We start from the raw sequence: 57,671 nt of genomic DNA, 5'->3' as shown, positions 1-57,671 counted from the left end.
GTCGGCGGTCAGCGCCACAATCGCGCTCCTCTCGTTCTGCCTCGTCCTCGCCCAGCGGGTCGGGATGACACTCGACCTTACTCGCGTCCGAGGTCGCGGTGCTTCACCGTCACATCGATGCCAGGCATGCCGCGAAGGTGCGCCGCGAACTCCTCTACCAGCGCGACGGACCGGTGCTTGCCCCCCGTGCAGCCGATCGCGATGGTCGCATGCGGCTTGTTCTCCCGAGCGTACCCGGCGAGCACGGGGCCCAGCGCGGCGACGAAGTGCTGCACGAACTCCCGAGCGCCCTCCTGCTCGAGCACGAACTCGCTCACGCGCGGGTCCTGGCCCGTGGCACGGCGCAGGTCGTCCTGCCAGAAGGGATTGGGCAGGAAGCGCGCATCGGCCACGATGTCCGCGTCGGTCGGGATGCCGTACTTGAAGCCGAAGCTCTCGAGGGTCACTCGGACCAGCGCCCTGCCCTCGTCGGCGAAGAGCTCCGTGACGGTCGTGGCGAGCTGGTGGATGTTGTACTCGCTCGTGTCGATGATGAGGTCGCTGAGCTCGCGCACGGAGGTCATGAGCGCGCGCTCGCGCGCGATGCCGTCGAGCAGGGTGCCGTCGGCCTGCAGCGGGTGCGGTCGTCGCACCTGCTCGAAGCGGCGGACGAGCGCCTGATCGGTCGCATCGAGGTAGACGACGCGCACGGGCGTGCGCTCGCGCAGCTCCCCGATGATGCTCGCAAGGTCTGCGAAGAGCTTCCCTCCGCGCACGTCGACGACGGCAGCGATGGAGGGCAGCGCGCTGCCCGGATGCATGGCCAGGTCGAGGAGCGGGCGCAGCATCTGCGGCGGCAAATTGTCGACGACGTACCAGTCGAGATCTTCGAGGGCGTTCGCGACGGTGGACCGCCCCGCGCCGGACATGCCCGTCACGATGAGGACGTCGTTCGGCGTGCTCTCGCTCACAGTGGCCTCTTGCTCAGGTCGGGGACGGGGCGGCACCAGCCTAGACGCCCGCGCCATCGCGAAGCTCGCGATGGATCGCTGCCGCCACGACGGCGCCGATGCCGTCGACCTTCTCGATCTCCTCGGTGGACGCTGCCCGCAGGCGCGACACGGAGCCGAAGTGCTGCAGGAGCCGCTTGATGCGTGTGGGGCCGAGGCCCGGCACTGTGGAGAGCTGACTGCGGATATCCCGCGAGCGCGTCGTGCGCTGGTAGCGGAGCGCGAAGCGGTGCGCCTCGTCGCGGAGGCGCTGCAGCAGGAAGAGGGCATCGGAGGTTCTGGGCAGGATCACGGGGTACGGGTTTCCCGGCAGCCAGATCTCCTCGAGCCGCTTGGCGATGCCGCAGACGGCGATGTCGTCGATGCCTTCGTCGCGCAGAGCGCGGGCTGCGGCCTCCACCTGAGGTTGCCCGCCGTCGACGACCAGCAGTCCCGGTCGATAGTGGAAGGACTGCCTCGGCGCCTCCTGGACGACCTCTCCTTCGCCGACCGCCGCATCGCCGGTGTCGGCGAGCACAGCTGCCGCCCCAGTGTCCTGGTTCGCGGCGCGGTCGAGATGGGCGAGACGCCGTCGCAGCACCTGGTAGAGCGCATCGGTGTCGTCACGCGCCTGCGGGATCGCGAAGGTGCGGTACTGGTTCTTCCTGGGGAGCCCGTCCTCGAAGACCACCATGGACGCCACCTGGTTGGTACCGCCGAGGTGGGAGACGTCGAAGCACTCGAGTCGCAATGGCGCGCTCGCGAGCCCCAGGGCCTCCTGGAGGTCGGCAAGCGCTTGGGAGCGGGCCGTGAAGTCGCCGCTCCGCCGGGTCTTGTAGAGGCTCAGGGCGCCCTGCGCGTTGGTGGCGACGGTCTGCGCGAGGGCTGCCTTCTCGCCGCGCTGGGCGACCCGCACCGTGACGCCGCCGCGCTCGTGCGCGGCGCGCCGCCGCTCCCCCAGCAGGGTCTGCAGGGCGGCCGCGTCGTCGGGCACCGCGGGCACGATCACCTCGCGCGCCGGTACCGTGCCATCGTCGTAGGCCTTCTGCAGCACCGTGTCGACGAGCTCGGCGAGTGTGACATCGAGCTCGGTGTCGACGACCCAGCCGCGCACGCCGCGAATGCGCCCGCCGCGCACGATGAAAAGCTGCACAGCCGCTGCGAGCTCGTCGTACGCGACACCGAAGATGTCGGCATCGACGTCCTCGGCGAGCACGATCGCGTTCTTCGCGAGGGCGGTCTCGAGCGCGCCGACCTGGTCGCGCAGCCGCGCGGCGCTCTCGTAGTCGAGCTCGGCCGCCGCGGCGGCCATCCGCTGCTTGAGATCGCGCACGAATCGCTCGTCGTTGCCCGCCATGAAGGACGCGAGATCGAGCGCGATGCCCCGGTGCTGCTCCGGCGTCACGCGGCCCACGCAGGGCGCCGCGCACTTGCCGATGTCGCCGAGCAGGCAGGGCCTACCAGCCCGCTGTGCGCGCTGGTAGATGGCATTCGAGCAGGAGCGCATGGGGAAGGCCTTGAGCAGGATGTCGATGGTCTCCCGCACGGCCCAGACCTTCGTGTACGGGCCGAAGTACCGGGCACCGTCGATGCCGCGCGTGCGCGTCACCATGACCCGCGGCACCCTCTCGCCGAGGGTGATGGCGACGTAAGGGTACGTCTTGTCGTCCCGGAACTGCACGTTGAAGGGAGGGTCGAACTCTTTGATCCAGGTGTACTCGAGCTGCAGGGCCTCGAGCTCGCTGCCGACGACGGTCCACTCGACACCGCGCGCCGAGGTGACCATGCGGCGGGTGCGCTCGTGCAGGCTCGTGAGCGGCTGGAAGTAGTTGCTGAGACGGGAGCGCAGGTTCTTGGCTTTGCCGACATAGAGAACTCGACCGCTCTCATCATGAAAGCGATAAACCCCCGGTTCGACGGGGATCTCTCCGCGTGCGGGGCGCCAGTGCTCGCGCGTGGACATGTCAGGCGCCGATGACCTCGGTCTGCGGCAACAGCTCGGCGAGGAACTGCCCGGTGTAGCTGTCGGCGTGCTCGGCCACCTGCTCTGGCGTGCCCGTGACGAGCACCTGACCGCCGCCGGCTCCGCCTTCGGGACCGAGATCGATGAGCCAGTCGGCCGCCCGGATGACGTCGAGGTTGTGCTCGATGACGATGACGGTGTTGCCCTTGTCGACGAGGCCGCCCAGCACGACGAGCAGCTTGCGCACGTCTTCGAAGTGCAGCCCCGTCGTCGGCTCGTCGAGCACGTACACGCTGCGGCCCATGGATCGCTTCTGCAGCTCGGTCGCGAGCTTGACGCGCTGCGCCTCGCCACCCGAGAGCGTCGTGGCGCTCTGGCCGAGCCTCACGTATCCGAGGCCCACGTCGACGAGGGTCTTCAGGTAGCGGTGGATGGCCGAGATGGGCTCGAAGAACTCCGCGGCCTGTTCGATGGGCATGTCGAGCACTTCTGAGATGTTCTTGCCCTTGTAGTGCACGGTGAGCGTGTCCCGGTTGTAGCGGGCTCCATGGCAGACCTCGCACGCGACGTAGACGTCCGGGAGGAAGTTCATCTCGATCTTGATGGTGCCGTCGCCCGCGCAGTTCTCGCAGCGGCCGCCCTTGACGTTGAAGCTGAAACGTCCGGGCAGGTAGCCGCGCGACTTCGCCTCCAGCGTCTCGGCGAACAGTGAGCGAATGCGGTCGAAGACGCCCGTGTACGTTGCGGGGTTCGAGCGGGGCGTGCGTCCGATGGGCGCCTGATCGACGTGCACGACCTTGTCGAGATGCTCGAGCCCGTGCACGCGCGCGTGCTTGCCGGGTACTTGCCGTGCGCCGTTGAGGCGGTTCGCGAGCACCTTGTAGAGGATGTCGTTCACGAGCGACGACTTGCCGGAGCCGCTCACCCCCGTCACCGCTACGAAGACGCCGAGAGGGAACTCGACGGTCACGTTCTGTAGGTTGTTGGCCCGTGCGCCCTCCACCGTGAGGATGCGCCCGCGGTCGATCGGCCGCCGTGTCACGCGCTCGATGACCTGCCGCCGACCTGCGAGGTAGTCCCCGGTGATCGACTCCTTGTTCTTCAGCAGGCCGGCATAGGAGCCGGAGTGCACGACGCGCCCGCCGTGCTCCCCCGCACCCGGCCCAATATCGACGATCCAGTCGGCGGTGCGGATGGTGTCTTCGTCGTGCTCGACGACGATGAGGGTGTTGCCGAGGTTCTTGAGCTTGACGAGGGTGTCGATGAGTCGCCTGTTGTCGCGCTGGTGCAGCCCGATGCTCGGTTCGTCGAGCACATAGAGCACCCCGGTGAGCCCGCTGCCGATCTGCGTCGCGAGCCGGATGCGCTGCGCCTCGCCGCCGGAGAGGCTGCCGGCCGCACGGGCCATCGTCAGATAGCCGAGGCCGACTTCGAGGAGGAACTCGAGGCGGGCGCGGATCTCGCGCAGCACGGCCGCGGCGATCGAGGCCTCCCGATCGGTCAGGCTGATCGCGGTGACGAACGCATAGGCATCCTGCAGGCTCAGCTCGGCGACCTCGGCAATGTTGCGGTCGTCGACGAGCACGGCGAGCACTTCGGGCTTGAGACGGGCGCCGTCGCACTCGGGGCAGGGGACCTCGCGCAGATACTCTGCGAACCGCTGCTGCGACCAGTCGCTCTCGGCCTCCCGGTACTTGCGCTCGATGTAGGGGATGACCCCTTCGAAGCCGGTCGTGTAGGTGACATCGCGCCCGTAGCGGTTGCGCCACTTGACCCGCACGTCGAAGTCGTTGCCGTGCAGCACGGCGTGCTGCGTGCTCTCCTCGAGCTCGCCCCACGGTGTGTCGAGGGAGAACCCGAGGTCGTTCGCCAGTCCACCCAAGAGCTTCTGGAAGTAGCTGTAGAGGCCCTTGCCCTGCTGGTTCCAGGGAAGGATCACGCCGTCGTTGAGGGTGAGGCTCGGGTCACCGATGAGCAGGTCGACGTCGACCGCTTGTCGTGTGCCGAGCCCGGAGCACACGGGACAGGCGCCGAAAGGTGCGTTGAACGAGAAGGTACGAGGTTCGATCTCGGTCAGGCGCAGAGGGTGACGGTTGGGGCAGCTGAGCTTCTCGCTGAAGGTGCGGGTCGCGCTCTCCCCCTCCTCGTCCACGAAATCGATCACGACGAGGCCGTCGGTGAGCCGCAGCGCGGTCTCGAGCGAGTCGGTGAGGCGCGTGAGGATGTCGTCCTTCGCGACGAGCCGATCGACGACGACGGCGATGTCGTGCTTGACCTGCTTCTTGAGAGTGGGCGGGTCGCTGAGCTGGATGACCTCGCCGTCGACGACCGCACGTGAGTAGCCGCCCGCCGCGAGCTCCTTGAAGAGGTCGACGAACTCGCCCTTCTTCTGGCTGACGACGGGAGCGAGCACCTGGTAGCGGCGTCCGCTCTCGAGCGTCATGAGCTCGTCGGCGATCTGCTGCACCGTCTGGCGCTGAATGCGCTCCCCGCACTCGGGACAGTGCGGAATCCCCACGCGGGCCCAGAGCAGGCGCATGTAGTCGTAGATCTCGGTGATCGTGCCCACCGTCGACCGCGGGTTGCGGTTGGTCGATTTCTGGTCGATCGAGACGGCCGGGCTCAGGCCCTCGATGAAGTCGACATCGGGTCGATCGACCTGGCCGAGGAACTGGCGCGCGTACGCGGAGAGCGATTCGACGTAGCGACGCTGCCCCTCCGCGAAAATGGTGTCGAAGGCGAGAGAGCTCTTCCCGGAGCCCGAGAGCCCTGTGAAGACCACGAGCGAGTCGCGCGGAATGACGAGGTCGACGTCGCGCAGGTTGTGCACGCGCGCACCGCGCACGCTCAGGTGGGGAACGGATTCGTCAGGAGTAGCCGGCACTCTCGTCATTGTAGGTGGGGGGCCCGACAACGAGCCGTGCGCACCCGACGCGGAGGACGGGCTCAGCGCACGTGCCCGACCTCGATCATCTGCCGCAGCTCCTTCTTGAGGTCTTGCACCTCGTCCCGCAGGCGAGCGGCGAGCTCGAACTTCAGCTCGTCCGCCGCGGTGAGCATCTGCGCGTTGAGGTCGGCGATGATCGACTCGAGCTCGGCCGCGCCCGAGGCGGCGCGACCCTCCCGGCGCGCGATCGGTGCTGGAGCGCGCTTGTCCTCGCCACGCCCCGAGAGCAGGGCTTCGGTGTCGGCACCTTCGCGCACGAGTTGATCGGTGATGTCGGCGATGCGCTTGCGCAGCGGTGTCGGATCGATGCCCATCTCGGTGTTGTAGGCGATCTGGCGGTCGCGGCGGCGCGTCGTCTCGTCGATCGCCTGCGCCATCGAGGGCGTCACGGTGTCGGCGTACATGTGCACCTGGCCGCTCACGTTGCGGGCCGCGCGACCGATGGTCTGGATGAGCGAGGTCGCCGACCGCAGGAAGCCCTCCTTGTCGGCGTCGAGGATCGCCACGAGCGAGACCTCCGGCAGATCGAGCCCCTCGCGCAGCAGATTGATGCCGACGAGCACGTCGTACACGCCCTGGCGCAACTCGCGCAACAGCTCCACGCGGCGCAGGGTGTCGACGTCGGAGTGCAGGTAGCGCACGCGCACGCCCGCCTCCGTGAGGAACTCCGTGAGCTCCTCCGCCATCTTCTTCGTGAGCGTCGTGACGAGCACGCGCTCGTCGCGCTCGGTGCGCTGGCGGATCTGCTCGAGCAGATCGTCGATCTGGCCCTTGCTCGGCTTGACGACGATCTCCGGGTCGATGAGACCCGTGGGGCGGATGATCTGCTCGACCACCGAGTCGGTGATGCCGAGCTCGTACTTGCCGGGGGTCGCCGAGAGGTACACCTTCTGCCCGGTGCGGGCGAGGAACTCCTCCCAACGCAGAGGCCGGTTGTCCATCGCGCTCGGCAGGCGGAAACCGTGCTCGACAAGTGTGCGCTTGCGTGAGGCGTCACCTTCGAACATCGCGCCGATCTGGGGCACGGTCACGTGGCTCTCGTCGATCACGACGAGGAAGTCTTCGGGGAAGTAGTCGAGGAGGCAGTTCGGCGGCTCCCCCGCCGCGCGGCCGTCGATGTGGCGGGAGTAGTTCTCGATGCCGCTGCAGAACCCGATCTGCTCCATCATCTCGAGGTCGAAGGTCGTGCGCATGCGCAGCCGCTGGGCCTCCAGCAGGTTGCCCTGGCGCTCGAGCTCGGCCAGCCGCTCCTCCAGCTCGAGCCGGATCGTGCCGACCGCGCGCTCCATGGTTGCCGGCGAGGCGGCGTAGTGCGTCGCCGGGAAGACCGATACCGCGTCGAGGGAGCGCACGACGTCGCCGGTGAGCGGGTGCAGGGCGTAGAGCGCCTCGATCTCGTCGCCGAACATCTCGATGCGGATGGCGAGCTCTTCGTACATGGGAATGATCTCGATGGTGTCTCCCCGTACGCGGAACTTGCCGCGCGAGAAGTCCACGTCGTTGCGCTGGTACTGCATGCCGACGAAGCGACGGATGAGGTCGTCGCGCGCGATGGTCTCCCCGACCTGTAGCGCCACCATGGCTTCGAGGTATTCCTCCGCCGCGCCGAGACCGTAGATGCACGACACCGTGGACACGACGACGACGTCGCGCCGGCTCAGGAGCGAGTTGGTCGTCGAGTGACGCAGCCGCTCGACCTCGGCGTTGATCGAACTGTCCTTCTCGATGAAGGTGTCCGTCTGAGGCACGTAGGCCTCCGGCTGGTAGTAGTCGTAGTACGAGACGAAGTACTCGACCGCGTTGTGGGGCAGCAGTTCGCGGAACTCCGTCGCCAGCTGCGCCGCGAGGGTCTTGTTGTGCGCCATCACGAGCGTCGGGCGCTGCACCTGCTCGATGAGCCAGGCGGTCGTCGCCGACTTGCCCGTGCCCGTCGCGCCCAGGAGCACGACGTCGGTCTCGCCCGCATTGATGCGCGCGGCGAGCTCGGCGATCGCCTGAGGCTGGTCACCGCTCGGCTGGTAGTCGCTGACGACCTCGAAGGGGCGCACGGATCGGGTCGGCTGCATGCCGTCAGCCTATTCGGCGCCCCCGACACCCAACCGAGAGCGCAGCGTGCTCCACACCTCGTCCGCCTGCTCGAGGGTGCGCTCGAGGGTGCCGGAGGCGTCGAGCACGATGTCAGCCAGAGCACGCCGCTCGTCGTCCGTGAGCTGGGCCGCGACACGCTCGCGCGCCTCCTGGTCGGTCATGCCGCGATGCTCGACCAGACGCCGCACGCGCGTCGGGGCCGGAGCATCCACCACCACGACGACGCCGAACTCGTCGCGCGCGCGTGCCTCAGCCAGCAACGGCACGTCGTAGACGATGAGTGCCTGCGGGTCGGCGTCGCGAGCCCGGGCTACGGCCTCACGGTAGAGGCGGTGAACCTCGGGATGCACGATCGCATTGAGGGCGGAGCGCTCAGCCTCATCGGCGAAGACCCGGCGGCCCAGCGCACTGCGGTCGAGGGCGCCGTGCTCGTCGAGCACATCGGCACCGAAGCGCTCGACGACGGCCTCGAGACCCGCCGACCCGGGGGCGACCGCCTCCCGAGCGAGCGCATCCGCATCGATGATCACCGCTCCGTGCTCGCGCCATCGGCGCGCGACGGTGCTCTTGCCCGCGGCGATTCCCCCCGTCAGCGCGATCACATCCACGCGATCCAGCCTAACGGCGCTCGCGCGGCCGATGCGGATATCATGGCGCTCAGCGACGGCGAGGGAGGGCGGAGTGCTCGAGATTCTCACAGGAACGGGCCTGGCGGTCGCCGCGGGTCTCAACGCCTACATCCCTCTCCTCATCCTCGGCCTCGCCGGACGCTTCATGGACGGTATCGAGTTGCCCGCGGCGTGGGTCTGGCTCTCCCACGACTGGGTGCTCATCATCATCGGCTCACTGCTCGTGATCGAGATCATCGCCGACAAGACTCCCGCGGTCGACTCCATCAACGACTGGCTCCAGACGCTCATCCGTCCGGCAGCGGGAGGTATCGTCTTCGGCACGGGAAGCGCGACGCAGACGGCCGCGGTCAGCGATCCGGCAGCCTTCTTCGAGAGCGATCAGTGGGTGCCCGTCGTCGTCGGCATCGTGATCGCTCTCGTCGTGCACGGCGGCAAGATGCTCGCTCGGCCCGCGGCCAACACTCTCACCGCGGGCGCTGCCGCGCCCGTGCTGTCGACCGGTGAGGACATCGGCGCGGTCGTGCTGAGCCTCCTCGCCCTTCTCATCCCCGTGCTCGTGATCGTCGCCCTCCTCGGGCTCGTGCTCGCGGTAGTGCTCGCCTTCCGGCGAGCCGGGCGTCGACGCCAGTCCGTCGAGCCCGTCCCCTCACCGCACTAGCGCCCGTCACCGCACGAGCGCCCCTCACCGCACGAGCGCCTCTCACCGCACTGGCGCCGCGACCCGCACGCACGAACGGGCCGCACTCGCGAGGAGTGCGGCCCATTCTGCCCGGATCACGCGCTGGGCGTGCCGTGCGGTGACTCAGTTCAGACGTTGCCGGAAAGCTTCTCGCGCAGCGCGGCGAGCGACGCGTCGTCGGCGAGGGTGCCCGCACCGGAGGCGTCGGAGCTGAACCCTGCGCCGCCCGTGGACGGAGCATCCAGGTTCTCGTCCTCGACGAGCGCGGTCGCGACCTGCTTCTTGTGCTGCTCCCAGCGGGCCTGCGCGGCAGCGTAGTCCTGCTCCCACTTGGCGCGCTGCTCGTCGAAGCCGTCCTTCCACTCGCCCGACTCGGGGTCGAAGCCGTCAGGGTACTTGTAGTTGCCGGCCTCGTCGTACTCGGTGGGCATGCCGTAGACCGCGGGGTCGAACTCGGTGCCCTCGGGGTCGACGCCCTCGTTCGCCTGCTTGAGGCTCAGCGAGATGCGACGGCGCTCGAGGTCGATGTCGATGACCTTGACGAACACCTCGTCACCGACCGACACGATCTGCTCGGCGAGCTCGACGTGCTTGGCGGAGAGCTCCGAGATGTGCACGAGGCCCTCGATGCCGTCTGCAACACGCACGAACGCGCCGAACGGAACGAGCTTCGTGACCTTGCCCGGTGCGACCTGACCGATCGCGTGCGTGCGCGCGAAGACCTGCCACGGGTCCTCCTGCGTCGCCTTGAGCGAGAGCGAGACGCGCTCGCGCTCGAGGTCGACCTCGAGAATCTCGACGGTGACCTCCTGGCCGACCTCGACGACCTCGCTCGCGTGTTCGATGTGCTTCCAGCTGAGCTCGGAGACGTGCACGAGTCCGTCCACTCCGCCGAGGTCGACGAACGCGCCGAAGTTGACGATCGACGAGACGACGCCCTTGCGCACCTGGCCCTTGGCGAGGTTGTTGAGGAACGTCGAGCGCGTCTCGGACTGCGTCTGCTCGAGCAGTGCGCGGCGCGAGAGCACGACGTTGTTGCGGTTCTTGTCGAGCTCGAGGATCTTCGCCTCGATCTCCTGGCCGAGGTACGGCGTGAGGTCGCGCACGCGGCGCAGCTCGATGAGCGACGCGGGCAGGAAGCCGCGCAGGCCGATGTCGACGATGAGGCCGCCCTTGACGACCTCGATGACGGTGCCGGTGACAACACCGTCGTCGTCCTTGATCTTCTCGACATCGCCCCAGGCGCGCTCGTACTGCGCGCGCTTCTTGGAGAGGATGAGGCGGCCTTCTTTGTCTTCCTTCTGGAGGACGAGGGCTTCGACCATGTCGCCGACGGAGACGACCTCGGTGGGGTCGACGTCGTGCTTGATCGAGAGTTCGCGCGAGGGGATGACGCCCTCGGTCTTGTAGCCGACGTCGAGGAGGACCTCGTCGCGGTCGATCTTCACGACGGTTCCTTCGATGAGGTCGCCGTCGTTGAAGAACTTGAGGGTCAGTTCGACCGCGGCCAGAAAGTCTTCTGCAGAGCCGATGTCATTGATGGCGATCTGCTCGGGTGCCTTGGTCGTTACGGTGGTCATAGAGATGAGTGCTCCGATGCGGACATGATTCAGGCCCGGGACGACGTGGTGCTGGAGTGTCGTTTCGGGTATGCGGACAGGATGGTCGTCAAATCGACGACTCTCCAGCCTATCCTGCTCGGCTCGGGACCGGCAAACCGCCCGTCCTCTGATCCACTAGTCCAGCAGCGCGCCGCGCAGGGTGTCGAGCCCCACTCCTCCGAGGTCGAGTGCGCGCTTGTGGAACGCCTTGTCGCTGTACGACGCTCCTTCTCGGGTTCGCGTCTCGGCGCGCAGCTGCTCCCAGATGCGTTGGCCGACCTTGTAGGAGGGCGCCTGCCCTGGCCAGCCGAGGTAGCGATGCACTTCGAAATCGATGAAGCCGTCGTTCATATTGACGTGGCGGTGCAGGAACGCGAAGGCGTCCTCGCTCGTCCAGACCGCGCCCGTCTCGGGGTGGATCTTGCCGAGGTGCACGCCGATGTCGAGCACCACGCGCGCTGCCCGCATGCGCTGGCCGTCGAGCATCCCGAGGCGGTCGGCCGGGTCGTCGAGGTAGCCGAGTTCCTCCATGAGCCGCTCGGCGTAGAGGGCCCAGCCCTCCGCATGCCCGCTCGTGCCGGCGAGCAGTCGGCGCCAGGAGTTGAGCTGCGCGCGGTTGTAGACCGCTTGACCGATCTGCAGGTGATGGCCGGGCACCCCCTCGTGGTAGACCGTCGTCGCCTCGCGCCAGGTGTTGAACTCGTCGACTCCTTCCGGGATGCTCCACCACATGCGACCCGGCCGTGAGAAGTCGTCGGTCGGGCCCGTGTAGTAGATCGCACCGCCGGCCGTGGGCGCGATCATGCACTCGAGGCGCTTCACGGGCTCGGGGATGTCGAAGTGGGTGCGCGAGAGCTCCTCGACGGCGGTGTCGCTGAGCTGCTGCATCCACTGCTGCAGCGCCTCGCGACCGTGCAGCTTGCGGGCAGGGTCGCGCTCGAGGTGCGCGATCGCGTCCTCGACGCTCGCGCCGGGCAGGATGAGGTCGGCGGTGCGGGATTGCTCCTCGACCATGCGCGCGAGCTCCTCGATGCCCCACTCGTAGGTCTCGTCGAGGTCGATCGTGGCGCCGAGGAATCGACGCGAGTGAAGCGCGTACAGCTCGCGCCCGACGGCGTCGGTCTCCGTCGCTGCGGGAGCGAGCTCCCGCTCGAGGAAGTCGGCGAAGGCGCTGTACGCGGTCGCCGCGGTCTCGGCACCACGACGCAGCTCGGTGCGCAGCGCGGTGCTCAGCTCGCCCTGGGGCAGCGCCGCACTCTCGGTGAACTCGCCGAAGAAGCCGTCGGCGGCCGAGTGCTGCCTGGCCTGCGCGAGCACGCGCTCGACCTGGCGCCGTGCGGGTGTGCGGCCGAGCCGGATTCCCTCGCGCAGGGTCGACGCGTAGCCCTCGAGCGCGCGCGGTACGTTGCCGAGCTTGACGGCGATGGTGTGCCAGTCCGACTCGGTGCCGGTCGGCAGCAGGTCGAAGATCTCCCGGATGCTCTGCGCGGGTGACGCGATGACGTTGAGGTCGCGCTCCGTCCACCCCGCATCGTCGAGCTCGAGGTGCAGGCGCAGCTCGCTCGACAGGTCGGCGATCGTGACGCGGTCGACCCCATCGACGGCCTCCGCGGCCTCGAGCTCGGCGAGCACCGACCGGGCCGCCTTGGCGAGGCCCGCGGTGCCCTCCGGCGAGTAGTCGGCGAACGTCTCGACGGGCCCGGGCACTCCCGCGTAGATGGCCACGTCGGGGTCGAGCTGGGCGAGGGTGCCCACCCAGCCTTCCGCGATCGCGTCGACGCGGCTGGGGGTGCGGGCGGGAGCAAAGTCGGTCATGCGGGTCAGTCTAGTGAGCGGCGTCGTCCCAGTCGGCACCGACGCCCACCTGCACGTCGAGAGGGACGGCCAGTTCGGCCGCGCTCCCCATCCGCTCGCGCACGATGGCCTCGACTGCCTCCCGCTCCCCCGGCGCCACCTCGAGCACGAGTTCGTCGTGCACCTGCAGGAGCAGGCGCGACCCCAGCGACCGCGCGCGCAGGTCGTCGGCGACGCCGATCATGGCGATCTTCATGATGTCGGCGGCCGAACCCTGGATGGGCGCGTTGAGGGCGGCGCGCTCGGCGTTCTCCCTCAGCACTCGATTGGGGCTCGCGAGATCGGGGAAGGGACGACGCCGCCCGAAGATCGTCTCGGTGTAGCCGTCGACCTTCGCCTGCGCGACGACGCTGCGCAGGTAGTCCCGCACGGCACCGAATCGTGCGAAGTAGTCGGTCATGAGCTGCTTCGCCTCCGCGGAGGGGATGCGCAGCTGCTTGCTGAGACCGAAGGCACTGAGCCCGTAGGCGAGCCCGTAGCTCATCGCCTTGACCTTGGTGCGCATGGCGGGGGTCACGTCGGCGGGGTCGACCGAGAAGATGCGCGCGCCGACGAAACGGTGCAGGTCCTCCCCCGAGCGGAACGCCTCGATGAGCCCATCGTCCCCCGAGAGGTGCGCCATGATGCGCATCTCGATCTGCGAGTAGTCGGCGGTGAGCAGGCTCTCGTAGGCCTCCCCGGCCACGAAGGCCGCTCGAATACGGTGCCCGACCTCGGTGCGCACGGGGATGTTCTGCAGATTGGGGTCGGTCGAGGAGATGCGGCCGGTCGTCGTGCCGGTCTGCTCGTAGGTCGTGCGAATGCGACCGTCGGTATGGATCGAGGCGACGAGCGTCTCGATGATCTGACGCAGCTTCGTCGCGTCGCGGTGCTGCAGGAGCAGACCGAGGAAGGGGTGGGGATGCGCCTCCTGGAGATCGGCCAGGGCGGCCGCGTCCGTCGTGTACCCAGTCTTGGTCGCGCGCGTCTTGGGCATGCCGAGCTCCTCGAAGAGCACTTCCTGCAACTGCTTCGGCGACCCGAGGTTGACCTCGTGCCCGATCTCGGCGAACGCCTTCTGCGCGAGCTCTGCTGCGGTGTCGCCCAACTCGGTGCTGAGCGCCTCGAGCGCCGCGCGGTCGACGGCGACTCCCGCGCGCTGCATGGCCGCGAGCACGGGTGCGGTCGGCAGGTCGAGGTCGGTGAGCACGGTAGCGCTGCTCGGCACGAGCGACTCGCGCTGCGCAGCGGCCACGCGGTGCAGGTACCACGCCGAGGTCGCGGGCGAGACGGCGCCGGTGTCGGGCACGAGCTGGTTGGGGTCGGCCTCGGGCAGGGTGTCGCCGAGCACGCTGTGCACGAGGTCGGCGAGCGCGTAGGACTTCGCCCCGGGCCGCTCGATCCACGCGGCGAGCTTCGCGTCCCACACGACACCGGCGAGGGTGATGTCGAGCGCGCTGAGGACCGAGTGCGCCGACTTCGCGTCGGCGAGCACCTTCGGGTGGTCGCTCGCGAGCCACTGCTCGAGAGCGGCGTAGTCGGGACGGTGCGCGGCCCAGTTCACCTGCACGCTCTCGGTCGCGGTCGCGAGCCCGATCGCGTCGAGCTCGCCGAGCGGAGCATCCACGATGACGGCGATGTCGCCGCCGGCCTTGCTCGCGGCGCGCAACCAGGCCGCGAGCTCTTCGTCCACGAGCGTGCGCACCGCGGGCGTGTCGGCGTGCGGGGCGGCGGGTGCGTCATCGACGACGGTGCCCTCGCTCGCGGCGATCTTGAGCACGCGCTCGGTGAGGGTGCGGAACTGCAGGCGCTCGAAGACCTCCTTGACGGCGGGCACGTCCATCGGCCGCCGCTCGAGGTCGCGCGGGCCGACCGGCAGTTCGACATCGGTCACGAGGCGGTTGAGGCGACGGTTGCGCTCGGCACGATCACGCTGCTCGCGCAAATTGTTGCCGACCACTCCCCCGATCTCGTCGATGTGCTCCCAAATGCCCTCGAGCGACCCGTACTGGGTGATCCACTTCACCGCGGTCTTCTCGCCGACCTTGTCGATGCCGGGAAGGTTGTCGCTCGTCTCGCCCACGAGGGCGGCGATCTCCGGGTACTGCTCGGGAGCGATGCCGTAGCGCTCGCGCACCGTCTCCGGGTCGTACCGCTTGAGCTCCGACACTCCGCGGGCGTTCGGATACAGGAGCGTCACGTCGTCGGTGACGAGCTGGATCGTGTCGCGGTCGCCTGAGACGACGAGCACGTGCATGCCTTCTGCGGCTCCCTGGGAGGCGAGCGTGGCGAGAATGTCGTCGGCCTCGTAGTCCTCCTTGGTGATCGTCGTCACGCTCATCGCGGCGAGTGCCTCCTGCAGGAGAGGAACCTGACCGACGAACTCGGGCGGGGTCTCTCCGCGCGTTCCCTTGTACTCCGGGTACTCGCGCGTGCGGAACGAGTAGCGCGAGATGTCGAACGCCACCGCCACGTGGGTGGGCTTCTCCTTCGCCAGAAGCCCCAGGAACATCGAGATGAAGCCGTGGATGGCGTTCGTGTGCTGCCCGTCTCGCGTGACGAAGCTGTCGATGGGCAGCGCGTAGAACGCCCGGAAGGCGAGCGAGTGGCCGTCTACGATGAGGAGCGTACACTTTTCTGAGTCCGTCACGCGGTCAGCCTAGCGAGGCGCACCGACCGTCGCCCGGGCCTGCCGACGCCCCTCGAGAGGAAACCGATGAACCGACTGCCCGATGATCTCGACCCGGAGCTCGTGGAGCGGCTCGTCACGACGCGCGGCGGAGCACTCGCGCAGAAGATGGAGATCGACTTCGTGGAGCTCTCCGCCGAGCACTCCATCGCGCGGATGCCCGTCGCGGGCAACACGCAGGTCATCGGTCTGCTGCACGGGGGCGCCCACGTCGTGCTCGGAGAGAGCCTCGGCTCGATCTCCTCCGCCATCCACGCCGGGCCCGGGCGCTACGCGGTCGGCATCGAGATCAACGCCACGCACAGCCGGTCCGTCACCGAGGGCATGGTCACGGGGACGTGCACGGCTCTCGTGCTCGGCCGCACGCTGTGCACGCACGAGATCGTCATCACCGACGACGAGGGCCGCCGGCTGTCGACCGTGCGCATCACCAACCTGCTGCGAGACCGCTAGGTCGACAAAGGGGTCAGTCCCGGACGGCTCAGTCGTCGGAGGGCTCTGCCGCGGCCTTCTTCGCGGGGGCGTCCTTCTTCGGCGCGAGCTGCTCGATGACAGCCTGGGCGACGGCCTGCATGGTCGTGCGGCGGTCCATCGACGCCTTCTGGATCCATCGGAACGCCTCCGGTTCGCTCAAGCCCATGCGCTCATTGAGAAGTCCCTTCGCACGATCGACGAGCTTGCGCGTCTCGAAGCGCTCGACCAGGTCGGCGACCTCGCTCTCGAGCGTGAGGATCTGCTGGTAGCGGCTCAGGGCGATCTCGATCGCCGGCAGCAGGTCGTTCGGCGTGAACGGCTTCACGACGTAAGCCAGGGCGCCCGCCTCGCTCGCCTGCTCGACGAGCTCCTTCTGGCTGAACGCCGTCAGCAGCACGACGGGAGCGATGTGGTTCTCGCTGAGGCGCTTGGCCGCCTCGATGCCGTCTAGCTGGGGCATCCTGATGTCCATGATGACGAGATCGGGGCGCAACTCGGTCGCGAGGGCTACCGCCGTCTCACCGTCACCCGCCTCACCGACGACATCGAAGCCGTTGTCGCGCAGGATCTCGACGATGTCCATGCGGATGAGCGACTCATCCTCGGCGACGACGACGCGTCGAGGTGCTGACGTGCTCTGTTCCTGATCACTCACGGTCACGAGCCTACGGTATCGTCAACATGCCGCTAACGAAGCGGCGTGGCCGGCTTGGCGGAATGGTAGACGCGGAGCACTCAAAATGCTTTGTCCGAGAGGGCGTGTGGGTTCGAATCCCACAGCCGGTACGCACCACTAGTCGCACGACACAACCGTGCGGTTCTGCGCGACGCGGTGCGTCGCGGGGTTCGAATCCCACAGCCGGTACGCACCACGAGTCGCACGACACAACCGTGCGGTTCTGCGCGACGCGGTGCGTCGCGGGGTTCGAATCCCACAGCCGGTACGCACCACTAGCGATTCGCGGGATCGAGATTCAGGGTCTCACCCACGTAGGCGAGCGCGGGGTCGTCGCCGGGCACGGCCCGCGCTGGGTTGAGGTAGAGAAGGTCGTCGAGGGTGACGCCGAAGCGCGCCGCGATCGAGGGCAGCAGATCGTCGTCCACCACCGAGTAGGCGACCGGGTAGCCATCCGACAGCTCGACCTCGCCACGCGCTCCCCCGGTCGGCCCGTCATCGGTCACGGCCAGCCCCGGCCGCATGTCGGGCAACGTCCAGGTGAGCGGCGCCACTCCGGCGACCGCGGAGATGCAGTCGTCGAGAGGCTCCCCTGAGCGCGTCAGGACCAGGTCGTCGAGGTAGGCGGGGTCGGGCCACGGGGAGTCTCCATGACCGAAGCCGCCGAGGGCGAACGAGTACGTCGGCGCCGGAACGAAATCGCCGAACCCGTGCAGACCCGCACGCGTCGACGCGCAGTACTCGCCGGGCACGAAGGTCTCCGTGCTCAGGTAGGGGGTCAGCAGACCGTCGAACTCGGTCCCGAGGTCGTCGATGCGCACACCGAAGCCTCCGTCACCCGTTGCGGTGATGGTCACCGTGCCGGTCGCGTCGCCCGCGAGGGTCCCCGTCGCGACGACCTCCCCGGCGTCGAGCGTCGGACGCGGGGCGGCGCCGAGCACCCCGGGCTCGACTGGCGCCGTCTCAGCGGCGGCGGGCGCCACGCCGGGCTCAGAAGGCCCGGTGCACCCGGCGACGACGAGAACAATGGCCAGGGCTACGCCACAGCCGATCATCCGATCCCGGCGACCAGGCCGATGCAGCTCGCGTCCCGTCATGAACGCGAGCATACATCGACTACGCCGCGCGGAGTGCTCTACTCGACGCTGCCGCCCGCGATCCACGCGGGCAGCTCGGTGCCCACCGTGTCACCGACGGTGTGCACGCGGATGTCGTTGGTGCCGCCCGAGACTCCGGGAGGCGAGCCGGAGATCACGACGACCTTGTCGCCGGTCTCCGCGAGACCGCGCCCGAGGAGCACGTCGTCGACCTGTCGGTACATCGCGTCGGTGTGGGTGACGCTCTTGACGAGGAAGGACTCGATCCCCCACGTGAGCGACATGCGGCGCTGCACGTGCGGGTTCGGCGTGAATGCCTTCATCGGGATGCGGAACCGAAGTCGCGACATGCGACGAGCCGAGTCGCCGCCCTCGGTGAAGACGCACACGTACTTGGCCTCCACGAACTCTGCGACCTCTGCGGCGGCGAGCGTGATGGCGCCGCCCTGCGTGCGCGGCTTCGTGCCGAGCGGCGGGATGCGCTCGAGCCCGTGCTCCTCGGTCGCGGCGACGATGCGCGCCATCGTGGAGACGGTGATGACGGGGAACTCCCCCACGCTCGTCTCGCCACTGAGCATGACCGCGTCCGCACCGTCGAGGACCGCGTTGGCGACATCGCTCGTCTCGGCGCGCGTCGGGATCGGGCTGCTAATCATCGACTCGAGCATCTGAGTCGCCACGATGACGGGCTTCGCCATGCGGCGCGCGAGCTCGACGGCCCGCTTCTGCACGATCGGCACGGCTTCCAGGGGAAGCTCGACCCCGAGGTCGCCGCGCGCGACCATGATGCCGTCGAAGGCGTCGACGATCTCCTCGAGTGCGTCGACCGCCTGAGGCTTCTCGATCTTCGCGATGACGGGCAGCGTCACGCCCTCGTCACGCATGATCTCGTGGACGCGCGTGATGTCGCTCGCGTTGCGTACGAACGAGAGCGCGATGTAGTCGGCACCGAGGCGCAGGCCCCAGCGCAGGTCGTCCTCGTCCTTCTCCGAGAGAGCGGGGACGTTGACGGCGACGCCGGGCAGGTTGATGCCCTTGTTGTTGGAGACTGCGCCAGCGACGACGACCTCGGTGCGCACGCGCACTCCGTCGGTGTCGAGCACGCGCAGCTTCACCTTGCCGTCGTCGACGAGCAGGAAGTCGCCAGGCTTGACGTCCTGCGGCAGGCCCTTGAAGGTCGTGCCGCACTGCTCCTTCGTGCCGAGCACCTCCTCGGTCGTGATCGTGAAGATGTCGCCCTCGTCGAGCTCGTGCGGGCCGTCGGAGAACTTCCCGAGCCGGATCTTGGGGCCTTGCAGGTCGACGAGGACGGCGACCGGGCGCCCCGTGTCCTCCGCGGCCTTGCGCACGTTTCCGTACACCTCCTCGTGCAGGTCGTACGTGCCGTGGCTGAGGTTCATGCGAGCGACGTCAACGCCGGCCTCGATGATCGCTCGGATGTTCTCGTAGCTCGACGTAGCCGGCCCGAGGGTGGCGACGATCTTTGCTCGTCTCATGGCTTCCTTCACTGTGGTGGTGGTGGGGTGGAGAAGGGAGGTGCGTAAGGGTGGGCGGGCCGCTAGACGCGCAGCGGTTGGTCGGTGGCGCGCACGGGCGCAGGCAGCTCGCTGCTGCCCTGCAGGTAGCGGTCCGCCTCGGCAGCCGCTGCGCGGCCCTCGGCGATCGCCCAGACGATGAGCGAGGCTCCGCGGCCCGCATCGCCCGCGACGAAGACGCCGGGCTCGGAGGTCGTGTAGTCGGCAGCGCGCGACACCGTGCCGTGGTCCTCGAACGGGATGGACAGCTGGGGCTCGAGCGTGTCGCGCTCGGCCCCCGTGAAGCCGAGGGCGAGCAGCACGAGGTCTGCGGGGATCTCGTGCTCGGTGCCGGCCTTCGGCACGCGGAGCCCCTCGACGAACTCGGTCTCGGCGACGCGCAGGGCGCGCACTTCACCAGCGTCGTTGCGCAGGAATTCGACCGTCGAGGCGAGGTAGCGCCGCTCGCCGCCCTCCTCGTGGGCGCTCTGCATCTCGAAGAGCGTCGGCTGCACGGGCCACGGCTGGTGCTCGGGGCGCTCCGCGGGCGGCTGCACGCCGATCGCGAGGTTGGTGACGCTCAGGGCGCCCTGGCGATGCGCGGTGCCGATGCAGTCGGCACCGGTGTCGCCGCCGCCGAGGACGACGACGTGCTTGCCCTCGGCCGTGATCTGGTCGTCGACGGTGTCGCCCGCCTGCACGCGATTGGACTGCGTGAGGTACTCCATCGCGAAGTGCACGCCGAGTGCATCGCGCCCCGGGATGGGCAGGTCGCGCGGCTGCGGGGCGCCCGTGGCGACGATGACGGCGTCGTAGCGGTCGCGCAGGTCGCTCCAGGTGATGTCGCGGCCGATCGTCACCCCGGCGCGGAACCGGGTGCCCTCAGCCTGCATCTGCGTGAGCCGGGCATCCAGATGGCGCTTCTCCATCTTGAAATCGGGGATGCCGTACCGCAGCAGGCCGCCGATGCGGTCATCCCGCTCGAAGACGGCGACGGTGTGGCCGACGCGCGTGAGCTGCTGGGCGGCAGCGAGGCCTGCGGGGCCGCTTCCGACGACAGCGACGGTCTTGCCGGTGAGCCGCTCGGGCGGGATCGGCTGCACCCAGCCGTTGTTCCACGCGTTCTCGATGATCGACGCCTCGACCTGCTTGATCGTCACGGCAGGCTGGTTGATCGCGAGCACGCACGAGGCCTCGCACGGAGCGGGGCACAGCTTGCCGGTGAACTCCGGGAAGTTGTTGGTCGCGTGCAGTCGCTCGATCGCCTGGCGACCCTCACCGCGCCAGGTCAGGTCGTTCCACTCCGGGATGAGGTTCGCGAGGGGGCATCCCTGGTGGCAGAAGGGCACTCCGCAGTCCATGCACCGCCCGGCCTGGCGGCGCAATTGCGCCGGGTCGCCCTGCTCGTAGACCTCTTTCCAGTCCATGAGTCGAATCGGCACGGGCCGGCGCGGCGGCAGCTCGCGCTCGGTCGTCTTCAGAAAGCCGCGGGGGTCAGCCACCGGTCACCTCCAGAATCCTCTCCCAGACGACGTCGCCGTCCGGATCCAGTCCTTCGTCCGCCGCCGTGCGGCGCGTTTCGATCACCGCGGCGAAGTCGCGCGGCATGACGGTCGTCATGCGACCGAGGGTCGTGTCGAGGTCGTCGAGCAGGCGGTCGGCGAGAGCCGACTCGGTCTCGTCGCGGTGCCGGCGGAGAAGCTCCGTGACCTCGTCGCGCTCGATGTCGGTGAGCGGGCGCAGAGTGAGCTCGCCCGAGTCGATCGCATCGCGATTGACGCGTTCGGGAACCAGGTCGAGCACGTACGCCGTCCCGCCAGACATGCCGGCGCCCAGATTGCGGCCGGTGGCCCCCAGGATGAGCGCCGTGCCGCCGGTCATGTACTCGAGAGCATGGTCGCCCACGCCCTCCACGACGGCGGTTGCCCCCGAATTGCGCACGAGGAACCGCTCGCCCACGATGCCGCGGATGAACATCTCACCGCTCGTCGCGCCGTAGCCGATGACGTTGCCGGCGATGACGTTGCGCTCGGCATGGAAGACGCTCTCGCGGTGCGGGCGCACGATGACGCGCCCGCCCGAGAGCCCCTTGCCGACGTAGTCGTTGCTGTCGCCGAAGAGTCGCAGGGTGATGCCGTTCGGGAGGAAGGCACCCAGGCTCTGACCAGCGGAGCCCGTGAGCGTCACGTCGATCGTGTCGGTCGCGAGGCCCTCTTCTCCGTGCCGCAGCGTGACCTGGTGACCGAGCATTGTTCCGACCGCGCGCGCCGTGTTGCGCACGGGCAGGTCGATGCGCACGGGACCACCGTTCTCGAGGGCGTCACCGCTCAGGCGGATGAGCTCGTTGTCGAAGTGCTCGTCGATCTCGTGATCCTGCTCGACCGTCTTGATGCGCGGCACGTCGTCGGCGAACACGGGCCCTTCGAGGATCGGGCGCAGATCGAGGCCATCAGCCTTCCAGTGGCGCACGGCACGATCGATGTCGAGCAGCTCGGTGCGCCCGATCGCCTCGTCGAGCGAGCGGAAGCCGAGCTCGGCGAGGTACTCGCGCACCTCCTCGGCGAGGAACTCGAAGAAGTTCACGACGAACTCGGGCGTGCCGGTGAAACGCTCGCGCAGGACAGGATTCTGCGTCGCGACGCCGACCGGGCACGTGTCGAGGTGGCACACGCGCATGAGGATGCAGCCCGAGACCACCATGGGTGCCGTGGCGAAGCCGAACTCCTCGGCGCCGAGGAGCGCAGCGATCACGACATCGCGGCCTGTCTTCATCTGGCCGTCGACCTGCACGGTCACGCGATCCCGCATGTTGTTGAGCATGAGCGTCTGCTGCGCCTCGGCGAGACCGAGCTCCCACGGGGTTCCCGCGTGCTTGAGCGAGTTGAGCGGGCTCGCCCCCGTGCCGCCGTCGTGACCGGATACCAGAATGACATCGGCCTTGGCCTTCGCCACTCCCGCCGCCACCGCGCCGATGCCCGACTGGCTCACGAGCTTGACGTGGATGCGCGCGGACGGGTTGGAGCGCTTGAGGTCGAAGATGAGCTGCTTGAGGTCTTCGATGGAGTAGATGTCGTGGTGCGGCGGAGGCGAGATGAGCCCGACACCGGGAGTTCCGTGCCGCAGCCGCGCGATGAGCGGATAGACCTTGTTGGAGGGCAACTGACCGCCCTCCCCCGGCTTCGCACCCTGGGCCATCTTGATCTGGATGTCGTCGGCGTGCGTCAGGTACATGCTCGTGACGCCGAATCGGCCCGAGGCGACCTGCTTGATCGCGCTGCGCCGCTCGGGATCGAGCAGGCGCTCCGTCGACTCCCCGCCCTCGCCCGTGTTCGATCGGCCCCCGAGCCGGTTCATGGCGATGGCGAGCGTCTCGTGCATTTCCGGGCTGATCGCACCGAGGCTCATCGCCCCCGTCGTGAACCGGGTCACGATGGAGGCGACCGACTCGACCTCGTCCAGTGGAACGGGAGGACGCTCGCCGGTCTTCAGGCGGAACATCCCGCGCAGCGTCATGAGCCGCTCTGCCTGCTCGTCGACAGACCGGGTGTACTCACGGAAGATGTCGTAGCGCTTCGAGCGCGTTGCATGCTGCAGGCGGAAGACCGTCTGCGGATCGAACAGATGCGGCGGGCCCTCGCGGCGCCACTGGTACTCGCCACCGGTCTGCAGCCGCTCGTGCGGGTTGACCGGCACGCTCGGCGGGTAGGCGAGCGCGTGGCGCGCGGCGTTCTCGCGCGCGATCGTCTCGATGCCGACACCGCCGAGGATGCTCGTCGTACCCGTGAAGTACTCGTCGACGAAGTCCTGGTCAAGACCGACCGCCTCGAAGGCCTGAGCGCCTGCGTAGGAGCTCACGGTCGAGATGCCCATCTTGGACATGATCTTGAGCACGCCCTTGCCGAGGCCCTTGATGACGTTGCGCACCGCCGCCTCGGGCGTGAGGCCCGTGATCATGCCGGAGCGCACGAGGTTCTCGACGGTCTCCATCGCGAGGTAGGGGTTGACGGCGGAGGCGCCGAAGCCGATGAGGAGCGCGATGTGGTGCACCTCGCGCACGTCGCCAGCCTCGACGATGATCCCGACGCGCATGCGCTTCTCGGAGCGGATGAGATGGTGGTGCACCGCGGAGAGCAGCAGCAGGGAGGGGATCGGCGCGAGATCGGCGTTCGAGTCGCGATCGCTCAGCACGACGAACTCCGCGCCGTCGTCGATCGCTTCGTCGACCTCGGCGCACACCGCCGCCAGTCGCTTCTCGAGCGCCTTGGGGCCGCGATCCACACGGTAGAGCCCGCGGATCGTCTTGGTGAGCGAGCTGCCCGGACGCGGATCGATGTGCTGGATCTTTGCGAGCTCGTCGTTGTCGATCACGGGGAAGTCGAGGACGACCTGGCGCGCGTGCCGGGGAGTGGCCGCGAGCAGGTTGCGCTCCGGCCCGAGGCCGAGCCGCATCGAGGTCACGACCTCTTCTCGGATCGAGTCGAGGGGCGGGTTCGTGACCTGCGCGAACTGCTGGGTGAAGTAGTCGAAGATGAGCCGCGGACGATCGGAGAGCACGGCGATGGGAGTGTCGGACCCCATGGCGCCGAGGGGCTCGGCACCCGTCCTCGCCATGGGGGTGAGGAGAATGCGCACCTCCTCCTCCGTGTAGCCGAAGGTGCGCTGGCGGCGCACGATCGAGGCGGGGGTGTGCACGATGTGCTCCCGCTCCGGGAGATCCTTGAGGTTGATGCGCTGGGTCTCCAGCCACTCGCCCCACGGGCCGGATCCGGCGATCTCGCTCTTGATCTCGTCGTCCTCGATGATGCGGCCCTCGGCGGTGTCGACGAGGAACATCCGGCCAGGGCGCAGCCGGCCCTTGCGCACGACGCGGGCCGGATCGATGTCGAGCACGCCGATCTCGCTCGCGAGCACGACGAGGCCGTCGTCGGTGACGAGGAACCGGCCGGGACGCAGCCCGTTGCGGTCGAGGGTCGCGCCGACGAGGTCGCCGTCGGTGAAGGTCAGCGCCGCAGGGCCGTCCCACGGCTCCATGAGCATGCCGTGGTACTCGTAGAAGCTTCGGATGTCGGGGTCGATATCGACCTGGTTCTCCCACGCCTCGGGCACCATCATCATGATCGCGTGAGGCAGTGGTCGGCCCCCGAGCTCGAGAAGCTCGACGACCTCGTCGAACGAGGCCGAGTCGCTCGCGCCGGGCGTGACGATCGGGAACACGTCGCTCAGATCGCCGAAGACCTCGTTCTCGAGCTGAGACTGTCGGGCGCGCATCCAGTTGCGGTTGCCCTGCACGGTGTTGATCTCACCGTTGTGCGCCATCATGCGGAACGGCTGCGCGAGCGGCCACGACGGGAAGGTGTTCGTCGAGTAGCGCGAGTGCACGAGAGCGAGCTTCGACGCGAAACGCTCGTCGCTCAGGTCGGGGTAGAACGGCTCGAGCTGGAGCGTCGTGACCATGCCCTTGTAGACAAGTGTGCGGCTCGAGAGCGAGGGGAAGTACGACCCGAGCTCGCGCTCGGCGCGCTTGCGCAGACGGAAGGTCTGGCGGTCGAGAGCGATGCCGACCAGCGCCTCGCCGTCGGCGTCGTGACGGCGGGACCGCACGAAGAGCTGCTCAAAGGTCGGCATCGCCGCGCGCGCCAGGTTGCCGATGTTGTCGGGGTCGATGGGCACCTCGCGCCAGCCGAGGACCTCGAGGTCCTCCTCGCCGGCGATGCGCTCGATCTCGCTCCTCTCGGTCGCCCGCTCGTCGTCGTCGGTGGGCAGGAAAGCCATGCCGACGGCGTACGCCCCCACGGGCGGTAGGTCGAAGGCCGTCACCGCACGCAGGAACTCATCGGGAATCTGCGTGAGGATGCCCGCACCGTCGCCCGTGCCGGCATCGGACCCGATCGCGCCGCGGTGCTCGAGGTTGCGCAGCGCGTCGAGCGCCGCCTGGATGATGTCATGACCTGCCGTGCCCCGCAGAGTAGCGACCATCGCGAGGCCGCACGCATCGTGCTCGCGCGCAGGGTCGTACAGGCCCTGCGCGGCAGGCACGGAGGAGAACCGCTCGTAGGGAGAGGCTGAAGCCATGGAAGAACCGTCCTCACGGTGAGACTGGAGGCGTACGGGACGTCGCTGGCCCGATGATGAACTGGTCGCGCGGCAGGGATTCGTCGACCCCGTCGAGTGGTCGAGGGTGGCGACCGCGGCGCTATGGTGTGGCGCCGGCCCCGCTTGTGGCGGAGGAAGACCCAGCGCGTGCGCCGGACTCCGCAGCGTCGTTGCCGTCGTCGTCCGAGTCGGAGTACACGTCGTCAGAGTCTACCCCAGCGGTCGGATCCCACTCCCGGCCGGGCTGGTAGACCGAGGGCTCGTCGCCCGTGTGACGACGCCTCTGCACGAGCACGATGATGAGACCCAGAAGTACCGCGCCCCAGGCCGCCCACACGTTGACGCGCACGCCCAGGAAGAGCTCGCTGGGGTCGAGGCGGATCGTCTCGAAGACGCTGCGGCCGACCCCGTACCAGATGAGGTAGGCGCCGAGCAGCTTGCCCCACTGGACGCGCAGGCGAGCATCGAGCAGGAGGAGCACGGCCACGCCGGCGAGATTCCAGATGATCTCGTAGAGGAACGTGGGGTGGAAGAGGGTGTCGTCGGGGAGGCCGACGGGGATCGCCGCATTCGGTCGGTCGATCTCGAGACCCCAGGGCGCGTTGGTCGGCAGACCGAAGAGCTCCTGGTTGAACCAGTTGCCCAGTCGTCCGAAGGCCTGCGCGAGAAGGAGGCCCGGTGCGAGGGCGTCGGCGAAGGCCGTGAACCGCACACCCGTCACGCGGCAGCCGATCCATGCGCCGATCGCGCCGCCGAGAAGCGCGCCGAAGATCGCCATGCCGCCCTCCCAGATGCGCAGCGTGGCGAAGAGGTCTGCTCCCTCGAAGAAGTAGTCGTTCGGATGCGTCAGCACGTGGTACACACGACCGCCGATGATGCCGAAGGGAACGGCGAAGAGCGCGATATCGAGCACGATCCAGGGCTCAGCACCACGGCGCGTGAGGCGGTAGTGCGTGAGCAGCACGGCTGCGATGATGCCTGCGAGGATGCACAGCGCGTATGCGTAGATGTTCAGGTCGAAGCTGAACCAGCTCAGACCCAGGTCGCGCAGCCATTGCCCGAGGTTGAAGACCTGCCACTCGGGATCGGGGCTCGGGATGCTCATGGGGTGGGTCACGGTGACGAGGTACCTTTCTGGCCGGAGGGCTCGATCAGCCTAGCGGCGTCGGGTGCGGCTCTGGGGGTCAGTCGGTGCCCGCGGCGAGTTCGGCTGCCGCGCTCGCGACGGCGCTCACGCCGCCCTCCGCGAGCGCGGTGACGAGTCGGGAGCCCACGATCGCTCCATCCGCGTACTCGAGGACATCGCGTACCTGATCGGCCGTGGAGATGCCGAGCCCGACGCACGCGGAGGTCGAGCCCGCGTCGCGCAGGCGGGTCACGACGCCGCGTGCCGCAGCGTCGACGTCGGCGCGCGCTCCCGTGATGCCCATCGTGGAGACTGCGTAGACGAAGCCGCGGCTCACCTCCACTGCCCTCTGCAGCCTGGCCGTGCTCGACGAGGGCGCGGCGAGGAACACCCGGTCCAGACCGAGCCCGTCGGAGACCGAGAGCCACTCGGCGGCCTCATCGGGGATGAGGTCGGGGGTGATGAGCCCCGCACCGCCCGCGTCGCGCAAGGCACTCGCGAAGCGCTCGACGCCGTACTGCACGACCGGGTTCCAGTAGGTCATCACGAGGACGGGAGCGTCCACCCGGGAGCGGATGCGCTCGAGCGCCGTGAAGCCGTCCCGCAGCCGGAAGCCGCGCTCGAGCGCGGCCTGCGTCGCCGCCTGGATGGCCAGGCCGTCCATGACGGGGTCGCTGTACGGGAGACCGAGCTCGATGATGTCGACGCCGTTCTCGACGAGAGCCACGGCTGCCTCGACGCTCGTGTCGAGATCGGGGAACCCGACCGGCAGGTAGCCGATGAGAGCCCCCGAACCGGCGTCGACCCGAGTGGCGATCGTGGTCTCGACGCTGCTCGTGGTCACGAGTCCTCCCCCGCCTCGGCCGCGTCGAGAAGCCCGAAGTAGCGCGCAGCGGTCTCCATGTCCTTGTCGCCGCGGCCGCTGAGGGAGACGAGCACAGTACCGTCTGGCCCGAGCTCGCGGCCCAGCAGGAGGGCGCCGTGCAGGGCGTGGGCCGTCTCGATGGCGGGGATGATGCCCTCCGTGCGGCTGAGCAGGCGCAGAGCATCCATGGCTTCGGCGTCGGTGACACCGTGGTACTCGGCTCGCCCGATCTCGGCGAGCCAGGCGTGCTCGGGGCCGACGCCGGGATAGTCGAGACCCGCCGAGATCGAGTGCGATTCCATGGTCTGGCCGTCCTCGTCCTGCAGCATGAGGCTGCGCGCGCCGTGCAGGACGCCCGGGCGGCCGCGGGTGATCGTCGCGGCGTGGCGCAGCGTGTCGACGCCGTCACCGGCGGCCTCGCTGCCGACGAGCCGGACCTCCGCGTCGTCGAGGAAGGCGTGGAAGATGCCCATCGCGTTGCTGCCGCCGCCCACGCAGGCCACGACGGCGTCGGGCAGGCGTCCGGTGAGCTCGAGCACCTGCTCGCGCGCCTCCGTGCCGATCACGGCGTGGAAGTCGCGCACCATGGTCGGGAACGGGTGGGGCCCCGCGACCGTCCCGAGCAGGTAGTGCGTCGTCTCGACGTTCGCGACCCAGTCGCGCAGGGCCTCGTTGATGGCGTCCTTGAGTGTGCGGGAGCCCACCGTGACCGGGACGACGGTGGCCCCGAGCAGGTTCATGCGCGCGACATTGAGCGCTTGGCGCTCCGTGTCGACCTCACCCATGTAGACGACGCATTCGAGACCGAACAGTGCGGCAGCGGTCGCGCTCGCCACACCGTGCTGGCCCGCGCCCGTCTCGGCGATGATGCGCGACTTGCCGAGCCGCTTCGCGAGGAGCGCCTGGCCGAGCACATTGTTGATCTTGTGGCTGCCCGTGTGGTTGAGGTCTTCGCGCTTGAGCAGGATGCGCGCTCCGCCGGCGTGCTCTGCGAACCGTCGTGCCTCGGTGATGATCGAGGGGCGGCCCGTGTAGCTGCGGTGCAGCTCGGCGAGCTCGGCGGCGAACGCGGGATCAATGCGAGCGGCCTGGTAGGCCTCATCGAGCTCGTCGAGCGCAGCGATGAGGGATTCGGGTACGAAGCGCCCTCCGAACGAGCCGAAGTACGGGCCGACCTGTTCGCGCAGACTCATCTGACCGCCAAGAATTCGTGGAGTGTGGCGACGGGATCGCCACCGGTGACCAGGGCTTCGCCCACGAGGACCACATCGGCCCCCGCACGACGGTAGTGCTCGACTTCTGCGACACCGCTGACGGCCGACTCCGCGATGCGCACCGTTCCGTCGGGGATGCTCGGCGCCAGCCGCCCGAACAGATCGCGATCGAGCTCGAAGGTGCTGAGGTCGCGCGCGTTGACGCCGATGATGGAGGCTCCGAGCGCGACCGCACGCCGCACCTCCTCCTCGTCGTGCGTCTCCACGAGCGGCGTCATCCCGAGCTCGAGCACGAGAGCGTGCAGCTGAGCGAGCGTCGCGTCGTCGAGCGCGGCGACGATGAGCAGCACGAGATCGGCCCCGGCGGCGCGGGCCTCGAGCACTTGATACGGCTCGGCGATGAAGTCCTTGCGCAGCACCGGGATGTCGACCGCCGCTCGCACCGCAGAGAGATCGTCGAGGCTGCCGCCGAAGCGGCGCTCCTCCGTGAGCACGCTCACCGCGGCGGCACCGCCCGCTGCGTAGGAGCGCGCGAGGTCGGCGGGGTCGGGGATCTCCGCGAGCGCGCCGCGCGAGGGGCTCGCGCGCTTGACCTCGGCGATGACCTTGATGTTCGCACCGCGCTGCAGCGCCGCGCGCGCATCGAGGGCGGGAGGCGCGGCGACCGCCGCCGCCTCCACGTCACTCAGCGAACGCGACTGTCTCCGCCGAGCCGCGTCGTCACGCGCACCGGCGACAAGACCATCGAGCACTTAGGAGTGCGCCTTCGGCATGTAGCGCGGACCCTGCACCCCGTAGCCCGCCTTCGCCATGACACCACCGATGATCCAGCCGAGCAGGACGACGCCGGCGCTCGCCCAGACGACCCAGGCCACGGAGAAGAAGAACGCGATCGTGCCGATCGTGAAGCCGACGAGCATGATCGTGACGGCCGTCCAGGCGGCGGGCGAGTGGCCGTGGCCGGGCTCAGACTGGGCGTTCATGTCTCTCCATCGCGTCGAGTGCAGGTACCCCGTCAGTCTACCGTGTCGTCGGGTCGCGGCCGTCGCTCAGCGCGTCCCAGTCGCCGATGCTCTGATCCCTCTGCCGGTCGCTCGCGTCGCCGGCGTCTGACGGCGCCGACGGTGCACTGTAGGTGGCCGTCCCGTCGGCGGCTGAACCCTCGGGAGACGGACCCTCGGGCCGGTCGAACCGCTCCACCCGACGCGGCCATCGGCGCGACGTGACCGCGATGGCGAGACCGGCGACGCCGAGGACTGCCCCGAGCACGATGGCGCTCACGGGCCCTGCGGTCAGCGCCGCGGTGTCGACGAGCGCACGCACTGATCGCTCCCCCTCCACACCCGTGAGCTGGGTCACGCTCGAGGCGGCGGCCGCGACGGGGTCACCGGCGGCACGGAGGCTCACGGCGACGACGAGAGCACCCAGGAGCGCGAGCAACGCGCCCAGGACGGGGCGGATGCGCGCACTGGCGAGCGCGAGCGCGGAGGTGAGGGCGAGGGATGCGACTGCGATGGCGGGCAGCACAGCCGCTGCGCGGTCTCCCCCCGCGGCGATGCGCACGCCGTCGTCGAGGGTGAGCACGATCCACGGCTGCGCCCACACGATGAACAGTGCCACCGCGATCACCGGGGGCGCGAGCAGGGAGACGAGGCGTAGGCGCGAGCCGCGCCGGGCATCCGTGGTCATGATCAGGCCCTCGCGTCGCCCTCGACAGCACGCAGCGCGTTCGCGATCGCGACCGCCCGCAGAGGCGCGGCCGCCTTCGCGACCGTCTCCTGCAGCTCCGCGTGGGGCTGCGAGTCGGCGACGAGCCCTGCACCGGCCTGGACGCGCGCGACACCATCGGCCAGGAAGGCCGTGCGGATGGCGATCGCCAGATCGGTGTCGCCCGAGAAGGCGATGTAGCCGACCACGCCGCCGTACACACCGCGCCGCGCCGGCTCCAGCTCGTCGATGATCTCGAGGGCCCGGGGCTTCGGGGCGCCGCTCAGAGTCCCCGCGGGGAAGGTTGCGCGAAAGACATCGATCGGAGAGGAATCGCTGCGTAGGGAGCCCTCGACGCTCGAGACGAGGTGCATGATGTGGCTGAAGCGCTCGACCTGCATGAATTCGGTCACCTCGACGGTGCCGGCCTGACAGACCTTCGACAGATCGTTGCGTGCGAGGTCGACGAGCATGAGGTGCTCGGCCTGCTCCTTGCGATCGGCGAGCAGCTCGTCCGCGAGCTCGCCGTCCCGCTCGGGCGTGTCGCCCCGCGGTCGTGACCCGGCGATCGGGTGCATGTAGACGCGCTCGCCGGTCACCTTGACGAGCGCCTCGGGCGACGAGCCGACGATCGCGTAGGGGTTGCCCTCCACCGTCTCGAGGGTCAGCGTGTACATGTACGGCGAGGGGTTGAGGGCACGCAGCACGCGGTAGACGTCGAGAGCGCTCGCGGTGAGCTCGTGGTCGAACCGCTGGCCGATGACGACCTGGAACACATCCCCATCGCGGATGAACTCCTTCGAGCGGTCGACGGCGGCGAGGAACTCGGCCGGCGTCGATCGGTGATGCGGCGCGGGCGCGACCTCGAGATCGATGCGGGCAACGTCCGGCGAGGCCGTCATGGTCATCGCGCGCTCGAGACGATCGAGGCGCACGTGAGCGTCCTGCCACAGCTCATCCTGCGTGGCCTCTCCATCGTTGAGGGCGCTCACGATGAGCGAGACCGTGCCGCGACGGTGGTCCATCACGAGCAGCTCGGAGACGAAGGCGAGGGCGAGCTCGGGGCACGGGAAGTCTCTCGGCGGCGCATCAGGCAGGTTCTCCACCTGCCGCACGGTGTCCCAGCCGATGAAGCCGACGAGCCCTCCCGTGAGCGGAGGATGCGCGGGGTCGTGCGGGGACCGCCACCGCGAGTAGAGCGCCTCGAGGGCGTCGAGAGAGCGCGCCGGTGCGGAGCCTCCGAACGCGCGCTCCTCCTCCAGCCCGTCGGCGAGCCACGCGGTCGCGCCGTCGTGCTCGGTGAGCACCCCGAAGGACCGGACTCCGACGAACGAGTAGCGCGACCAGATGCCCCCCTGCTCAGCCGACTCGAGCAGGAAGCTGCCCGAGCGTCCCTCGCCGAGTGCGCGGTAGAGCCCCACCGGGGTGAGGGCGTCCGCGAAGAGGGTGCGGATGACCGGTACGACGCGCGCCTGCGCGCACTGGCGCGCGAAGGCCTCCCGCGTCGTGTCCCCGGGCGCGCTCACGACGACCCCTCCGGGCTCTGGACGAGGACCACGGGCTGGAGGGGGTCGACGTCGAAGCACGCGTGGGCGCCCGTGTGGCACGCGGCACCTACCTGGTGCACGCGCACGAGAAGGGTGTCGCCGTCGCAGTCGAGGGCGGCCGATCGTACATACTGGGCGTGCCCGCTCGTGTCGCCTTTGCGCCAGTACTCCTGCCGGGAGCGACTCCAGAAGGTGACTCGCCCCTCGGTGAGGGTGCGTCGCACGGCTTCGGCGTCCATCCACCCGAGCATGAGCACGTCTCCGCCGTCGTCCTCCTGGATGATGGCGGGGATGAGCCCGGCGGCATCGAAGCGGATGCGTGCCAGTACGGGCTCAGCGCCCTGCATGCTCTCGCTCATCGCACCATCATCCCTTCCTCGCGCAGCGCGCCCTTGACCTCGCCCACGGTGAGCTCTCCGCTGTGGAAGACGCTCGCGGCGAGAACGGCGTCGGCACCGGCGATCAGCGGCGGCGCGAAATGCTCGAGTGCGCCGGCGCCGCCGGAGGCGATGACGGGCACCGTGGAGAGCGCCGCGATCGCGCTCGTGAGCTCGAGGTCGAAGCCTTGCTTGGTCCCGTCCGCGTCGATCGAGTTGACGAGGAGCTCCCCTGCCCCGCGTTCGATCGCCTCGCGGGCCCAGGCGAGGGCGTCCAGGCCCGCACGCTCCCGCCCGCCGTGCGTCGTGACGACGAAGCCGCTCGGCTGCCCGGTATCTCGCGTCACATCGAGCGATACGACGCAGACCTGCGCGCCGAAGCGCTGCGCGATCTCGTCGATGAGCTGCGGGCGGGCGATCGCCGCGCTGTTCACACCGATCTTGTCGGCGCCGTGGGCGAGAAGTCGCGCGACATCGTCGACGGTCCTGACCCCTCCCCCGACGGTGAGGGGGATGAAGACCTGCTCGGCGGTCTCGCGCACGACCTCGTACATCGTGTCGCGGTTGTCGACGGTCGCCTTCACGTCGAGGAAGGTGATCTCGTCGGCTCCCTGCTCGAAGTATCTGCGCGAGAGCTCGATCGGATCGCCCGCGTCGCGCAAGCCCTGAAAGCGCACGCCCTTGACGACGCGCCCCGCGGCGACGTCGAGGCACGGGATGACGCGGACGGCGAGACTCATCAGATGCGGGCGGCGTGGATGGGGCTCACGAGGATGGCGCGGGCGCCGAGCTCGTAGAGCTCGTCCATGACGTGATTGGTGTCGTTGCGGGGCACCATCGCGCGCACCGCGACCCAGTCGGGGTCGGCGAGAGCGCTCACGGTCGGCGACTCCAGGCCCGGGGTGACCGCCTGAGCCCGCTCGAGGAGGCTGCGCGGCAGGTCGTAGTCCATGAGCACGTACTGGCGGGCGACGAGCACACCCTGCAGGCGACGTTGCAGCGTCGCGATGCCCGGGCGTTCCGGCTGGGCGCTGATGAGCACGGCCGTCGACTCGAGGATGACCGGGCCGACGATCTCGAGACCCTGCGCGCGCAGCGTGGAGCCCGTCGAGACGACATCGGCGACTGCATCGGCGACGCCGAGGCGCACAGCAGACTCGACCGCGCCGTCGAGGCGCACGAGCTGCGCCGTGACGCCCTGGCGCTGGAGGAAGTCCTCCACGAGCCCCGGGTAGCTCGTCGCGATGCGCCGTCCCTGCAGGTCGGCGAGCTCGCTCACCACTCCAGGCTCGGCCGCGAAGCGGAAAGTCGAGTGACCGAAGTCCAGACTCGAGATCTCCGTCGCTGCCGACCGCGAGTCGAGCAGCAGGTCGCGCCCGGTGATGCCGACGTCGAGGGCACCCGAGCCCACGTATGTCGCAATGTCACGCGGGCGCAGGTAGAAGAACTCGACGCCGTTGCGGGGATCGGCGACGGTGAGCGCGCGCGGGTCGCGCCGACCGGTGTACCCGGCCTCGTGCAGCATCTCGCCAGCCGTCTCGGCGAGCGAGCCCTTATTGGGCACGGCGATCTTGAGCATCTGATCGTTCACTTCCATGGTCGCCGACACCGCAGTGACGGGCGCGGGATCACAGGTGCCGATACACGTCGTCGAGGGTGAGCCCCTTGGCGATCATGAGGACCTGAAGGTGGTACAGCAGTTGGGAGACCTCTTCGGCCGTGGCGGAGTCCGATTCGTACTCGGCGGCCATCCAGACCTCAGCGGCCTCCTCGACGATCTTCTTGCCGATCGCGTGGATGCCGGCGTCGAGCTGCGCCACGGTGCCGGAGCCGGCCGGTCGCGCGGCAGCCTTCTCGCTCAGCTCGACGAAGAGCGTCTCGAAAGTCTTCACGCCCTCCAGGCTACCGGGAGTGCGAGAGCGCTGTGCGCTAGGAGACGCCGAGCAGATCGATGACGAAGACGAGAGTCTTGCCGGAGAGTCGATGGCCCCCGCCAGCCGGCCCGTAGGCGAGCTGGGGCGGGCAGACGAGCTGTCGACGACCGCCGACGCGCATGCCGGGAATGCCCTGCTGCCAGCCGGCGATGAGGCTGCCGAGAGGGAAGTTGATGGACGAGCCTCGGTTCCAGGACGCGTCGAACTCATCGCCGGTCTCGAACTCGACGCCCACGTAGTGGACGTCGACCGTGGAACCCGGTGCTGCCTCGGCGCCCTCGCCCACCACGAGGTCGGTGATGACGAGCTCCTGCGGCGCGGGGCCCTCGATGAAGTCGATCTCGGGCTTGGTCTTGTCGGTCATGCGTCTATCCAACCAGAGTCGAGAGCCGCCCGACGCCGCCGTCAGTCGTCGTGACGATGCGCGCTCGCCGCGGCGCGGAGTTCCTCGATCGCCCGTTCCACCGAGTCAGCGCCGAACACGCTGGATCCCGCGACGAAGGTATCCGCGCCCGCCTCCGCCGCGACACCGATCGTGTCGACGGAGATGCCGCCGTCCACCTGCAGCCAGACATCCCCGCCGTGTCGCCTCACGGCCTCGCGCAGCGCTCGCAGCTTGGGCATGGTCTCGGGCATGAAGGACTGACCGCCGAAGCCCGGCTCGACCGTCATGACGAGAAACTGGTCGAATTCCGGCACGAGCTCGAGGTACGGCTCGATCGGGGTGCCGGGCTTGACGGCGAGACCCGCTCGCGCTCCCCGCTCCCGCAGGGCTCGGGCCGTGGCGCGCACGTCGGCTGCGGCCTCAGCATGGAAGGTCACCGAGAAGGCGCCGAGCTCGGCATAGCCCGGTGCCCACCGATCGGCATCGCTGATCATGAGGTGAACATCGAGGGGCACCGGTGAAACAGCCTGCAGGCGCTCGACCATGCGCGGGCCGAAGGTGAGGTTCGGCACGAAGTGGTTGTCCATGACGTCCACGTGCACGAGGTCGGCGGACTCGAGACGCTCGACCTCCGGCTGGAGGTTGACGAAGTCGGCGGAGAGGATGCTCGGATTGATGCGTACGGTCACCGTGCCAGGGTAGCGACCGCGTCGCCGAGCGACCCGGCCAGCGCCGACGCGGCGCGCCCTCGCCTCAGGCGCGTCCGGGGCGGGAGAGCACCTGGATGAACATCGCGTCGGTGCCGTGTCGGTGGGGCCACAGCTGCACCGCTCCGCGGCCCGCGCGCGCGTCAAGGGGCGCCTTGGTCACTCGGTCGAGCACCTCCGCGGTGTCGAGGCGCTCGATCGCCGGATGACTCTCGAGCACCGTGTCGACGATCGCGCTCGTCTCGCTCGGGTGCGGCGAGCAGGTGACGTAGGCGAGAACTCCCCCGGGCGACAGCACCGACAGGGCTGCGGTCAGGAGGCTCGCCTGCAGGGCAGCGAGCTCGACCACGTCGTCTTCGCTCTTGCGCCAGCGCGCCTCGGGGCGCCGACGAAGGGCGCCGAGACCTGTGCAGGGCGCGTCGAGCATGATGCGGTCGTAGCGCTCGAGCGGGTCTGCACCGAGCGTCAGCCCGTCCGCGGTGCGCACGGAGACCGCGTCGCCGAGCGGTGCGAGTGCGCGACGCACGAGGTCGGTGCGGGCTGGTGAGATCTCCGAGGCGAGCAGGTGCGCCCCCGCTCGGGCCGCCTCCGCGCCGAGGAGCGCGGCCTTGCCGCCCGGGCCCGCGCACACGTCGAGCCAGCGCTCTCCCGGGACGATCGGCCGAGCGCGGCTGAGCGCGAGCGCGGCGAGCTGCGAGCCCTCGTCCTGCACGCGCACGACGCCCGAGCGCACCAGAGGGTCTGCTCCGGGGTCTCCGCCCGGCGCCCGCATCCCGAGCGGAGAGTAGTCGCTGAGCTCGGCATCCACGGCGCCCACTGCTGCGTCCGCAAGCCCGGGCAGGGCGACGAGCGATACGCGGGCAGGGACGTTGTCGGCGGCGAGGAGGGCCTCAAGCTCCTCGCCGCGATTCTGGGCCGTGAGCGCGCTCGCGAGCGCCGCGACGACCCAGCGGGGATGCGCGTGCGTGATCGCGAGCCTCTCGAACGGGTCGTTCACGCCGGAGAGGAGCTGATCCACCCACTGCGGCTCCGTACGCTCCGACACGCGCCGCAGCACGGCGTTGACGAACCCCTTCGCGCGACCGAGCCGCAGGGCAAGTGCGAGTCGCACGGACTCGTCGACCGCCGCGTGCGGGGGCGTGCCCATGCCCAGCAACTGGTGAGCACCGAGGCGGAGCACGTCGAGGACGGGCGCATCGATCGTGTCGACCGCGCGACCTGCAGCACGTGCGAGCACCGCATCGTAGAGACCGCGGCGCCGGAGCGTGCCATAGCAGAGCTCGGTGGCGAAGCCGGCGTCCGCGCCCGTGAGTGCGGCGCTGCGCAGCCGAGTCGGCAGCAGCAGGTTCGCGTACGCATCCTCCACCGAGACGGCGTGGAGCACGTCGAACGCGACGCGGCGCGGACTCGCTCTCATCGGAAGCGGGGCGGCTCCACACCCCAGCCCCGGGACCAGTCGGCCGCGGGCATGGCCTGCTTGCCGGCGGGCTGCACGCTCAGCAGTTCGAGCGAGGCGTCTGCCGTGCCGACGATGACGCGACCGGCATCGCGCAGGACGGCTCCGCTCTCCAGATGGGGGGCATCATCGACCGGCGCGAGGTCGAGGATCTTCACGACGTGGTCGCCCTCCGCCGTCGTCCACGCCCCCGGCTCCGGGGTCACGCCGCTCCAGCGTGCGAGAACGGTGCGGGCATCCTCGCGCCACTCCAGCCGGCCGTCGTCGCGCGTGAGCTTGGGCGCGAAGGTCACCTCACCCTCCTGCGCGCGAGGGCGGGCGCGGCCAGCCGCGAGCTCGTCGACGACCTGCGTCGTGAGCTGCGCCCCCGTCTCGCTCAGTCGCTCGAGGAGGGCCCCCGCGGTCGTGCCGCTCGACACCGACTCGCGGAGCTGCCCGTACCAGTCGCCGTCATCGAGTCCGGGGGTGAGCTGGAACACTGTCGCGCCGGTCTCCTCGTCGCCCGCGATGAGGGAGTGCTGCACGGGCGCCGCGCCGCGCCACCGCGGGAGGAGGGAGAAGTGCAGGTTGATCCACCCCAGCCGAGGCCACGACAGAAGGGGCTCACGCACGAGCGACCCGTAGGCCACGATGACGCCCAGGTCGACGGGCTCACGCAGCAGCTCGGACTCGAGATCGTGCAGACGAGTGGCCTCGAGCACCGGCAGGTCCAGTCGGCGCGCCTCGACCGCGATGGGAGTCGGCGTGAGGACGCGCTTGCGACCCTGCGGGGTGGCGGGGCGCGTGATGACCGTACGGACAGCATGCGGCCCGGCTGCGAGCGCGCGGAGCGTCGGCACAGCGGCCGTGGGGCTGCCCGCGAAGGCGATGCTCAGTGCGGTCATCCCTCGATTCTCCCCGATGCGTTCGCGCCCGCCGCACGCGCGCGGTTCCCCGCCGGATCGTCGAAGGGCTCGACGTCGTCGAATCGCACGCGCAGGAGGGGGGCGCGCCGGCGCGGTGGACGCCCCGGGAGCGGCCTGGGCCGCTGCGTCGCGCTGCGGATGAGCTCGGCCTTGAGCCGTTCGGCGACGAGCGCGCCCTGCGCGTAGTCGAACCGCACGATCGCGCGCACCCGGTCGTCGTCGAGCTCGACCGGGCCGAGCACGTCGACTCCCGCGAGATCGCCCACGACTCCCACCGCGCGCGAGACCGCCTCTGGTTCGCCCACGACCGCCGCGACGCGCACCGCGGGCGGGAACCGCAGAGAACGGCGGTCGGCCAGTTCAGCCGCGACGATCTGCTCGGGCATGCCGAGCGAGAGCGCGGTCGCGACGGCTCCCCCGACGCCCGCGAGCATGACGGGGGCGTCGGGGGCGGCGAGGGCAGCGGCATTGAGCCACCAGCGCACGCAGTCCTCGACCACGCGCAGGCTCTCCCGCGCGAGCATCTGCTCGCCGTCGAGCAGCAGAACGGCGGCATACCCTCCGGCGACGAGCGGCTCGGCCCCGCGGGTGGACACGACGAGGGTGCGGCCTCGCGGGATGCTCTGCACGGGGTTGCTGGCATCCGCGACGATCACGCGCGCACCGGGGAACGCTCGGCCCAGCTCCTCGGCAGTCCTGGCCGTTCCCCGCCCCACGGTGCGCCAGCGCACGCCGTCGCACGTCCCGCAGCGCCAGTCGACCGCGAGGGCACCGCACCATCGGCACGAGGGTGTGGCGCCGTGAGCATGCAGAGCGAGGGGGCCCTGGCAGCGCGCGCATCGTGCGGTCTCGCCGCAGTCGGTGCAGGCGAGTCGCGGGGCGTAGCCGGGACGCGCCACCTGCACCAGCACGGGGCCGCGCTCGAGAGCCCGGGACGCAGTCTGCCAGGCGCTCGACGGAATGCGTGCGCGCTCCGCCGAGGGCTCGGAGGTGACCTGATGGGCGGTCGGCGTGAGCCGGCGTCGTGACTCGGGGTTCGGTGTGAGCGCGGTCAGCCAGCCGAGCTCGAGAAGGCGCTGCACGTCGGCGCTCGGAGCGTGGCCGGCGAAGACGAGCGCGCACTGCTCATGCTCCTGGCGCAGGAGCGCCAGATCGCGCGTGTGCACTCCTGGAGCGTGCTGCTCGACGTGCAGCGGGTCGCCGTCGTCCCAGACGGCGACGAGCCCGAGCTCGTGCGCGGGTGCCGTGACGGCCGTGCGGGTGCCGAGGACGAGGACCGGTCGACGCTCGAGGGTGCGGAGGAAGCCACGATAGCGATCGGGATTGGACTGCCCCGCGTCGACGCGTGCGATGAGGCCCTCGTCGAGGAGCGTGCGGGCCGCCCGCTCGACGTGAGCGACGTCTCGGTAGTCGGGCACGCTCACGATCGCGCTGCGTCCCCCGGCCAGCGTCATCGCGGCAAGTTCAGCCAGGGTCTGGGCGAAGGCGGGCACCCACGTGCCATCGCCGAGGGCGACGGGGTGGGCACGCGCGCGCAGGGCGACGCGGTGCTGGCTGTGCGCGGGTGACGCGCCGTCCAGGAGCGCGCGGCTCTGCTCGGTGTCGTAGCCGGTCAGCCCTCGCTCGGACGGCAGAGGCGGTGCGGCGCCTTCGCGGGCGAGCCACGCCTTCTCGACCCGCACCATGCGCGCAGGCACGGCGAGTCTCAGGAGGTCGCTCGCGGTGCCTGCCGCACGGTCAGCGGCCCGCCGTACAAGACGCCAGACGGCCGCGTCCAGCACGGGCACCTCGGAGACGACATCCTCGAGATCGTGCACCGGGCCGTCGAAATCCACCGCATCGGCGAGCTCTACGATGTACCCCCGCGCCCGACGGCCAGCGGTGCGCAGCGGAACGATGACGCGTGCGCCCGGGTGCGCGATCGCGCGCAAGGATTCGGGAATGCGGTAGTCGAACAGCCGGTCGAGCTGCGGCAGCGGCGAGTCGAGCACGACACGGGCGAAGGTCGGCGCGCCCTCCACTAGCGCCCCTCCACTACTGACCGACCACTAGCGCACCGCCATCAGAGACCGGCGGCAGCCCGCAAAGCGTCGGCGCGATCGCGACGCTCCCACGTGAAGTCGGGCAGTTCGCGACCGAAATGCCCGTACGCCGCCGTCTGCCCGTAGATCGGGCGCAGGAGGTCCAGGTCGCGGATGATCGCTCCGGGTCGCAGATCGAAGACCTCACGGATAGCACCGATGATGCGCTCGTCGTCGACGACGCCCGTGCCGAAGGTCTCGACATAGAGGCCGACGGGAGAGGCAGTGCCGATCGCGTAGGCGACCTGCACCTCGAGCCGCTCGGCGAGCCCCGCGGCGACAGCGTTCTTCGCGACCCATCGCATCGCGTAGGCGGCGGATCGATCGACCTTCGAGGGATCCTTGCCGCTGAACGCACCGCCGCCATGACGAGAGGCGCCGCCGTAGGTGTCGACGATGATCTTGCGCCCGGTGAGGCCCGCGTCGCCCTGCGGTCCACCGATCTCGAAACGGCCGGTGGGGTTGATGAGGATGCGCGGAGCAGCGTCGCCGAACCCGTTCTCGGCGAGCACCGGGCGGATGACGTGCTTCTCCACCTCGGCGCGCAGGTGGGCGGTCGTGACGGAGGGCGAGTGCTGCGTCGACAGCACGACCGTCTCGACGGTGCGCGGCACGACACCGTCATACCCGACGGTGACCTGCGTCTTGCCGTCCGGCGCGAGGAAGTCGAGCTCACCGCTGCGCCGCACGAACGCCAGGCGCTCGGAGAGCCGGTGGGCGAGCCAGATCGGCAGCGGCATGAGCGAGGGGGTCTCGGTCGTCGCGTAGCCGAACATGATGCCCTGGTCGCCCGCACCCTGCTGATCGTCCGCGTCGACGCTGCTGCCCTCGCGCGTCTCGAAGGCCGAGTCGACCCCCTGCGCGATGTCGGGCGACTGCTCGCCGATCGAGACCGACACCCCGCACGAGCGCCCGTCGAACCAGACGTCGGAGGACGTGTAGCCGATGCCCGTCACGGTCTTGCGAACGATGCCGGGAATGTCGACGTAGCCCGAGGTGCTCACCTCGCCCGCGACGTGCACGAGACCGGTCGTGACGAGGGTCTCGACCGCGACCCGCGAGTGGGGGTCGACCGTGAGCAGGGCATCCAGGATCGCGTCGGAGACCTGGTCGCAGATCTTGTCCGGGTGGCCTTCCGTCACCGATTCGGACGTGAATAGTCGCAGTGCGCTCATGCCGGAGAGGTCCCGTCGTGTCGAGGTGTGGGGTGCACCGGAGTCGTGGCGGCCGTGCGCCGCTCCGGTCAGGGGATCACGTCGAGGATACGGTGTGCGACCGACACCTTGTCGCCCGCGACGCGCGCCAGCTCGACTCCCGCCGCATCGAGCACGATGACCGCGTTGTCCTCCGCGCCGAAGCCCTCTGCCCATCCGACCCGGTTGACGATGAGCAGGTCGACACCTTTGCGCCGTGCCTTCGCGGCGCCGAGCGCGAGCAGGGCATCCTCATCGGCGGCGGTCTCGGCGGCGAAGCCGACGATGCGCTGCCCGGGCGCACGATGGGCGGACAGGCCCGCGAGGATGTCGGGCGTGCGTTCGAGCTCGAGGCTCAGTCCGCCCTCGGATGCGTCCTTCTTGATCTTCTCCTCCGCCACGGCGAGCGGCCGGAAGTCGGCCACCGCCGCCGCCATGATGATGGTGTCGTGCGATGCCGCGTGAGCACGAAGGGACGCCTCGAGCTCCCGTGCTGTGCCCACCCGCTCGATCGCGACCCCCGCGGGAGCCGGCACCTCCAGATGCGCGGCCACGAGTGTCACCTCGGCTCCGCGCGAGCGCGCCGCCTCGGCGAGGGCAACCCCCTGCCGGCCGCTCGAGCGGTTGCCGAGGTACCGCACGGGGTCGAGAGGCTCGCGCGTGCCGCCTGCCGAGATCAGCACGCGTCTGCCTTCGAGGTCGCGCGGACGGAGCAGGCCGAGGGCTCGCGCGACGATCTCCTCGGGCTCGCTCATACGACCGGCCCCCGAGTCGGCACCGGTGAGCTGCCCCGTCGCGGGCCCGATGAGCACGAGACCGCGCTCCCGGAGGGTCGCGACGTTCGCCTGCGTCGCGGGATGCTCCCACATCTCCGTGTGCATGGCGGGTGCGAGCAGTACGGGGGCGCCGCTCGCGAGCAGAGTCGTGCCCAGCAGGTCGCCCGCGAGCCCGGCAGCGAGGGAGGCGAGGGTGTGCGCCGTCGCGGGGGCGATGACGATGAGGTCGGCGCGCTGCCCGAGCGCGACGTGCCGCACCTCCGCCACGCCCTCGAAGAGCTCCGTGTGGACGGTGTTGCGGCTGATCGCCTCGAGAGTGGGGCGACCGACGAAGCGCAGAGCGCTCTCGGTCGCGATGACGTGCACGTCGTGCCCGGCGAGCACGAGACCCCGCACGACGCCGACCGCCTTGTAGGCGGCGATGCCGCCCGTGATGCCGACGACGATCATGCGCCGGGGCTCCGAGGCGGCGAGCGGCTCGGACACGAGAGACGACCTAGTCGGCGAGGCGCGTGAGGACGAGCTTGTCCTCGTTGATCTCGTGGAGGGCGACGGAGAGCGGCTTGTCGTCCACCGTCGAGTCGACGAGGGGGCCCACGTTGTCGAACAGGCTGCCCTCGTGCAGGTCTGCGTAGTAGTCGTTGATCTGGCGCGCACGCTTCGCGGCGAAGATGACGAGCTGGTACTTCGAGTCGACCTTCGAGAGCAGGTCGTCGATGGGCGGCTCGATGATGCCGGAGTTCTTGTCGGCCATGGGGTGCTCCTGGTCTGTCGTAGTCGGCGTGTCAGAGGCGCGGGGCGCCGCCGGGCACTGCGAGCAAGTCTACGACCTCGCGAGCCGCGCGCGGCACATCGTCGTTGACGATGTGCACGTCGAACTCTCCCTGCGCCTCGAGCTCTCCCTTGGCGGTCGCCAGTCTCTGCGCCTGCTCGGCCGCGGACTCCGTGCCGCGCCCGACGAGCCGACGCACGAGCTCGTCCCAGCTCGGGGGCAGGAGGAACACGAGCACCGCGTCCGGCATGGCCGCGCGCACCTGCCGCGCACCCTGCAGATCGATCTCGAGCAGGACGCTCGTGCCCGCCGCGAGCGTAGCCTCCACGGGCGGCCGGGGCGTGCCGTAGCGCGACAGGTTGTGCACGGTCGCCCACTCGAGGAAATCGCCGCGCTCGATCATCGCGTCGAACTCGTCGTCGTCGACGAAGTAGTAGTGCACGCCCTCGATCTCACCCGGTCGCGGGGAGCGCGTCGTCGCGGAGACGCTCAGCAGCACCTCCGGGTAGTGCTCCCGAATGTAGCTCGACACGGTCCCCTTGCCCACGGCAGTCGGGCCGGCGAGCACGACGAGTCGGCCCCGAGCCGACCCCGCACCGCGTTCACGAAGGTACTCGCGCAGCCGCAGCCGCTGCCGCGAGCCGAGACCGCCGAGACGCTTGACGTCGGCGATGCCCAGCTGCTCGAGCACGGTGCCGGCTCGAGCCGGCCCGAGGCCGCGCAACGACTGCAGGAGGTCGCGCACCCGCAGCCCGCCCTCCGCTGAGGCGGGATCGCGCCAGGCAGCCTCGGCGACCTCCAGCGCGCTCCTCGTACCGGACCGCACAGCCTCCTTGACGGCTGCTCGGGCACGTCGTGCCTGCACCGCGGCCCTCGAGGCGGCGGTGCGATCGACCTCGGGCATGTCAGTCACGCGGCGAGCTCCTGCCGGTGGGCATCGAGGGCATCCGCGACGCCGCCCCGACCCGCGCCGAGCACGCTGCGCGAGACCGACGCCAGCACGGAGTCGGCTGCGAGGCCGTACAGGTCTCGCAGTGATCCGAGCCGTCCGCCCTGGAAGCCGAAGCCCGGAGCGAGGACGGGAGTATGGGCGAGCAGCACCGGGTCGATGCCGGTGCGCGTGATCGGCTCCGTCGCGCCGATCACCACCCCGAGCATCCCCCAACCGGTGGTTCCCGCATTCTTGACCGCGACGTCCCTCGCGAGCTGGCCGGCGACAGTGCGACCCGTTCCGGTGATCGACTGCTGCACGTCACGCGCTTCGGGGTTGGAGGTCGCCGTCAGCACGAACACACCGCGACCGTGCGTGCGTGCGAGGTCGATCACCGGAGCTGCGGAATCGAGTCCCTGATAGGCGACGACCGTCATGGCGTCGGCAGAGAGGGGAGAGTCGGGGTCGAGCCACGCGGCGCCGTAGGCGGCCATCGTCGAGCCTATGTCGCCGCGCTTGGCGTCGGCGATGACGAGGAGGCCTTGGGCCCGCGCATGGGCGATGACCTCCTCGAGCACCGCGTAGCCGGCCGCTCCGAATCGCTCGTAGAAGGCGACCTGCGGCTTGACCACCCCCACACGGCCCTGGGCCGCGTCGACGGCGCTCAAGGCGAGCTCGCGCGCACCCTCGGGAGAGTCCGGCAGCCCCCACTCGGCGAGCAGCGAGGCATGCGGGTCGAGCCCCAGGCACAGCCGCCCGTGCGTGTCGACCGCGACGCGCAGCCGCTCCCCGAACGACGTCACCGCTGGGCCCGCCTCGCGAGCGCGTAATCCTGCAGGCTCGTGACCGACACGGGCTCCCCCGCGCTCTCGAGCGAGGCCACGGCGGCCCCGACCTGGGCGATCGTCGTGAAGAGCGGCTTGTCGGCCGCGACCGTCGCGGTGCGGATCTCGAAGCCGTCGGCCCGCGCCGTCCGACCGCTCGGCGTGTTGATGACGATATCGACCTCGCCGTCGTTGATGAGATCGACGATGGAGCGCTCAGCGCCAGGCACGACCGCGGCCCCTTCGAAGTACTTGCGCACGACGCGGGCCGGGATGCCGTAGCGCGCGAGAACCTCCGCGGTGCCCTCGGTCGCCCAGATCGTGAACCCGAGCTGGGTGAGTCGCAGCACGGGCAGGATGACGCTGCGCTTGTCCCGATCGGCGACGGAGACGAACACGACGCCCGTGTCAGGAAGCCCGCCGTAGGCGGCGTCCTGGCTCTTGGCGAAGGCGCGGGGGAAGTCGCGGTCGATGCCCATGACCTCGCCCGTCGAGCGCATCTCGGGCCCCAGGACGGAGTCGACGATGCGCCCCTCGCTCGTGCGGAACCGCTTGAACGGCAGCACTGCCTCCTTGACGGCCACGGGTGAGTCCATGGGCACGCGCGAGCCGTCCTGGGACGGCAGCAGCCCGCTCTCGACGAGCTGCCGGATGCTCGACCCCGCCATGAGCAACGACGCTGCCTTCGCGAGGGGGATGTCGAGCGCCTTCGAGACGAAGGGCACCGTGCGCGAGGCACGAGGGTTGGCCTCGAGCACGTAGAGCACGCCCTGACCGATGGCGAACTGCACGTTGATGAGGCCCTGCACGCCGATGCCGGCGGCGATCCTGCGCGTCGCCTCGACGACGCGGTCGATGACGTCGCGCCCCAGGGTGACGGGCGGCAGGGTGCACGCCGAGTCGCCCGAGTGGATGCCCGCCTCCTCGATGTGCTCCATGATGCCGCCGACGTACAGCTCGACGCCGTCGTAGAGGGCGTCCACGTCGATCTCGACCGCGTCGTCGAGGAAGCGGTCGACGAGGAGCGGCTGCGCGGGACCGATGATCGCCTGATCCTGAACGCGCTCGAAGTAGTCGAGCAGCGAGGGGCTGTCGTAGACGATCTCCATGCCGCGCCCGCCGAGCACGAAGCTCGGGCGCACGAGCACCGGATAGCCGATCTCCTCGGCGACGACGACGGCCGACGGGGCGTCGATCGCCGTGCCGTTGCGCGGCGCGTGCAGCTCGGCCGCGTCGAGGATGCGCGAGAACGCGCCGCGCTCCTCCGCAAGATCGATCGCGTCAGGAGACGTGCCGAGGATGGGCACACCAGCGTCGGCGAGTCCGTGGGCGAGCCCCAGTGCGGTCTGCCCGCCGAGCTGCACGATGACGCCCACGAGCTCGCCGGACTGCGACTCGGCGTGGACGATCTCCAGCACGTCTTCGAGCGTGAGCGGCTCGAAGTACAGGCGATCGGAGGTGTCGTAGTCGGTCGAGACCGTCTCGGGGTTGCAGTTGATCATGATCGTCTCGAAGCCGGCGTCGCGCAGGGCGAAGCTCGCGTGCACGCAGCTGTAGTCGAACTCGATGCCCTGGCCGATGCGGTTCGGGCCCGAGCCGAGGATGATGACCTTGCGCGCCTCGCTCGGCACGACCTCGGTCTCACGGTCGTAGCTCGAGTAGTGGTACGGCGTCAGGGCGGGGAACTCGCCGCCGCACGTGTCGACCGTCTTGAAGACGGGGCGCACCCCGGTCGCGTGGCGCTGAGCGCGCACGGGCGACTCCGTCGTGCCGCGCAGCGAGGCGATCTGGGCATCGCTGAAGCCGTGGTCCTTCGCGTGGCGCAGAAGCTCGTCGGTGAGATCGGCGGCCTGCGCGATCTCGTCGGCGATCTCGTTGATGAGCACCATCTGGTCGAGGAACCACGGGTCGATGCCTGTCGAGTCGAAGGCCTGCTCGACGCTCGCGCCCGCGCGCAGCGCCTGCTGCACCGTCACGATGCGCCCGTCCGTGGGTCGCGCGGCGATCGCGAGCAGCTCGCCGGCATCGCCCGGTTCCCCGTCCCAGTGGAAGGAGCTCCCCCGCTTCTCGAGGCTGCGCAGCGCCTTCTGCAGGGCGGTCGTGTAGTTGCGGCCGATCGCCATGGCCTCGCCGACAGACTTCATGGTCGTGGTGAGAGTGGTGTCGGCGCCCGGGAACTTCTCGAAGGCGAAGCGCGGAACCTTGACCACGACGTAGTCGAGAGTCGGCTCGAAGCTGGCCGGCGTCACCTTGGTGATGTCGTTGGGAATCTCGTCGAGGCGATAGCCGATCGCGAGCTTCGCAGCGATCTTGGCGATCGGGAACCCCGTGGCCTTGGAGGCGAGGGCGCTCGATCGCGAGACGCGCGGGTTCATCTCGATGACGATGAGGCGCCCCGTGGCGTGGTCGACGGCGAACTGCACATTGCAGCCGCCCGTGTCGACGCCGACGTCGCGAATGATCTGCAGGCCGACATCGCGCATGTTCTGGTACTCGCGGTCCGTGAGAGTGAGCGCGGGCGCGACCGTGATCGAGTCTCCCGTGTGCACGCCGACGGGATCGACATTCTCGATGGAGCATACGACGACCGTGTTGTCGGCGTGGTCGCGCATGAGCTCGAGCTCGTACTCCTTCCAGCCCAGGATCGACTCCTCGAGCAGCACCTCGGTCGTGGGCGACTGGTGCAGCCCGTCGGCGACCATGCGCTCGAGCTCCGCCCGCGTGTAGGCGAAGCCCGACCCGAGACCGCCCATCGTGAACGAGGGCCGGATGACGAGCGGGTATCCGAGATCCTCCGCGAAGTCCACGGCCTCCGCGACCGTGCGGGCGATGTGGCTGCGCGCGACATCGGCTCCCGCCGCGAGCACGAGGTCCTTGAAGAGCTGGCGGTCCTCCGCCTTGTGAATCGCCTCGAAGGAGGCCCCGATGAGCTCGACGTCGTACTTCTCGAGGATGCCCTGCTCGTGCAGCGCGATGGCCGCGTTGAGCGCCGTCTGGCCGCCGAGGGTCGGGAGCACGGCATCCGGGCGCTCCTTGGCGATGATCGCCTCGATGACCTCCGCGTTGATGGGCTCGACGTAGGTCGCGTCGGCGAAGTCGGGGTCGGTCATGATCGTCGCCGGATTCGAGTTGACGAGGATCACGCGGATCCCCTCCTCGCGCAGCACGCGGCACGCCTGCGTGCCGGAGTAGTCGAACTCGCACGCCTGCCCGATGACGATGGGGCCGGAGCCGATGACGAGAACGCTGCTGATGTCGTCGCGCTTGGGCATTACTGGGAGTCCTTAGGGGTCTGCGCGGCGATGACCATCGCGCGGAAGCGGTCGAACAGGTAGGTGGAGTCGTGCGGGCCGGCAGCGGCCTCCGGGTGGTACTGCACCGAGAAGGCGGGGATGTCCAGGGCCCGCAATCCCTCGACGACGTCGTCGTTCAGGCCGATGTGGCTGACCTCGACGCGCCCGAAGCCCGCGGGGCTCTCCACCGCTCCCTCGCGCGGCGCGTCGACAGCGAAGCCGTGGTTGTGCGCCGTGATCTCGATGCGGCCGGACTCGCGGTCCAGCACGGGCTGGTTGATGCCGCGGTGGCCGAACGGGAGCTTGTAGGTGCCGAAGCCGAGAGCACGACCGAGGAGCTGGTTGCCGAAGCAGATGCCGAAGAACGGCAGGCCCGCACGCAGGACGCCCTGCAGCAGCTCCACGTGGGCCTCGCTCGCCGCCGGGTCGCCTGGCCCGTTCGAGTAGAAGACGGCCACGGGGTCGAGCGCAAGCAGTTCGTCGAGCGTCGTCGACTGCGGCAGGACGTGCACCTCGAAACCGCGTGCGGCCAGGTGGCGCAGCGTCGACTCCTTCACCCCGAGATCGAGCACGGCGAGCCGGCCGACGGCTTCCCCCTCGGCGGGCACGACGGTCGCCGAGGCGACCGACACCTCGCTCGACAGGTTGCGTCCGAGCATGCCGGCCGACTCCTGCACGAGGGCGAGCTGCGCCGCAGGGTCGAGGTCGGCGTCGTCGCCCGAGAAGATGCCAGCGCGCATGACGCCGGCGTCCCTCAGACGGCGAGTGACCGCGCGGGTGTCGATGCCGCTGATGCCGACGACGCCGTGCGCAACGAGGTCGTCGTCGAGACTGCGGGTCGCACGATAGTTGGAGACCACGCGCGAGGGATCGCGCACGACGAAGCCGTCGACCCAGATGCGGCGGGACTCGACGTCCTCATCGTTCATGCCCGTGTTGCCGATGTGCGGCGCGGTCATGACGACGAGCTGCCCGGCGTAGCTCGGATCGGTCAGGGTCTCCTGGTAGCCGCTCATGCCGGTGGCGAAGACCGCCTCGCCGAACGTGCGGCCTCGGGCACCGTAGGCGCGGCCCTCGTAGCGGGTTCCGTCCTCCAGGACGAGGACGGCGGTCGTGGTAGTCACGTGGGGCTTCCTTCGGGGGTCGCAGGGGTCAGTACGGTCGTCGTCGCGGCGAGCATGGCGTCGCCGTTCTCGGCACTCAGGCGCAGATAGCTGTCCAGGGGCACGGCGTCGAGCACCCAGTCCAGCACGATGAGGCCGCCGGGCTCGACCACGCGGTCGATCGCCCACGTCGCGCGACCCGCACCCCGCACCGACTCTCGCGGAATGAACACCGGGTCGCTCCCGCGCAGGGAGAGGACGATGCCCTCGGGATGCACGGCGATGGCGCACCGAGCGCGGAAACCGAGGCCGTGCACGGTGATGCGGTCGAGACGGTCGCCGCCGCGCGTCGTCGCGACGTAGAGCCCGTCACCGCGCCAGAGCGCCTCGTGCAGAGCGGCCGGAGGGGCATCCGGGCGGGGCATCCCTGCCTGCGAGCGCACGCGGCGACGCCAGCCCAGGAGCATGAGCGCGAGCAGCAGCACGAGCACCGCGGCGACGATCATGGCGGGGAGAAGCCTCTCCATGTCAGTCACCCTCCTTCGTGCCGAGCTCGGCAGCATCGACGACCTCGCCGTCGGACACCGTGAGCGCACCAGCGTGGATGGTCGCCATGACCCGGCCCGGCAGCACGCGCCCCGCGAAGGGCGTGTTGCTGCTGCGCCCCCGCAGGTCGCTGGTCGACCAGGTGCGGGCCGCGGTCGGGTCGACGAGAGTGACGTGCGCGGGAGCCCCGATCGCGAGCGGGGCGTCGTAGCCGTCGAGCCGTCCGATGCTCGCGGGAGCCTCGGAGAGCACGCGGGCGATATCAGCCCAGTCGAGCATCCCCGACTCGATCATCGCGTGCTGCACGACGCTCAGTGCCGATTCGAGCCCGACCATGCCGAACGCCGCCTCGGCCCACGCGCACTCCTTCGCCTCGCTCGGGTGCGGAGCGTGATCGGTCGCGACGATATCGATCGTGCCGTCGGCGAGAGCGGCCCGCAGGGCGTGCACGTCCTCGTCGCGACGCAGCGGCGGGTTGACCTTGAAGCGCGCGTCGTAGCCGCGCGCGAGCTCTTCGGTGAGCAGCAGATGATGCGGGGTGACCTCGGCGGTCACGCTGATGCCTCGCGCCTTCGCCCAGCGGACGATGTCGACGGACCCGGCGGTCGAGACATGGCAGATGTGCAGGCGGGCACCGACGTGCTCGGCGAGCAGGACATCCCTCGCGATGATGGCCTCTTCGGCGACTGCCGGCCAGCCGGCGAGGCCGAGCTCCCCGGAGAGAGCCCCCTCGTTCATCTGCGCACCCTCCGTCAGACGCGGCTCCTGCGCATGCTGGGCGATGACGCCTCCGAAGGTCGCGACGTACTCGAGCGCCCTGCGCATGAGCAGGGGGTCGGCGACGCACAGGCCGTCGTCGCTGAACACCCGCACGGCCGCGCGCGACCGGGCCATGGCTCCGATCTCGGCGAGCCGCTCCCCCGCGAGTCCGACCGTCACGGCCCCGATGGGGCGGACGGTCGCGTAGCCGTGCTCGTCGCCGAGCCGCGCGACCTGCTCGACGACTCCCGCGGTGTCGGCCACGGGCGAGGTGTTCGCCATCGCGTGGACGGCCGTGAAGCCGCCGGCCGCCGCCGCGCGCGTTCCGGTCAGCACCGTCTCGCTCGCCTCGAAACCGGGCTCGCGCAGGTGGGTGTGCAGGTCGACGAGACCGGGCAACGCCACGAGTCCGTCGGCGTCGATCACGGTCTCGCCGCGCTCCGGGGTCAAGGAGCCCCGCGAGGCGATCTCTCCGTCGCGGATGCGCAGATCTTCCCGACCGCCACCGAGCATGGCGGCGGCGCGCACGAGAATGCTGGTCACGATTCCTCCTGCGATTCTCCGGCCACGAGCAGGTACAGCACGGCCATGCGGACGAAGACCCCGTTCGACACCTGGTCGAGCACGGTCGACGCGGGCGAGTCAGCGGCGACTGACGAGATCTCGAGCCCCCGGTTCATCGGCCCCGGGTGCATGACCATCGTATCGGGGCCGAGCCTGGTCGCCCGCTCGGCGGTGAGACCCCACTCGCGCGCGTACTCGCGCTCGGAGGGGAAGTAGGCGTCGTGCATGCGCTCGCTCTGGATGCGCAGCATCATGACGGCGTCTGGAGTGGTGCTGAGCGCGTCGTCGAGGCTCTCGTGCACGGTCACGGGCCAGGTCGCGATGCCGCTCGGCAGCAGCGTGCGCGGCGCGACGAGGTGCACGTGCGCGCCGAGCGTCGTCAGCAGCCAGACATTGGAGCGCGCGACGCGCGAATGAAGGATGTCGCCCACGATGACGATGCGCAGCCCGGCGAGGTCTCGCCCGCGGGCGTCGTCGCCGAAGCGCCGCGCGCGGATCGTGTAGGCATCCAGGAGTGCCTGGGTGGGATGCTCGTGGGTGCCGTCACCTGCGTTGACGATCGTCGCGTCGATCCAGCCGGCGTGCGCGAGAAGCTCGGCGGCGCCGGAGACCCCGTGGCGCACGACGATCGCGTCGGCTCCCATGGCCTCGAGCGTCTGCGCGGTGTCCTTGAGACTCTCGCCCTTCGACACGCTCGACCCCTTGGCGCTGAAGGTGATCACATCGGCGCTCAGCCGCTTGGCGGCGGACTCGAAGGAGAGGCGCGTGCGGGTCGAGTCCTCGAAGAAGAGGTTGACGACCGTCTTGCCGCGCAGGGTCGGCAGCTTGCGCACGGCGCGATCCGCGGTGCGCGACATCTCCTCCGCGATATCGAGGATGCGCACCGCCGTCTCGCGGTCGAGGTCGCGGGTGCTGAGCAGGTGCTTCACGGCTCGATCACGACCTCGTCCACGCCGTCGAACTCGTCGAGCCGCACGGAGACGCGCTCGCTCGTCGAGGACGGCAGGTTCTTGCCGACGAAGTCGGCGCGGATCGGCAGCTCGCGGTGCCCGCGGTCGACCAGCACGGCGAGGCGCACGGCGCGCGGCCGCCCGTGGTCGGCGAGAGCGTCGAGCGCGGCACGAATGGTGCGGCCCGAGTAGAGCACGTCGTCGACGAGCACGACGATCGCGTCATCGATGCCCTCGGCAGGGATGCGCGTCGGAGCCGGGGTGCGCGTGGGCGTTCGAGCAAGGTCATCGCGATAGAGGGTGATGTCGAGAGCGCCATGGCTCGACGTGCCCGGCTCGATCTCGTCGACGATGCTCTGCAGGCGGGCCGCGAGTGCGACACCTCGTGTCGGGATGCCGAGGAAGACGAGACGGCCCTCGCCGCGCCGGGACTCGAGCACTTCGTGGGCGATGCGGCGCAGAGCGCGCGTGATGTCAGGGCCGTGCAGCACGGGACGTGCGACCACCGTGACCTCCTTCCCCGCCTCACGGGACGGTTCTTAAAGGACGTCGAACGGTGTCAGTCTAGCGCGGCTACCCCCACCGCTTGAGCAGGGCGCGCTCGCCGATGCCGATGAGCGCGTCGGTCGTCTTGCCGATCACACCGAGTGCGAGGATCGCGAGGAATAGCCGGTCGTAGCGCAAGTTCCCTTGCGACTCGATCAGCAGGAAGCCCAGCCCCATCGTGGAGCCAACGAGCTCGGCGGCGACAAGGAAGAGCCACGCCTGCGCAAGCGCGAGCCGCAGTCCCGAGATGATCGCGGGGATCACGGCGGGCAGCTGCACGGTCAGGAGCAAGCGCGATCGCGTATAGCCGTACGCGCGCCCCATCTCGACGAGATGCGGATCCACGTGCCGGAGGGCACCCGCGACCGTCGTGTACACCGGGAACAGTGCGCCGATGGCCACGAGGGTCACCTTCGAGTCCTCCCCGAACCCCAGGTACAGGATGAGGAGCGGGACCCACGCAAGCGAGGGAACGGCTCTGACCGCTCCCACCGTCGGCGCGAGCACGCCATCGGCAAATCGGGAGAGGCCGACGATCGCCCCGATAACGAGCCCCGCGGCGGCGCCGATCGCAAAGCCGAGGAGGACTCGCTGGACAGAGATTGCGATGTGCATCCCCAGAAGCCCGCGCTCCCACAGGTCGATCCCCGCCAGGATGACCGCGTCGGGACTGGGGAGTTTGTGCGCCGGCACCCAGCCGAAGGCGGTAGCGGCGTACCAGAGGGCGATGAGCAGGATCGGTAGGGCACCACCCAGGGCGATGCGCGTGACGGAACGGCGTCGGCCCGCCCTCGCCTCGCGCTGGCGGGGTCCGTCGTCAAGAGGCGCGGCGAGCGCGCCGCGGTCAGCGGCGCGCTCGCTCGGGACGATCGAGGCGGACATCGCCGCTACTGGCCGACGCGACTCGGGTCGGCGCTGTCGGCAAAGCGGGGCTCGAAGAGTGACGCGAGCGCCTCGTCCACGAGGTCCTGGTTGGCGATATCGCCGTTGGCGACCTGGATAGGGCCGACCGCCTCGAGGACCGTGCGCTGCGCGTCCCCGGGCGCCGGGTCGAGATCGATCGTCGTACGCTCGAGCAGCACGACCTCGGCGATGGCGAGCTCGATGCCCGAGACCTCGGCGAGGAGCGCTGCCGTCTCATCAGGGTTGTCGAGCGCCCACTGGCGAGCACGCTCATAGGCGTCAACGACCAGCTGGGCTAGGTCGGGGCTCTGCTCGAGGAACTCCTCGGTCGCGTTGAGGAAGCCGTAGGTATTGAAGTCCACGTTGCGGTACACGAGGCGAGTGTCGTTGTCGGCCTCCGTCGTCGCCATCATCGGGTCGAGACCCGACCACGCGTCGACGCTGCCGTTGACGAGTGCAGCGCCACCGTCAGCGTGCTGGAGGTTCTGGATTTCCACCTCGCTCGGGTCGACTCCCGCCTCGTCGAGCGCCTGGAGGAGGAAGAAGTAGGGGTCGGTGCCGATCGTGACCGCCACCGTCGCGCCCCGCAAGTCCTCGACAGACTCGATGCCGGAGTCCGCGCCCACGACGAGGGCGCTCCACTCGGGCTGCGTGTAGATGTCGATGGTCTTGATGGGCGAACCGTTGGCGCGAGCGAGCAGGGCCGCCGAGCCCGCGGTGGACCCGACGTCGAGCGCGCCTGCGAGCAGGCCTTCGTTCGCCTTGTTGGAGCCGAGCGACTGCGTCCACGTGACGTCGACGTCGTCTCCAACCGCCTTTTCGATCCAGCCTTGCTCGCGAATGATGAGGCTGAGCGGGTTGTAGGTCGCGAAGTCGAGGGACAGCGTGTCGGCGGACCACGCGCCCGAGGCGGTAGTCGCGTCGTCGTCCGTGAGGTTCGAGCCTTCGCCGGCGACACAGCCGGTCATGGCCATCGCTGTCGCGGCGAGTGTCGCGGTGAGCACGGTCAGTGAGCGGCGGGATGTCATGATGGCCTTTCGAGATGGGTCGTGCGGGTGGATGGGATGGTGCGGCTGGGGAGAACGGCGACGTCCTAGTTGTTCGAGTGATGGCTGGGAACGCCGAGCCCGTCGAGCAGCTCGGCTCGCAACTCACCGAGCTCGGAGTCCGCGCGGTCGCGCGGCCTGCGACCGGGAACAGTGATGACGCGACGGATCGTCGCGCCGGGCAGATCCGGCTCCGAGCCGAGGAGGACCACGCGGTCGGCAAGAATAAGCGCCTCATCGACGTCATGGGTCACGAAGACGATGGTTGTCGGCTCGGCGGCGTGGATGTCGACAAGGAGATCCTGCATGGAGAGGCGCGTGAGCGCGTCGAGGGCGCCGAAGGGCTCGTCGAGCAACAACACGCCCGGGCCACGAGCGAGGGCTCGAGCGAGCGACACGCGCTGAGCCATGCCACCCGAGATCTCTCGGGGGCGCTGGTCCCGCGCGTGTGAAAGGTGGACGAGCTCGAGCAGTTCCTCGACGCGCTCCGCACCGCGCGCGCGGTCGAGGCCGCGTGCCAGACCGAGCTGCACGTTTCGCGCTGCCGTGCGCCACGGCAGGAGCCGGGGCTCCTGGAACGCCACGGCGCAGCGCTGATCGGCAGGCGCGATCTGGCGGTCGTCGATGGTGATCGAGCCGGCCGTCGGTGTGTCGAGCCCGCTGATCTGGCGAAGCAGAGTCGACTTGCCGCACCCCGAGGGGCCGATGAGCGCCACGATCTCCCCGGCGGTGATTTCGAGGTCGACATCGCGCAGTACCGTCGTCGGGAGCTCCTTGCGCCCCGAGCCGAAGCTGCGTCCGACACCGCGCAAGGAGACCGGCAGCGCCGGGCTCTCGAGCGTGGTCGTGCGCTGGCTGAGTGACACGTCGCAACCGTACGAGGTGCTCGCGCCCCGCCCCAAACGGCGACGACACAGTCCGACACGGAGTGCAACAGAACGTCACACAGGGCCGCGGCCCGCTCGGGTGACCCTAGACGAGCGCCTTCGCGCTCGCGATGGGCACTCCCGAGATCACGCGGTGCCGCACCGCGCCCGAGATCTGGTCGACGATGACGGTCACGACGATGATGACGGTGAGGGTGATGCCGATGCGCTCCCAGTCGCGGCGCTCGAAGACCTGCGCGAGGAGGGATCCCACTCCCCCGGCCCCGAGGATGCCGAGGATGGCGCTCGCGCGGATGTTGATCTCGAACCGGTACAGCCAGAACGCGATGACTTCGGGCAGAATCTGCGGAGTCACAGCCCAGCGCAGAGTCTGCAGGGTGCTGGCCCCCGCCGACATCGTCGCCTCCCCCGGCCCCGTCGGCACGGCCTCGATCGCCTCGCTCGTGAGCTTGCCGAGCGTGCCGATAGACCCGACGCCGATGGCGAGGGCGCCGGCGAGCGGACCGAGACCGAAGATTGGCAGCATGATCGCGATCGCGAAGACGAGCTCCGGTACCGCGCGGATGATGTTGAGCATCTGCCGCGTGACGATGACGACTCCGCGGGGCGAGACGTTCGAGGCGGCGAGGAATCCGATGGGGAACGAGAAGGTCGCGCCGATGACAGTACCGATCCAGGCGATCTGCAGCGACTCGAACATGAGAAGGATCGCGTCGTTCCAGTACTGGCTGTATGGCTCGCTGAACGGGTTCTGCACGACGCCCTGCACCATGAGCCCGCCGTAGTTGAGGGAGAGCGCAGGCGCCTCGAGCAGCCTGGCCCAGTTCGCATCGACGAGGACGAGGCACACGATGACGAGCACGAGCACGCCGAGCTGGGTGAGCGTGTAGCGCAAGCGGCTGGGCGCGCTGGGGCGCGGCGGGGCGCCGCGGCGGGGCCGATCCGATGGCGTGGTCGGGGCGCTCATGTGAGCCTCCGTCGGAGCGATTGGGAAAGCAGGTCGATGGCGAAGACCACGACGATGAGCAGCACGACGATCGCGGAGACGTTCGAGTAGTTGAACCGCGCGAACTCCACGCTGATCGACGAGCCGATACCACCACCGCCGACGATGCCGATGACGACGGAGGCGCGGATGTTGAGTTCGAACACGTAGAGGCAGTACGAGAGGTAGTTGGGCAGGATCATCGGCACCACGGCGAACCGCGCACGCTGCAACGCCGATGCCCCCGTCGCATCGGCGGCTTCCAGCGGCCCGCGGTCGACGGCGTCGATCGTCTCGGAGGTCAGCTTCGCGATGATGCCGATGTTGAACATGATGAGCGCGAGGATGCCGGCGAGCGAGCCCGCGCCCACGAGGGCGAAGAAGAGCAGGCCGTAGCCGACATCGGGCAGCGAGCGCACGACGGAGAGGAAGAGCTTCGCGGCGCGGTAGAGGACAGGGTTCGCCGTCGTCACGCGCGACGCGAGCAGGGACATCCCCAGGCCGACGGCGCACCCGACGAGCGTCGCAATCACCGCGATCGAGAGGGTCTCGATGAACGGGCCGATCGTGCGGCCGATGTACGCCCAATTGGGCGCGAGGAACTCCTGGATGATGAACCAACCGCGACCGATGTCGGTCCAGAGCGGCCGCAGGTCGAACTCGATGCCGATGCCCGCCCACACTGTGATCGCGACAACGGCTGCGAGGCCGATGTAGGTGCCGAGCCGGGGTCGTGGTCGGGGCGGGCGAACGGTCGCCGTGCGGTGAGCCGTCGTGGTCGTCACGCGGGCGTCGCCTTGCGTGACTCCTCGACGTCGAGGTCCGCTGCGGCCTGAGCCTGCAGGGCGTCCTCCTCCGCCTGCTCCTCCTCGGAGAGCACGTCGTCCGCGGTGAGCGAGCGCCCGTAGATCTGCTCGAACACAGCGTCATCCGCCTCGGCAGGAGGGCCGTCGAAGACGACTCGACCCTCGCGCATGCCGATGATGCGGTCCGCATAGCGGCGAGCGAGATCGAGGAAGTGCAGGTTGACGATCGTCGTGATGCCGAGCTCGTCGTTGATGCGCTCGAGGTCGCGCATGACCATGTGCGCCGTCGGCGGATCGAGGGAGGCGACGGGCTCGTCGGCGAGGATCACCGTCGGGTCCTGTGCGAGAACGCGGGCGATGGCAACCCGCTGCTGCTGGCCGCCGGAGAGCTGGGACGCGCGCACGTAGGCCTTCTCGACGATGCCGACGCGTTCGAGGGCCTCGAACGCCTTCTCCTTGTCGGCCTGCCGGAAGAGCCCGAAGAGGGAGAGCAGGAGGGGCGTGGCGTGCAGGCGACCCACGAGCACGTTCTGCAGCACCGAGATGCGCCCGACCAGGTTGAACGACTGGAAGATGATCCCGATGCGCGATCGCAGTCGCCGCAGCTGCGCGGGCTTCGCACCGTCCACGTGGACGTTGTCGACGAGGAGCTCGCCGCCCGTCACCGGTACGAGGCCGTTGATCGACCGCACGAGGGTCGACTTCCCGGCGCCGGAGAGACCGACGACGACGACGAACTCTCCGGGCGCGATGTCGAGAGTCACGCCGTCGAGGCCCACGGTGCCGGTCGGATAGGTGACGGTGACGTCACGGAAGGAGATCACGGGACTGCTTTCGTCGGAGCTGGTGAGGCTCAAGCTGATGCACGAGGGGGCCGAGGCACAGCCCCGACCCCCTCGACGGTACTACTCGCCGAAGTTGGCCTCGACCTGACGCGCTGCGTCGAGGGCGTCGAGGTCGGCGGGCACGAGACCCTCGATGCTGTAGACCGCGTCGAGGGCGGCGAGGCCCTCCTCGCTGTCTGCGATCGCGAGGAACGCCTCCGTGATGGCGTCCTTCAGGTCCTGCGGAAGGTCACCCGCGACGGCGACGCCGTCGTTCGGGATCGCCGTCGACCAGGCGAACACGACGACGTCCTCACCGACGGTGGGCAGCTCCTCGACCACGTTGCCGCGGGCGTCATTGAAGCTCACGCCGACGGTCGCGTCGCCGCGGGCGACGGAGAGCAC

At 69.6% G+C, this 57,671-nt stretch carries 50 protein-coding genes and 1 tRNA gene (2 of these 51 cut by a window edge); 3 read left to right on the top strand and 48 right to left on the bottom strand.

Annotated elements, in window-relative coordinates; all coding sequences use genetic code 11:
• The 6 genes in view from whiA to coaE are tightly spaced (at most 59 nt apart) and all read right to left on the bottom strand, a layout consistent with a single transcriptional unit that may run on beyond the window.
• Positions 1-18, bottom strand: partial view of a DNA-binding protein WhiA gene (gene whiA, locus IE160_RS06300; protein WP_152582843.1) — the 5' end (the start) only. 957 nt of this gene lie to the left of the window's left edge; 18 of the gene's 975 nt are visible here — the first part of the coding sequence; the start codon lies at positions 16-18; its stop codon lies beyond the left edge, outside the window.
• Between the two features lie 59 nt (positions 19-77).
• Positions 78-950 carry an RNase adapter RapZ gene (gene rapZ, locus IE160_RS06295; protein ID WP_224744382.1) on the bottom strand — a complete coding sequence of 291 codons (873 nt, stop codon included), beginning with the start codon at positions 948-950 and terminating at the stop codon, positions 78-80.
• A gap of 40 nt (positions 951-990) precedes the next feature.
• On the bottom strand, positions 991-2,931 hold the full coding sequence (gene uvrC, locus IE160_RS06290) for an excinuclease ABC subunit UvrC (RefSeq protein WP_191150566.1): 1,941 nt from the start codon (positions 2,929-2,931) through the stop codon (positions 991-993).
• 1 nt (position 2,932) lies between these two features.
• Positions 2,933-5,824: an excinuclease ABC subunit UvrA gene (gene uvrA / locus IE160_RS06285; RefSeq protein WP_179871854.1), complete on the bottom strand. Its 2,892-nt coding sequence runs from the start codon at positions 5,822-5,824 to the stop codon at positions 2,933-2,935.
• A gap of 53 nt (positions 5,825-5,877) precedes the next feature.
• Positions 5,878-7,944: an excinuclease ABC subunit UvrB gene (uvrB, locus tag IE160_RS06280; RefSeq protein ID WP_191150565.1), complete on the bottom strand. Its 2,067-nt coding sequence runs from the start codon at positions 7,942-7,944 to the stop codon at positions 5,878-5,880.
• A 9-nt stretch (positions 7,945-7,953) separates the two neighbouring features.
• Positions 7,954-8,574 carry a dephospho-CoA kinase gene (gene coaE / locus IE160_RS06275; RefSeq protein ID WP_179871852.1) on the bottom strand — a complete coding sequence of 207 codons (621 nt, stop codon included), beginning with the start codon at positions 8,572-8,574 and terminating at the stop codon, positions 7,954-7,956.
• A 73-nt stretch (positions 8,575-8,647) separates the two neighbouring features.
• Here coaE and IE160_RS06270 point away from each other — a divergent pair, with 73 nt between their 5' ends.
• Positions 8,648-9,256 carry a DUF4126 domain-containing protein gene (locus IE160_RS06270; protein ID WP_218925586.1) on the top strand — a complete coding sequence of 203 codons (609 nt, stop codon included), beginning with the start codon at positions 8,648-8,650 and terminating at the stop codon, positions 9,254-9,256.
• A 149-nt stretch (positions 9,257-9,405) separates the two neighbouring features.
• Here IE160_RS06270 and rpsA read toward each other — a convergent pair whose 3' ends face one another.
• From rpsA to polA, 3 genes are all read right to left on the bottom strand, one after another.
• Complete coding sequence (gene rpsA, locus IE160_RS06265; protein ID WP_179871850.1) at positions 9,406-10,857, bottom strand: 30S ribosomal protein S1; 1,452 nt, start codon at positions 10,855-10,857, stop codon at positions 9,406-9,408.
• Between the two features lie 156 nt (positions 10,858-11,013).
• Positions 11,014-12,693 (bottom strand): DUF885 domain-containing protein, encoded by a 1,680-nt coding sequence (locus IE160_RS06260; protein ID WP_191150564.1) that lies wholly within the window; start codon positions 12,691-12,693, stop codon positions 11,014-11,016.
• A 10-nt stretch (positions 12,694-12,703) separates the two neighbouring features.
• Positions 12,704-15,361, bottom strand: coding sequence for a DNA polymerase I (polA, locus tag IE160_RS06255; protein ID WP_191150563.1), 2,658 nt, complete (start codon positions 15,359-15,361; stop codon positions 12,704-12,706).
• Between the two features lie 66 nt (positions 15,362-15,427).
• On the opposite strand from polA, the gene IE160_RS06250 reads away from it, so the two are divergent.
• Positions 15,428-15,853: a hotdog fold thioesterase gene (locus tag IE160_RS06250; RefSeq protein WP_179871847.1), complete on the top strand. Its 426-nt coding sequence runs from the start codon at positions 15,428-15,430 to the stop codon at positions 15,851-15,853.
• A 28-nt stretch (positions 15,854-15,881) separates the two neighbouring features.
• Here the strand turns inward: IE160_RS06250 and IE160_RS06245 are convergent, their stop codons facing one another.
• The gene (locus IE160_RS06245; protein ID WP_179873905.1) at positions 15,882-16,529 is read right to left on the bottom strand and encodes an ANTAR domain-containing response regulator; all 648 of its coding nucleotides are present in this window, start codon (positions 16,527-16,529) and stop codon (positions 15,882-15,884) included.
• Between the two features lie 48 nt (positions 16,530-16,577).
• Between IE160_RS06245 and IE160_RS06240 the strand changes: the two genes are divergently transcribed.
• Positions 16,578-16,660: transfer RNA gene (locus IE160_RS06240), tRNA-Leu, on the top strand.
• Positions 16,661-16,825: 165 nt separating this feature from the next.
• Here the strand turns inward: IE160_RS06240 and IE160_RS06235 are convergent.
• The 38 genes from IE160_RS06235 to phnD form a co-directional block, all read right to left on the bottom strand.
• Positions 16,826-17,647: a LysM peptidoglycan-binding domain-containing protein gene (locus IE160_RS06235; RefSeq protein WP_191150562.1), complete on the bottom strand. Its 822-nt coding sequence runs from the start codon at positions 17,645-17,647 to the stop codon at positions 16,826-16,828.
• Positions 17,648-17,685: 38 nt separating this feature from the next.
• Positions 17,686-19,143 carry a pyruvate kinase gene (gene pyk, locus IE160_RS06230; protein ID WP_191150561.1) on the bottom strand — a complete coding sequence of 486 codons (1,458 nt, stop codon included), beginning with the start codon at positions 19,141-19,143 and terminating at the stop codon, positions 17,686-17,688.
• Positions 19,144-19,205: 62 nt separating this feature from the next.
• A complete protein-coding gene (locus IE160_RS06225) occupies positions 19,206-20,663 on the bottom strand; it encodes a glutamate synthase subunit beta (RefSeq protein ID WP_191150560.1) in 1,458 nt (485 codons plus the stop codon).
• Positions 20,656-25,233, bottom strand: coding sequence for a glutamate synthase large subunit (gene gltB / locus IE160_RS06220; RefSeq protein ID WP_179871843.1), 4,578 nt, complete (start codon positions 25,231-25,233; stop codon positions 20,656-20,658). The genes IE160_RS06225 and gltB overlap by 8 nt, the downstream gene beginning before the upstream one ends.
• Before the next feature lie 121 nt (positions 25,234-25,354).
• Entirely contained in the window at positions 25,355-26,359 is a 1,005-nt protein-coding gene (gene lgt, locus IE160_RS06215) for a prolipoprotein diacylglyceryl transferase (RefSeq protein ID WP_179873904.1), read from the bottom strand.
• Positions 26,360-26,438: 79 nt separating this feature from the next.
• Entirely contained in the window at positions 26,439-27,224 is a 786-nt protein-coding gene (gene trpA, locus IE160_RS06210; protein ID WP_179871842.1) for a tryptophan synthase subunit alpha, read from the bottom strand.
• Positions 27,221-28,438, bottom strand: a complete 1,218-nt coding sequence (gene trpB, locus IE160_RS06205; protein WP_191150559.1) for a tryptophan synthase subunit beta — start codon at positions 28,436-28,438, stop codon at positions 27,221-27,223. The genes trpA and trpB overlap by 4 nt, the downstream gene beginning before the upstream one ends.
• Positions 28,435-29,211 carry an indole-3-glycerol phosphate synthase TrpC gene (trpC, locus tag IE160_RS06200; RefSeq protein WP_191150558.1) on the bottom strand — a complete coding sequence of 259 codons (777 nt, stop codon included), beginning with the start codon at positions 29,209-29,211 and terminating at the stop codon, positions 28,435-28,437. Before trpC ends, trpB begins: the two co-directional genes overlap by 4 nt.
• Positions 29,212-29,442, bottom strand: a complete 231-nt coding sequence (locus IE160_RS06195; RefSeq protein WP_152582863.1) for a DUF6704 family protein — start codon at positions 29,440-29,442, stop codon at positions 29,212-29,214.
• A gap of 37 nt (positions 29,443-29,479) precedes the next feature.
• Positions 29,480-30,148 carry a Trp biosynthesis-associated membrane protein gene (locus IE160_RS06190; protein ID WP_179873793.1) on the bottom strand — a complete coding sequence of 223 codons (669 nt, stop codon included), beginning with the start codon at positions 30,146-30,148 and terminating at the stop codon, positions 29,480-29,482.
• Positions 30,149-30,150: 2 nt separating this feature from the next.
• The gene (locus IE160_RS06185; protein WP_191151927.1) at positions 30,151-31,692 is read right to left on the bottom strand and encodes an anthranilate synthase component I; all 1,542 of its coding nucleotides are present in this window, start codon (positions 31,690-31,692) and stop codon (positions 30,151-30,153) included.
• A complete protein-coding gene (gene hisI, locus IE160_RS06180; RefSeq protein WP_179873791.1) occupies positions 31,689-32,072 on the bottom strand; it encodes a phosphoribosyl-AMP cyclohydrolase in 384 nt (127 codons plus the stop codon). Before hisI ends, IE160_RS06185 begins: the two co-directional genes overlap by 4 nt.
• Positions 32,069-32,830, bottom strand: a complete 762-nt coding sequence (gene hisF / locus IE160_RS06175; protein ID WP_179873790.1) for an imidazole glycerol phosphate synthase subunit HisF — start codon at positions 32,828-32,830, stop codon at positions 32,069-32,071. Before hisF ends, hisI begins: the two co-directional genes overlap by 4 nt.
• Positions 32,830-33,669: an ATP phosphoribosyltransferase gene (gene hisG, locus IE160_RS06170; protein WP_179873903.1), complete on the bottom strand. Its 840-nt coding sequence runs from the start codon at positions 33,667-33,669 to the stop codon at positions 32,830-32,832. The genes hisF and hisG overlap by 1 nt, the downstream gene beginning before the upstream one ends.
• A 49-nt stretch (positions 33,670-33,718) precedes the next feature.
• Positions 33,719-33,982: a phosphoribosyl-ATP diphosphatase gene (locus IE160_RS06165; RefSeq protein WP_179873789.1), complete on the bottom strand. Its 264-nt coding sequence runs from the start codon at positions 33,980-33,982 to the stop codon at positions 33,719-33,721.
• Positions 33,983-34,019: 37 nt separating this feature from the next.
• Positions 34,020-34,388: an FKBP-type peptidyl-prolyl cis-trans isomerase gene (locus IE160_RS06160; RefSeq protein WP_179873788.1), complete on the bottom strand. Its 369-nt coding sequence runs from the start codon at positions 34,386-34,388 to the stop codon at positions 34,020-34,022.
• A 41-nt stretch (positions 34,389-34,429) separates the two neighbouring features.
• On the bottom strand, positions 34,430-35,098 hold the full coding sequence (rpe, locus tag IE160_RS06155; RefSeq protein ID WP_179873787.1) for a ribulose-phosphate 3-epimerase: 669 nt from the start codon (positions 35,096-35,098) through the stop codon (positions 34,430-34,432).
• A gap of 64 nt (positions 35,099-35,162) precedes the next feature.
• Positions 35,163-36,533 carry an RsmB/NOP family class I SAM-dependent RNA methyltransferase gene (locus IE160_RS06150; RefSeq protein WP_191151926.1) on the bottom strand — a complete coding sequence of 457 codons (1,371 nt, stop codon included), beginning with the start codon at positions 36,531-36,533 and terminating at the stop codon, positions 35,163-35,165.
• A complete protein-coding gene (fmt, locus tag IE160_RS06145) occupies positions 36,530-37,447 on the bottom strand; it encodes a methionyl-tRNA formyltransferase (RefSeq protein WP_179873902.1) in 918 nt (305 codons plus the stop codon). The genes IE160_RS06150 and fmt overlap by 4 nt, the downstream gene beginning before the upstream one ends.
• Positions 37,448-37,452: 5 nt before the next feature.
• Positions 37,453-39,498 (bottom strand): primosomal protein N' family DNA-binding protein, encoded by a 2,046-nt coding sequence (locus IE160_RS06140; protein WP_191151925.1) that lies wholly within the window; start codon positions 39,496-39,498, stop codon positions 37,453-37,455.
• A 41-nt stretch (positions 39,499-39,539) separates the two neighbouring features.
• A complete protein-coding gene (gene metK / locus IE160_RS06135) occupies positions 39,540-40,733 on the bottom strand; it encodes a methionine adenosyltransferase (RefSeq protein ID WP_191151924.1) in 1,194 nt (397 codons plus the stop codon).
• Positions 40,734-40,801: 68 nt separating this feature from the next.
• Positions 40,802-41,977, bottom strand: a complete 1,176-nt coding sequence (gene coaBC, locus IE160_RS06130) for a bifunctional phosphopantothenoylcysteine decarboxylase/phosphopantothenate--cysteine ligase CoaBC (protein WP_179873901.1) — start codon at positions 41,975-41,977, stop codon at positions 40,802-40,804.
• A gap of 46 nt (positions 41,978-42,023) precedes the next feature.
• The gene (gene rpoZ / locus IE160_RS06125; RefSeq protein WP_152582874.1) at positions 42,024-42,281 is read right to left on the bottom strand and encodes a DNA-directed RNA polymerase subunit omega; all 258 of its coding nucleotides are present in this window, start codon (positions 42,279-42,281) and stop codon (positions 42,024-42,026) included.
• Positions 42,282-42,312: 31 nt separating this feature from the next.
• Positions 42,313-43,203, bottom strand: coding sequence for a guanylate kinase (gene gmk / locus IE160_RS06120; protein WP_179873900.1), 891 nt, complete (start codon positions 43,201-43,203; stop codon positions 42,313-42,315).
• Positions 43,204-43,208: 5 nt separating this feature from the next.
• Positions 43,209-44,033, bottom strand: a complete 825-nt coding sequence (pyrF, locus tag IE160_RS06115; protein ID WP_179873783.1) for an orotidine-5'-phosphate decarboxylase — start codon at positions 44,031-44,033, stop codon at positions 43,209-43,211.
• On the bottom strand, positions 44,030-47,326 hold the full coding sequence (gene carB, locus IE160_RS06110) for a carbamoyl-phosphate synthase large subunit (protein ID WP_191151923.1): 3,297 nt from the start codon (positions 47,324-47,326) through the stop codon (positions 44,030-44,032). The genes pyrF and carB overlap by 4 nt, the downstream gene beginning before the upstream one ends.
• The gene (carA, locus tag IE160_RS06105; RefSeq protein ID WP_191151922.1) at positions 47,326-48,471 is read right to left on the bottom strand and encodes a glutamine-hydrolyzing carbamoyl-phosphate synthase small subunit; all 1,146 of its coding nucleotides are present in this window, start codon (positions 48,469-48,471) and stop codon (positions 47,326-47,328) included. The genes carB and carA overlap by 1 nt, the downstream gene beginning before the upstream one ends.
• Positions 48,468-48,977, bottom strand: a complete 510-nt coding sequence (locus IE160_RS06100; protein ID WP_179873780.1) for a PH-like domain-containing protein — start codon at positions 48,975-48,977, stop codon at positions 48,468-48,470. The genes carA and IE160_RS06100 overlap by 4 nt, the downstream gene beginning before the upstream one ends.
• A 1-nt stretch (position 48,978) precedes the next feature.
• On the bottom strand, positions 48,979-50,268 hold the full coding sequence (locus IE160_RS06095; protein ID WP_502708747.1) for a dihydroorotase: 1,290 nt from the start codon (positions 50,266-50,268) through the stop codon (positions 48,979-48,981).
• A 26-nt stretch (positions 50,269-50,294) separates the two neighbouring features.
• Positions 50,295-51,248, bottom strand: coding sequence for an aspartate carbamoyltransferase catalytic subunit (locus IE160_RS06090; RefSeq protein ID WP_179873778.1), 954 nt, complete (start codon positions 51,246-51,248; stop codon positions 50,295-50,297).
• On the bottom strand, positions 51,245-51,775 hold the full coding sequence (pyrR, locus tag IE160_RS06085) for a bifunctional pyr operon transcriptional regulator/uracil phosphoribosyltransferase PyrR (protein ID WP_191151921.1): 531 nt from the start codon (positions 51,773-51,775) through the stop codon (positions 51,245-51,247). The genes IE160_RS06090 and pyrR overlap by 4 nt, the downstream gene beginning before the upstream one ends.
• Positions 51,776-51,842: 67 nt before the next feature.
• Complete coding sequence (locus tag IE160_RS06080) at positions 51,843-52,697, bottom strand: ABC transporter permease (RefSeq protein WP_179873776.1); 855 nt, start codon at positions 52,695-52,697, stop codon at positions 51,843-51,845.
• Between the two features lie 5 nt (positions 52,698-52,702).
• The gene (locus tag IE160_RS06075) at positions 52,703-53,746 is read right to left on the bottom strand and encodes an aliphatic sulfonate ABC transporter substrate-binding protein (protein ID WP_179873775.1); all 1,044 of its coding nucleotides are present in this window, start codon (positions 53,744-53,746) and stop codon (positions 52,703-52,705) included.
• A 65-nt stretch (positions 53,747-53,811) separates the two neighbouring features.
• A complete protein-coding gene (locus IE160_RS06070; protein ID WP_179873774.1) occupies positions 53,812-54,630 on the bottom strand; it encodes an ABC transporter ATP-binding protein in 819 nt (272 codons plus the stop codon).
• Between the two features lie 106 nt (positions 54,631-54,736).
• On the bottom strand, positions 54,737-55,618 hold the full coding sequence (gene phnE, locus IE160_RS06065; RefSeq protein ID WP_191151920.1) for a phosphonate ABC transporter, permease protein PhnE: 882 nt from the start codon (positions 55,616-55,618) through the stop codon (positions 54,737-54,739).
• Entirely contained in the window at positions 55,615-56,421 is an 807-nt protein-coding gene (gene phnE / locus IE160_RS06060; protein WP_191151919.1) for a phosphonate ABC transporter, permease protein PhnE, read from the bottom strand. The genes phnE (IE160_RS06065) and phnE (IE160_RS06060) overlap by 4 nt, the downstream gene beginning before the upstream one ends.
• Positions 56,418-57,266, bottom strand: coding sequence for a phosphonate ABC transporter ATP-binding protein (phnC, locus tag IE160_RS06055; protein ID WP_191151918.1), 849 nt, complete (start codon positions 57,264-57,266; stop codon positions 56,418-56,420). Before phnC ends, phnE (IE160_RS06060) begins: the two co-directional genes overlap by 4 nt.
• A gap of 81 nt (positions 57,267-57,347) precedes the next feature.
• Positions 57,348-57,671: the end of a phosphate/phosphite/phosphonate ABC transporter substrate-binding protein gene (phnD, locus tag IE160_RS06050; RefSeq protein WP_179873899.1), read on the bottom strand. The gene runs 654 nt beyond the window's last position; 324 of the gene's 978 nt are visible here — the last part of the coding sequence; the start codon falls outside the window, past its right edge; its stop codon occupies positions 57,348-57,350.

It is taken from the genome of Chryseoglobus sp. 28M-23, from assembly GCF_014789785.1.
Taxonomy (GTDB): domain Bacteria; phylum Actinomycetota; class Actinomycetes; order Actinomycetales; family Microbacteriaceae; genus Microcella; species Microcella indica.
Note: the sequence above shows the minus strand (reverse complement) of the source record. Positions and strands in the feature narration are given on the sequence as shown.

Coding starts and splice junctions, on each gene's coding strand:
- IE160_RS06160 (WP_179873788.1), bottom strand. CDS start 34,388: ATGACCGACAAGACCAAGCCCGAGATCGACTTCATCGAGGGCCCCGCG.
- hisF (WP_179873790.1), bottom strand. CDS start 32,830: ATGAGTCTCGCCGTCCGCGTCATCCCGTGCCTCGACGTCGCCGCGGGG.
- IE160_RS06075 (WP_179873775.1), bottom strand. CDS start 53,746: ATGACATCCCGCCGCTCACTGACCGTGCTCACCGCGACACTCGCCGCG.
- IE160_RS06095 (WP_502708747.1), bottom strand. CDS start 50,268: ATGCTCGGTGGCGGTCGGGAAGATCTGCGCATCCGCGACGGAGAGATC.
- uvrA (WP_179871854.1), bottom strand. CDS start 5,824: ATGACGAGAGTGCCGGCTACTCCTGACGAATCCGTTCCCCACCTGAGC.
- hisI (WP_179873791.1), bottom strand. CDS start 32,072: ATGAGCGAGAGCATGCAGGGCGCTGAGCCCGTACTGGCACGCATCCGC.
- trpB (WP_191150559.1), bottom strand. CDS start 28,438: ATGAGTCTGCGCGAACAGGTCGGCCCGTACTTCGGCTCGTTCGGAGGG.
- IE160_RS06190 (WP_179873793.1), bottom strand. CDS start 30,148: ATGACCACGGATGCCCGGCGCGGCTCGCGCCTACGCCTCGTCTCCCTG.
- IE160_RS06195 (WP_152582863.1), bottom strand. CDS start 29,442: ATGAACGCCCAGTCTGAGCCCGGCCACGGCCACTCGCCCGCCGCCTGG.
- IE160_RS06150 (WP_191151926.1), bottom strand. CDS start 36,533: ATGAGAGCGAGTCCGCGCCGCGTCGCGTTCGACGTGCTCCACGCCGTC.
- IE160_RS06100 (WP_179873780.1), bottom strand. CDS start 48,977: ATGGAGAGGCTTCTCCCCGCCATGATCGTCGCCGCGGTGCTCGTGCTG.
- lgt (WP_179873904.1), bottom strand. CDS start 26,359: ATGAGCATCCCGAGCCCCGATCCCGAGTGGCAGGTCTTCAACCTCGGG.
- coaBC (WP_179873901.1), bottom strand. CDS start 41,977: ATGATCGTCGTCGGCATCACGGGCGGCATCGCCGCCTACAAGGCGGTC.
- hisG (WP_179873903.1), bottom strand. CDS start 33,669: ATGCTCAAGATCGCCGTGCCCAATAAGGGCTCGCTCGCCGAGACGGCT.
- uvrB (WP_191150565.1), bottom strand. CDS start 7,944: ATGCAGCCGACCCGATCCGTGCGCCCCTTCGAGGTCGTCAGCGACTAC.
- IE160_RS06080 (WP_179873776.1), bottom strand. CDS start 52,697: ATGTCCGCCTCGATCGTCCCGAGCGAGCGCGCCGCTGACCGCGGCGCG.
- gltB (WP_179871843.1), bottom strand. CDS start 25,233: ATGGCTTCAGCCTCTCCCTACGAGCGGTTCTCCTCCGTGCCTGCCGCG.
- pyk (WP_191150561.1), bottom strand. CDS start 19,143: ATGAGACGAGCAAAGATCGTCGCCACCCTCGGGCCGGCTACGTCGAGC.
- rpsA (WP_179871850.1), bottom strand. CDS start 10,857: ATGACCACCGTAACGACCAAGGCACCCGAGCAGATCGCCATCAATGAC.
- uvrC (WP_191150566.1), bottom strand. CDS start 2,931: ATGTCCACGCGCGAGCACTGGCGCCCCGCACGCGGAGAGATCCCCGTC.
- rpoZ (WP_152582874.1), bottom strand. CDS start 42,281: ATGGCCGACAAGAACTCCGGCATCATCGAGCCGCCCATCGACGACCTG.
- phnE (WP_191151920.1), bottom strand. CDS start 55,618: ATGAGCGCCCCGACCACGCCATCGGATCGGCCCCGCCGCGGCGCCCCG.
- IE160_RS06235 (WP_191150562.1), bottom strand. CDS start 17,647: ATGACGGGACGCGAGCTGCATCGGCCTGGTCGCCGGGATCGGATGATC.
- IE160_RS06250 (WP_179871847.1), top strand. CDS start 15,428: ATGAACCGACTGCCCGATGATCTCGACCCGGAGCTCGTGGAGCGGCTC.
- gmk (WP_179873900.1), bottom strand. CDS start 43,203: ATGCCCGAGGTCGATCGCACCGCCGCCTCGAGGGCCGCGGTGCAGGCA.
- metK (WP_191151924.1), bottom strand. CDS start 40,733: ATGAGCGCACTGCGACTATTCACGTCCGAATCGGTGACGGAAGGCCAC.
- carB (WP_191151923.1), bottom strand. CDS start 47,326: ATGCCCAAGCGCGACGACATCAGCAGCGTTCTCGTCATCGGCTCCGGC.
- IE160_RS06260 (WP_191150564.1), bottom strand. CDS start 12,693: ATGACCGACTTTGCTCCCGCCCGCACCCCCAGCCGCGTCGACGCGATC.